Source organism: Streptomyces sp. bgisy027 (genome assembly GCF_057710365.1).
In genome coordinates, this window is the sequence record NZ_JBYIVZ010000067.1 from 1 (window position 1) to 53,267 (window position 53,267).

The 53,267-nt window shown below is 67.0% G+C and carries 42 protein-coding genes and 5 pseudogenes; 11 read left to right on the forward strand and 36 right to left on the reverse strand.

All coding sequences use genetic code 11. The features are described 5' to 3' along the window. Positions 1-131 precede the first annotated feature (131 nt). The 4 genes and pseudogenes from AC3ETA_RS41920 to AC3ETA_RS41935 form a co-directional block, all read right to left on the reverse strand. The gene (locus AC3ETA_RS41920) at positions 132-1,607 is read right to left on the reverse strand and encodes a hypothetical protein (RefSeq protein WP_432198160.1); all 1,476 of its coding nucleotides are present in this window, start codon (positions 1,605-1,607) and stop codon (positions 132-134) included. Next, complete coding sequence (locus AC3ETA_RS41925) at positions 1,592-2,845, reverse strand: tyrosine-type recombinase/integrase (protein ID WP_432198161.1); 1,254 nt, start codon at positions 2,843-2,845, stop codon at positions 1,592-1,594. The genes AC3ETA_RS41920 and AC3ETA_RS41925 overlap by 16 nt, the downstream gene beginning before the upstream one ends. Before the next feature lie 120 nt (positions 2,846-2,965). Beyond that, positions 2,966-3,193, reverse strand: a pseudogene (locus tag AC3ETA_RS41930) (transporter); the annotation flags it as partial. Between the two features lie 833 nt (positions 3,194-4,026). Continuing rightward, complete coding sequence (locus tag AC3ETA_RS41935; RefSeq protein WP_432198162.1) at positions 4,027-7,512, reverse strand: indolepyruvate ferredoxin oxidoreductase family protein; 3,486 nt, start codon at positions 7,510-7,512, stop codon at positions 4,027-4,029. A 197-nt stretch (positions 7,513-7,709) separates the two neighbouring features. On the opposite strand from AC3ETA_RS41935, the gene AC3ETA_RS41940 reads away from it, so the two are divergent. Next, positions 7,710-8,195 (forward strand): Lrp/AsnC family transcriptional regulator, encoded by a 486-nt coding sequence (locus AC3ETA_RS41940; protein WP_432198163.1) that lies wholly within the window; start codon positions 7,710-7,712, stop codon positions 8,193-8,195. 470 nt (positions 8,196-8,665) lie between these two features. On the opposite strand, the gene AC3ETA_RS41945 is transcribed toward AC3ETA_RS41940, so the two are convergent. The 7 genes and pseudogenes from AC3ETA_RS41945 to AC3ETA_RS41975 form a co-directional block, all read right to left on the reverse strand. Beyond that, on the reverse strand, positions 8,666-9,334 hold the full coding sequence (locus AC3ETA_RS41945; RefSeq protein ID WP_432198164.1) for a TetR/AcrR family transcriptional regulator: 669 nt from the start codon (positions 9,332-9,334) through the stop codon (positions 8,666-8,668). Between the two features lie 52 nt (positions 9,335-9,386). Continuing rightward, a complete protein-coding gene (locus AC3ETA_RS41950; RefSeq protein WP_432198165.1) occupies positions 9,387-10,136 on the reverse strand; it encodes a dienelactone hydrolase family protein in 750 nt (249 codons plus the stop codon). 12 nt (positions 10,137-10,148) lie between these two features. After that, positions 10,149-10,560, reverse strand: a pseudogene (locus AC3ETA_RS41955) (CoA-transferase); the annotation flags it as partial. A 216-nt stretch (positions 10,561-10,776) separates the two neighbouring features. Continuing rightward, a pseudogene (locus AC3ETA_RS41960) lies at positions 10,777-10,917 on the reverse strand (biotin carboxylase N-terminal domain-containing protein); the annotation flags it as partial. 501 nt (positions 10,918-11,418) lie between these two features. Further along, entirely contained in the window at positions 11,419-12,603 is a 1,185-nt protein-coding gene (locus tag AC3ETA_RS41965; protein ID WP_432198166.1) for an ABC transporter substrate-binding protein, read from the reverse strand. Between the two features lie 129 nt (positions 12,604-12,732). Continuing rightward, the gene (locus AC3ETA_RS41970; protein WP_432198167.1) at positions 12,733-13,419 is read right to left on the reverse strand and encodes an ABC transporter ATP-binding protein; all 687 of its coding nucleotides are present in this window, start codon (positions 13,417-13,419) and stop codon (positions 12,733-12,735) included. Beyond that, entirely contained in the window at positions 13,416-16,157 is a 2,742-nt protein-coding gene (locus AC3ETA_RS41975; RefSeq protein WP_432198168.1) for an ABC transporter permease subunit, read from the reverse strand. Before AC3ETA_RS41975 ends, AC3ETA_RS41970 begins: the two co-directional genes overlap by 4 nt. A gap of 251 nt (positions 16,158-16,408) precedes the next feature. On the opposite strand from AC3ETA_RS41975, the gene AC3ETA_RS41980 reads away from it, so the two are divergent. Next, positions 16,409-16,942, forward strand: coding sequence for a DoxX family protein (locus AC3ETA_RS41980; protein ID WP_432198169.1), 534 nt, complete (start codon positions 16,409-16,411; stop codon positions 16,940-16,942). Between the two features lie 12 nt (positions 16,943-16,954). Here AC3ETA_RS41980 and AC3ETA_RS41985 read toward each other — a convergent pair whose 3' ends face one another. From AC3ETA_RS41985 to AC3ETA_RS41995, 3 genes are read right to left on the reverse strand one after another with little or no spacing between them, the layout of a single operon-like run. Next, complete coding sequence (locus AC3ETA_RS41985; protein WP_432198170.1) at positions 16,955-18,439, reverse strand: amidohydrolase family protein; 1,485 nt, start codon at positions 18,437-18,439, stop codon at positions 16,955-16,957. Further along, positions 18,436-19,962, reverse strand: a complete 1,527-nt coding sequence (locus tag AC3ETA_RS41990; protein ID WP_432198171.1) for a CoA transferase — start codon at positions 19,960-19,962, stop codon at positions 18,436-18,438. Before AC3ETA_RS41990 ends, AC3ETA_RS41985 begins: the two co-directional genes overlap by 4 nt. After that, on the reverse strand, positions 19,955-21,004 hold the full coding sequence (locus tag AC3ETA_RS41995) for an enoyl-CoA hydratase/isomerase family protein (RefSeq protein ID WP_432198172.1): 1,050 nt from the start codon (positions 21,002-21,004) through the stop codon (positions 19,955-19,957). Before AC3ETA_RS41995 ends, AC3ETA_RS41990 begins: the two co-directional genes overlap by 8 nt. Before the next feature lie 114 nt (positions 21,005-21,118). Between AC3ETA_RS41995 and AC3ETA_RS42000 the strand changes: the two genes are divergently transcribed. The 4 genes from AC3ETA_RS42000 to AC3ETA_RS42015 all read left to right on the forward strand — a co-directional run bounded on the left by AC3ETA_RS42000 (position 21,119) and on the right by AC3ETA_RS42015 (position 25,923). Beyond that, on the forward strand, positions 21,119-22,117 hold the full coding sequence (locus AC3ETA_RS42000; protein WP_432198173.1) for a VOC family protein: 999 nt from the start codon (positions 21,119-21,121) through the stop codon (positions 22,115-22,117). 215 nt (positions 22,118-22,332) lie between these two features. After that, a complete protein-coding gene (locus tag AC3ETA_RS42005) occupies positions 22,333-24,783 on the forward strand; it encodes a glycoside hydrolase family 2 TIM barrel-domain containing protein (protein ID WP_432198174.1) in 2,451 nt (816 codons plus the stop codon). 155 nt (positions 24,784-24,938) lie between these two features. Further along, entirely contained in the window at positions 24,939-25,094 is a 156-nt protein-coding gene (locus tag AC3ETA_RS42010; RefSeq protein WP_432198175.1) for a hypothetical protein, read from the forward strand. Between the two features lie 172 nt (positions 25,095-25,266). Continuing rightward, complete coding sequence (locus AC3ETA_RS42015; RefSeq protein ID WP_432198176.1) at positions 25,267-25,923, forward strand: TetR/AcrR family transcriptional regulator; 657 nt, start codon at positions 25,267-25,269, stop codon at positions 25,921-25,923. 79 nt (positions 25,924-26,002) lie between these two features. On the opposite strand, the gene AC3ETA_RS42020 is transcribed toward AC3ETA_RS42015, so the two are convergent. The 3 genes from AC3ETA_RS42020 to AC3ETA_RS42030 form a co-directional block, all read right to left on the reverse strand. Further along, complete coding sequence (locus AC3ETA_RS42020) at positions 26,003-26,545, reverse strand: aromatic-ring-hydroxylating dioxygenase subunit beta (RefSeq protein WP_432198177.1); 543 nt, start codon at positions 26,543-26,545, stop codon at positions 26,003-26,005. A 12-nt stretch (positions 26,546-26,557) separates the two neighbouring features. Further along, complete coding sequence (locus AC3ETA_RS42025) at positions 26,558-27,958, reverse strand: aromatic ring-hydroxylating oxygenase subunit alpha (protein ID WP_432198178.1); 1,401 nt, start codon at positions 27,956-27,958, stop codon at positions 26,558-26,560. Between the two features lie 181 nt (positions 27,959-28,139). After that, on the reverse strand, positions 28,140-28,337 hold the full coding sequence (locus AC3ETA_RS42030; RefSeq protein ID WP_432198179.1) for a ferredoxin: 198 nt from the start codon (positions 28,335-28,337) through the stop codon (positions 28,140-28,142). 280 nt (positions 28,338-28,617) lie between these two features. Between AC3ETA_RS42030 and AC3ETA_RS42035 the strand changes: the two genes are divergently transcribed. The 3 genes and pseudogenes from AC3ETA_RS42035 to AC3ETA_RS42045 form a co-directional block, all read left to right on the forward strand. Next, positions 28,618-29,778 (forward strand): MFS transporter, encoded by a 1,161-nt coding sequence (locus AC3ETA_RS42035; protein ID WP_432198180.1) that lies wholly within the window; start codon positions 28,618-28,620, stop codon positions 29,776-29,778. 849 nt (positions 29,779-30,627) lie between these two features. Beyond that, on the forward strand, positions 30,628-31,137 hold the full coding sequence (locus AC3ETA_RS42040) for a VOC family protein (RefSeq protein ID WP_432198181.1): 510 nt from the start codon (positions 30,628-30,630) through the stop codon (positions 31,135-31,137). A 709-nt stretch (positions 31,138-31,846) separates the two neighbouring features. Then, positions 31,847-32,089, forward strand: a pseudogene (locus AC3ETA_RS42045) (ATP-binding protein); the annotation flags it as partial. Between the two features lie 113 nt (positions 32,090-32,202). Here the strand turns inward: AC3ETA_RS42045 and AC3ETA_RS42050 are convergent. The 17 genes and pseudogenes from AC3ETA_RS42050 to AC3ETA_RS42130 all read right to left on the reverse strand — a co-directional run bounded on the left by AC3ETA_RS42050 (position 32,203) and on the right by AC3ETA_RS42130 (position 48,338). Then, a complete protein-coding gene (locus tag AC3ETA_RS42050) occupies positions 32,203-33,288 on the reverse strand; it encodes an aldo/keto reductase (protein ID WP_432198182.1) in 1,086 nt (361 codons plus the stop codon). Between the two features lie 377 nt (positions 33,289-33,665). Then, positions 33,666-34,565 (reverse strand): TIGR03619 family F420-dependent LLM class oxidoreductase, encoded by a 900-nt coding sequence (locus AC3ETA_RS42055; protein WP_432198183.1) that lies wholly within the window; start codon positions 34,563-34,565, stop codon positions 33,666-33,668. Between the two features lie 383 nt (positions 34,566-34,948). After that, positions 34,949-35,755, reverse strand: a pseudogene (locus AC3ETA_RS42060) (transposase family protein). Positions 35,756-35,999: 244 nt separating this feature from the next. Further along, the gene (locus tag AC3ETA_RS42065; RefSeq protein WP_432198184.1) at positions 36,000-36,974 is read right to left on the reverse strand and encodes an NAD-dependent epimerase/dehydratase family protein; all 975 of its coding nucleotides are present in this window, start codon (positions 36,972-36,974) and stop codon (positions 36,000-36,002) included. Positions 36,975-37,273: 299 nt separating this feature from the next. After that, positions 37,274-38,047 carry a crotonase/enoyl-CoA hydratase family protein gene (locus AC3ETA_RS42070; protein ID WP_432198185.1) on the reverse strand — a complete coding sequence of 258 codons (774 nt, stop codon included), beginning with the start codon at positions 38,045-38,047 and terminating at the stop codon, positions 37,274-37,276. Then, positions 38,044-39,498 (reverse strand): aldehyde dehydrogenase family protein, encoded by a 1,455-nt coding sequence (locus AC3ETA_RS42075; protein WP_432198186.1) that lies wholly within the window; start codon positions 39,496-39,498, stop codon positions 38,044-38,046. The genes AC3ETA_RS42070 and AC3ETA_RS42075 overlap by 4 nt, the downstream gene beginning before the upstream one ends. An 11-nt stretch (positions 39,499-39,509) precedes the next feature. Beyond that, positions 39,510-39,734, reverse strand: coding sequence for a ferredoxin (locus AC3ETA_RS42080; RefSeq protein ID WP_432198187.1), 225 nt, complete (start codon positions 39,732-39,734; stop codon positions 39,510-39,512). Next, positions 39,734-40,732 (reverse strand): amidohydrolase family protein, encoded by a 999-nt coding sequence (locus AC3ETA_RS42085; protein ID WP_432198188.1) that lies wholly within the window; start codon positions 40,730-40,732, stop codon positions 39,734-39,736. The genes AC3ETA_RS42080 and AC3ETA_RS42085 overlap by 1 nt, the downstream gene beginning before the upstream one ends. 78 nt (positions 40,733-40,810) lie before the next feature. Next, positions 40,811-42,220 carry a class I adenylate-forming enzyme family protein gene (locus tag AC3ETA_RS42090; protein WP_432198189.1) on the reverse strand — a complete coding sequence of 470 codons (1,410 nt, stop codon included), beginning with the start codon at positions 42,218-42,220 and terminating at the stop codon, positions 40,811-40,813. A 20-nt stretch (positions 42,221-42,240) separates the two neighbouring features. Then, a complete protein-coding gene (locus AC3ETA_RS42095) occupies positions 42,241-42,546 on the reverse strand; it encodes a hypothetical protein (protein WP_432198190.1) in 306 nt (101 codons plus the stop codon). A 78-nt stretch (positions 42,547-42,624) separates the two neighbouring features. Then, positions 42,625-43,332, reverse strand: coding sequence for a TetR/AcrR family transcriptional regulator (locus AC3ETA_RS42100; protein WP_432198191.1), 708 nt, complete (start codon positions 43,330-43,332; stop codon positions 42,625-42,627). Positions 43,333-43,540: 208 nt separating this feature from the next. Beyond that, positions 43,541-44,605 carry a hypothetical protein gene (locus AC3ETA_RS42105; protein WP_432198192.1) on the reverse strand — a complete coding sequence of 355 codons (1,065 nt, stop codon included), beginning with the start codon at positions 44,603-44,605 and terminating at the stop codon, positions 43,541-43,543. A gap of 48 nt (positions 44,606-44,653) precedes the next feature. Further along, entirely contained in the window at positions 44,654-45,685 is a 1,032-nt protein-coding gene (locus tag AC3ETA_RS42110) for a Rieske 2Fe-2S domain-containing protein (protein ID WP_432198193.1), read from the reverse strand. A gap of 41 nt (positions 45,686-45,726) precedes the next feature. Further along, the gene (locus AC3ETA_RS42115) at positions 45,727-46,905 is read right to left on the reverse strand and encodes a thiolase family protein (protein WP_432198194.1); all 1,179 of its coding nucleotides are present in this window, start codon (positions 46,903-46,905) and stop codon (positions 45,727-45,729) included. Next, on the reverse strand, positions 46,889-47,347 hold the full coding sequence (locus tag AC3ETA_RS42120; RefSeq protein ID WP_432198195.1) for a Zn-ribbon domain-containing OB-fold protein: 459 nt from the start codon (positions 47,345-47,347) through the stop codon (positions 46,889-46,891). Before AC3ETA_RS42120 ends, AC3ETA_RS42115 begins: the two co-directional genes overlap by 17 nt. Further along, a complete protein-coding gene (locus tag AC3ETA_RS42125; RefSeq protein ID WP_432198196.1) occupies positions 47,344-47,538 on the reverse strand; it encodes a ferredoxin in 195 nt (64 codons plus the stop codon). Before AC3ETA_RS42125 ends, AC3ETA_RS42120 begins: the two co-directional genes overlap by 4 nt. Before the next feature lie 41 nt (positions 47,539-47,579). Then, complete coding sequence (locus tag AC3ETA_RS42130; RefSeq protein WP_432198197.1) at positions 47,580-48,338, reverse strand: SDR family NAD(P)-dependent oxidoreductase; 759 nt, start codon at positions 48,336-48,338, stop codon at positions 47,580-47,582. Positions 48,339-48,428: 90 nt separating this feature from the next. Here AC3ETA_RS42130 and AC3ETA_RS42135 point away from each other — a divergent pair, with 90 nt between their 5' ends. Together AC3ETA_RS42135 and AC3ETA_RS42140 are read left to right on the forward strand one after the other, a co-directional pair. Beyond that, the gene (locus AC3ETA_RS42135; RefSeq protein WP_432198198.1) at positions 48,429-49,913 is read left to right on the forward strand and encodes an aldehyde dehydrogenase family protein; all 1,485 of its coding nucleotides are present in this window, start codon (positions 48,429-48,431) and stop codon (positions 49,911-49,913) included. Between the two features lie 54 nt (positions 49,914-49,967). Further along, positions 49,968-51,233 carry a cytochrome P450 gene (locus tag AC3ETA_RS42140; protein ID WP_432198199.1) on the forward strand — a complete coding sequence of 422 codons (1,266 nt, stop codon included), beginning with the start codon at positions 49,968-49,970 and terminating at the stop codon, positions 51,231-51,233. Positions 51,234-51,291: 58 nt separating this feature from the next. Here AC3ETA_RS42140 and AC3ETA_RS42145 read toward each other — a convergent pair whose 3' ends face one another. Both AC3ETA_RS42145 and AC3ETA_RS42150 read right to left on the reverse strand, forming a co-directional pair. Then, entirely contained in the window at positions 51,292-52,509 is a 1,218-nt protein-coding gene (locus AC3ETA_RS42145; protein WP_432198200.1) for a CaiB/BaiF CoA transferase family protein, read from the reverse strand. A gap of 28 nt (positions 52,510-52,537) precedes the next feature. Then, a complete protein-coding gene (locus tag AC3ETA_RS42150) occupies positions 52,538-53,173 on the reverse strand; it encodes an SDR family oxidoreductase (RefSeq protein ID WP_432198201.1) in 636 nt (211 codons plus the stop codon). Positions 53,174-53,267: the final 94 nt, after the last annotated feature.

The following is a 53,267-nucleotide window of genomic DNA, read 5'->3' on the forward strand; positions in this document are numbered from 1 at the left end:
GATCGTGCCAGAGCAGGGGCAGCCCGCCGTAGCGACCGACGCAGTCCAGGCGGAGCTGGATGACCTCGCTGGCGCGCCGGCCGGTGACGATGATGGTCTCCCACATGTCCCGCAGGCCCCGGTCGTGCGGGTCATGGGCGTCGGCGAGCTGCTGCAGGTTGGCCTCGTCCGCAAGCGCCCGGGCGACTTCGTCGGGGAAGGGGTTGCGGCTGCGGGGCGTGCCCGGGCCGCCGACCGGCATGGCGGCGATGAAGCCGCGGTCCAGGCCGATCTGCTCGGCGCCGCCGCGCCCCAGCGCGCCGCGCAGCAGAGCCCGGCCGTAGTTGAACACCATCCATCCGTCGCGAGTTCTCGGTGGCCTTCGCCCTTTTGCCGTCCAGGCGTGCCTGGCCACGGAAGGCCAGGCCGAGGCGTTCACGGTTGCGCAGGTCCGCGATGAAGCGGTGGACCTGCTCGCCGCGCAGCACGGTGGGGTCGTGGCCGCCGCCCGTCGCCTCCGCCTCCAAGAACGCGGACAATTCGGCGCCGGCGCGGCGCACGAAGTCCACCGGCTGCGCGCTGCGCGGGCAGGTCGGCGAGCGCAGCACGTCGGCGATGTGGTCCCACAAGAGGTCGCGCAGCCACCGCTGGGAGATACAGGTCAGGTCGACGTAGCTGGAGCGGTGGGGGAAGCGCACCCCGAAGTGCTCGGTCTCGATGTAGCCGGCATCCCGGGTGTCGGAGGGGGTGAAGTAGACCTTTCGCAGAGCCTGTTGCATCTCTTGGACCATGCGCTGGTGGTAGTCGCGACGGAAGACGGACGCCTCCAGGCCGGCCAGGGACGCCACATCACGGCGCTGGCACTCGTCCGCGAGCGACTGCACCCACGTCAGATGCCACACGGCAACGGGCTGCAGGCCGTGGACATACATGCCCCACTGCAACTCCGCCCGCAGCAAGGGCCGCAGCCCGCGCAGGTTAACCGTCCCGGTGCGGTGCACCGGCAGCTGTGCGCGGCACCAGGCACGGAAGGCGACATCGTCCTCGCAGGTCACCGGGACAGGGCGATCACGGCGCTCGTAGGTGGCGAAGAAGTTCTTCGGCAACGTCGCCCCGCCCGGCCGCCCGGCCCGTATATAGCCACGCTCGTGCGCGCCGCACAACCCCAGCGGCGAGGCGGCCAGTTCGTCGCACACGTCCGCGCGGCACTCACCGTAGCCCGGCAGCGACGGCTGGTCGGCCAGCCACCGTTCGAACTCCCCCTCGCCCCCGCCGGGGTGCCGCTTCAGGTGGCTCAACCACCGATTGCGGTGCCGGAAGCACAGCACCAGCTGCAGGCTGAACGCCGGCCGCTGCGGGCAGATCCGGCACATCATCGCCTCCGGCATCTCCGTGGCCGGCAGCGGCTCCGCGGTCCGCAGGAACTGAGCCCGGCTCATCCCACGCGCCTCCGCCTCCTGCCACTGCTCGGCGTGCGCCGAGCACATCGCGTAGCGCCGCCAGCGGGGCCGCGCGCAGTCGACGACCGAGCAGCTCCACGGATAGACCGGGTGCAGCGGCGGGATCTTCAGCACCCCGCTACGCAGCACCGGGTCGAACTCGGGCCCGTTGATCAGCGCGGTGAGCACCTCCAGCCGGTCTCGTCGCGTGCGGGCATCCTGCTGCTGCGGCAGCAGCGACGGCGCCGTCCCTTCGTCTCACCCCAGACCGTGCGCAGGGCGGCGTCGAAGACCGGGTCGTGGACGTCGACGTGTCCGTAGACCTCATCCACCATCGCGGCCGAGGCCCAGCCGCCGGCGTCGCGGGCGATCAACGTGTTGCCGTCGGCGGCGTCGAGAACCGCGGAAGTAAACGAGTGCCGGAAGGCATGGGGTTTCACGACCCCGAGTCCGGCGCGTTTCCCCGCCCGGCCGAGCATCCGCCGGGCCCCGACCGGCGCCCACGGCTGTCCGGTATCGGCGCCGTGCAGTTGGACCAGGAGCATGCCGTGCGCGGCGCCGCGCGGGTACTCGGTGGTGACGTACTCGAAGTAGGTGTGCACCATCGCGGGGCTGACCCGTTTGATCAGCCCGCCCGTCACGATGCCGTGCTCGACCCGCCAGGGGTGCTTGGTCTTGGCTTCGGCGCGGTTCGGGTTGCCGGGCCGGTGGCAGACGTGCAGGTGAGGGGTGTGGCACTCTCCGCAGGCTGCGTTCTCACGCAGGTGCAGGTCGACCAGGTGAAGTCCGCAGAGCTCGCCAATGCGAAGCCCACCGTCGGCGAGCCAGGTGACCACCAGCCGGTCCCGGGCGGCGTTCACCGTCTCCAACAGCCTCTCCCGGGCGCCGTCCGGAAGCATCTTCGGATGCCGGCGGTGCGGCCCCTTCGGCGCCAGCGGGTTGGTGGGCAGCGACGACTTCACGTGCCCGAGGAACGAACGGCGCCGGTCCACCCGCGACGGCAACCGGGACGTGCCGAGCTTCCTGCCGAGCTCCCCGTTCACACCGAGCGAGGACTGGTGCAGGTAGAAGCCCTTCAGGCAAGCCGCCGCGATCGACAGCGCGGAGCGGCCGTAGGGGCGTTTACCGACCCGCCACGGCTCGCCGAGAGGCATGCGGACCTCGGCCCCCACCATGCCCATGTACCGTTCCAGGTCCCGCAGTTGGACTGCGGCGAAGGCCAGGCACTCCCGCTCCAGCCACCGCAGATGGTCCACCAGCAGATACGCGTACGTCCTCTGCGTTCCCGAACCATCATGCAGACGCAGGAACCGGTCCGCCTCCGCATGAACCGTCCCCTCGGGCCACACGATCGTCCACGACCGCCGCCCGTCCTTCCGCTCGATCCGCTGGACCCGCAAGTCCCCGACCACCACGTGCCGTGCCACTCGTCCTCCGTACCGACTCCAGAACATGACAGACGTCCCGGACACGGTCGGTAAACAAGTCTGGGACGTGCTGGTCACAGTCCCAGACGGACATCACAGCCAGGACTACCTGCGGTCGGTAAACTCCACGACGACCGGCGCACCATTTTCGTCGATCCCCAGCGAATCGATCCGGCCGCCATGTCCGTCACAGACGATGACGTACTGGCTCGCCAGGAAGCGCACGCCCAGCATCGCCTCCATACGCGCCTCGACGAGGCCCTGCACATCCGCCTCGACCTCAGCAAGACGCGGCGCGAACTCGGCCACGCCGCTATTCGTCCTGTGGAACAGTTTCAGACCCGACACCTTCCCCTCCTCGGCTCGGAAATTGATAACGCCGAGCGGACTCACGATTATTTCCGTGGGGGACTTCTAAGCGGTGCAGTAGCACAAGGGGTTAGGCGCCCACCGTCATAAATCGCCACACCAAACGCGGACAGCTAAACTACGCCGTTCCCGATGCACTTCGGCTCCGGAAACCCATCCGGCGCTACAACGCCGACCGCGGTGTGCCCCCACGGCTACGTCGTCGCCCTCGCCCTCGACACCTGGCTTCGCGCCCAGGCACCCACCCAACCGGACTTCGCCCAACAGCGAGGCACGTTGATCACCTCGCTGACCCAACTACCGTGTCTCGCGACTGATTGCCCGTTGCCGCCAGGATTCGTGGCTTGGCGGGTCGGCCTCAGCCTGGCCCGGCTCACGAAGACTCGACGATGCCGAGGAACCTCTAATTGCGCTCCGGTGCAACTTGCTCGCAGCGCAGGCCCGTGTACCACTGAACTCCCTTGTCGGAGAAGGCACCGGGCTTCACCAACTCGTTCGGCTGGTCGCGGACTCGCTCACGAACGCCTGCTTCGCCTCGTCAAGGATCGACGCCTTCGCCGTGGTGGCTGGTGTGGATCATCAACCAGCCGGGCCGACATGACACTACTGGCCTTCGATTCGTCGTCACGGTGCACGACCTGCCCGTCCGAAGTCTCATTGGCGAACTTGTAGATGTGAAGCTGTCTTCGGTCCCGGCAACCGCCCGATTCGACCGTCGTGGACACGTTGCATTACAGAGCCGCACCAGCGTCCCTGGCGCACGCCATGCCCTGTGACTCAGCGCGGAAGAGTGAACACCCTCGCGACCATCCTCATGAACAGCGCTCTGCGCCCGCCACAGGACGCTCCAGCTGGGCGAGCAGTTCTGCCTGCCTGGCGCGGTAGGCCGCAACGTTGGCCAGTTTGATGTGCTCGTAGCCGCGGACCATGTCCGGCAGCGCGGCTAGCTCGACGACCCCCTCCGGGGCGTACGTCCCCTCAGTGTCCAGCGCCCGCAGCACGGCGTCGCGATACTCGTCGATGAGAGCGCGCTCCACCCTCCGCACACGCGCGTAGCCGAAAATATCCATACGGGTGCCGCGCACCTTGCGCATCGAGTGCAGGACACGCAGCGCCGGCCGGGACCAAGGGCCTAGGCTGATCTTCCGCTTCATCCCCAGCGCCCGCAGCACCGGCGGGTGCAGCTGGTAGGCGAATCGTGAGCCTTCACCGAACTGCGCCTCGATTTCGGTCTTCAGTTTGTCCTCGAGATGGAGCCGGGCGACCTCGTATTCGTCCTTGTAGGCCATGAGCTTGTACAGATTGCGAGCCACTGCCTCGGTCACCTCGGTGGGACCACCTTCGCGTAGCCGCACGAGTTCGACGAACTTTGCGTATTCCCGAGCATAGCTTTCGCCCTGGTACGCAATGAGTTCCGGCACTCGGATGTCCAGGAGTCTGGCCAGTTCCGTACCGGGTTCGGCGTGCACAAGTGCGGTGAAGCGCCGGGCGGCGCTCGGCTCCGTTGTCGGACGACTGCTGCGGGGTTCTTTGCTGGACGCCCGTATTGCTTTGGGATTCAACACTAGTTGGCGGCCGCACTGGAAGGCCTGCGTATTGCGTTCGACGGAGGCTCCGTTGAGGCGGATGGCCTCTTCGATCGATGCCGAGGACAGCGGGAGTGCCCCCAATTGGTAGGCGGCGCCGAGCAGAAGGATATTGGCGTACTGGTCGTCGCCGAACAGGTCCCCGGCCAACCTGCGCGCGTCCGCGTAGAAGGCATGTGCGCTGGCGCCCTCGATCGCCGCGCGGACACTGCTCTGCTCCGGGAAGGACACGGCCGTATCGATGATCATCTTGCCAGTGGGCACCTCAGTCGTCGACACCACCGCGACCGTGCGGTCCGGGTCCGCCGCCGCCAGATACTGCGCGTCGGTTCCGACCAACGAGTCGCAGGCCAGGTAGAGGTCGCACTCCGCGTCGGCCAGCTTCGGAGCCTGTTCCACAACCGCCGACGTGATCTTGACGTCCGACACGACGGCGCCGCCCTTCTGGGCGAGCCCGGTCTGGTCGAGGGTACGAACGTGCTTGCCGTCAACCACGGCTGCGGTGGCGAGGATCTGCGCCACGGTGACTACTCCAGTACCGCCCACACCTGTGATCCGAACGGTGAAGTCGCCCTCCTTGACGCGTCGTTCGGGTTCAGACAGAACCTCGGCGGAGAACTCTGTGGCTTCACGGTGCTTGAGCTTGCGGCCAGTGGGCACCACTGTCATGAAGGACGGACAGTCCCCGGCCAGGCACGAGTAGTCGACGTTACATGAGGACTGGTGGATCCGTGTCTTGCGGCCGAACTCGGTTTCCACCGGCTGGACGGACAGGCAGTTGGACTTGACGCCGCAGTCTCCGCAGCCTTCGCACACCCGCTCGTTGATGACGACCTTGGCCGCCGGGGTCTCGATCTTGCCGCGCCGCCGCTTGCGGCGTTTCTCCGCCGCGCACTCCTGGTCGTGGATCAGTACGGTGACGCCAGGAATGGCGGCCAACTCCTGCTGACTACGCATCATTTCCTCGCGGTGGCGCACCTCCACCTGCTTGGGCATCCTGGCCCTGCGAAGCCGCTCGGGGTTCTCGGTGGTGATGATCACCTTGGCGGCGCCCTCGACAAGCAGCAGCTGCGCCACACGGTCGACGGACAGCGCACCGACCGCGTCCTGACCGCCGGTCATCGCCACCGCGGAGTTGTACAGCAGTTTGTAAGTGATATTGACACCGGCCGCGACTGCCGCACGCACCGCGAGACTCCCGGAGTGCATGAACGTGCCGTCACCGATGTTCTGCACGAAGTGCTTGTGGTCCGTGAAAGGGGCCATCCCGATCCACTGCGCACCCTCACCACCCATCTGGGTGAGCCCGGTGACCGTGCCCACCTGGTCGGGCTCCATGAAGACGGCCATGGTGTGACAGCCGATCCCGGCACCGACCAGCGAGCCCTCCGGTACCTTCGTCGAGGAGTTGTGCGGACAGCCCGAGCAGAAGTATGGGGTCCGGGCCGCGCCCACCAGCGGCAGCTGGACCCGCTCGCGGCGACGCCGCTCCCGCCAGGCGATGACCGGCTCGATGTCTCCGTACTCGGGCGCCGACAGCCGCCGTGCGAGTCCGGCCGCCACGGAGTCGGCGCTCAGCTCGCCAGCCTGGCTGAACAGGGTAGTCCCGTCGGGTGCGGACTTGCCGTGCACGCTGGGGGCGCCGGGCACCCCGTACAGGATCTCCTTGACGGCGGACTCCAGGAAGGACCGCTTCTCCTCGACGACGATGATCTCGGTCAGTCCATCGGCGAACTCACGGACGATGCCGGGGTCCACGGGGTGGATGGCGCCCAATTTGAGCAGCCGGATCCCGTAACGCTCCAGCGCTGTCTCGTCCAGACCGAGTGTGCTCACGGCTTGGCGCAGGTCCAGGTAGGGCTTGCCCGCGCTGATGATGCCGATCCGGTCGCCCGGCCGGGTGCCGCCGATGATCCGGTTGACTCCGCTGGCCCGCACGTACTCCAGAGCGAGCGGTAGCCGCTCAGTGAACAGACTGCGTTCGAGGGCGGCGAGACTTGCCCCGAGCAGATGTGTGCTGGGTTTGTGCGTGTACGGCTTGGTGAAACCCAGCGGCGCCAGGACGGGCGAGGCCCAGTCGTTCCGTACGACCGCGGTGCTCGCGGCGTCCGCGACATTGGTGACTATCTTCATCGAGGCCCAGACTCCGCTGGCGCGGGACAGCTCGACAGCATGCAGGCCATGGTCCAGGACGTCCTGTGGGTCGGCCGGATAGAAGATCGGCATCGCCAGGTCAGCGAGGGTCATCTCCGAGGCACAGGGCACCGTGGACGACTTGGCGACCGGGTCGTCGCCGACCAGGGCAACCGCGCCGCCGCTCGGATCAGTGCCGGCGAGGTTCGCGTGCCGGAAGGCGTCACTGGCGCGGTCCAGACCGGGCGACTTGCCGTACCAGATCCCGGTCACGCCGTCCCGCCGCAGATTGCCGACGGTACCCGCGAGCTGGCTGCCCATGACGGCGGTGGTGCCGAGTTCCTCGTTGAGGCCGGGCCGGTGTACGACGTCGTACGTGGTGAGCAGCTTCGAGCGGCGGGCCAACTCCAGGTCGAACCCCGCGAGCGGGGAACCCTCATAGCCCGAGACGAACACGGCGGTCTTCCGCCCATCGCGCCAGTCGTGCCTGACCCGGTCGAAGAGCAGACGCACAAGGGCCTGAACCCCCGTGAGATAGACCGTGCCATCTTCGCGTAGATATCGGTCTTCAAGGGTCAAGCTTCCTTCGGTGAGACCGGTCAACGCAGCTGACATGTGGCACCACCCGAGTTCTTGATATACACGACATCATGGCCAGTTGATCCGGATGGTAGGCTCCACATACTCCATCGGGTCAATGACCCTTGCCCACGAGTGGGCCAATGGCACAGTCCTGATAGGACGTCGCCTGGGCGGGAAAGGCCATCGGTACAGCCATGGACATCGACGATCTGGACCGCGCACTGCTTCGCCTGCTACTCGAAGAACCGCGGGCCGGCATGCGCGAGTACGCGCGCATCCTCAGCGTGGCCCGAGGAACGGTGCAGAGTCGGCTTGCCCGCCTGGAGCGCGAGGGCGTGATCACGACCCTGGCGCCCCGGCTCAGCCCTGCCGGCATGGGTTACCCCGTGCTCGCGCTGGTCCATCTCCACCTCGCACAGGGCATGTTGGAGGAGGTCACGACACATCTTGGCGCGATCGCGGAAGTCCTCGAGGCACACAGCATCGCCGGCGAGGGCGACCTAGTGTGCCGGGTGGCTGCCCGCGACAACCCCCATCTCGAGGACGTCATCCAGCAGCTGATCAGACTGCCCGGCGTGGTCCGCACCAAGACGGAGGTGGCGCTGAGCGAACGCGTTCCCTACCGGCTGCTCCCCCTGGTCACTAGGGCGGGCAAAGCAGTCGAGCCACGGAAGGCATAGCGTGGGCGGCCGCCTCGCCCGGCATTGTCCGCAGGGGATCAGCCGACGCATCGCATAGACGGCCTTCAGGCTGATCCCCCTCCATAAATGGAAGGCTCGCGTCATTTAGGGTCGCCAGCCCTCGATACGAGCTACCTACTTCCCTGTCTGCAGACCACCGAGCCCGAGAACTCTCGGTCCGGCATTATCCCCGATCGTGATGCGAATCATGGAGATGATGGTCGAGCGCACCACCGCCAGCGACCTCACCGCTGCCCGCGGAGATGTCCATGTGCTGTCGGCCACGGTGCTCCGCGGACTGAGTCCGCGGGGCTTCCGCTGCGGCCCGGAACTCATCCGGCTCAGGTATGGGACTGCCGGGCGATGGCTGAACGAGCGTGCCGGAGGACCTACCGCGGCCTGAAGGCCGACCGTGCGGGATCGGCCTCAGCTCGCGAGGGAGCTTCAACCCTTGTCTCGGCCCGGGTCGGTCATACCCGCTTGACCGCCGCGTTACCGAGCATCACCCGGCGTGTCTGCGCTGGCGTCGGCGCCGCGGGCAGCGGACCGGTCCGATCAGCCCGGAAGCCCTCGAGCAGGTAGGCCACCAATCGCCGCCATGCGTGCGGTGCGGCCTCACGGGTCGCGTGGACGAGGCCGGCGTTGGCCATGAGGAGGACGAAGATGTCCTCGGGTACAAAGTCCTCCCGGAGCCCCCCGGACTCCTGCGCTCTCTCGATCAGTTCCACGGCTGCGCGATAAGCCAGGTCCCGCACCTGTTGCGCCGTTTCCGAGGCGGGAAGCGCCATGGTGATGACGTCAGTGAAGCCCCGGTCGGACGCCTGCATGCCGCAGATCCGCTCAATGTAGGCGCAGAATCCTGTCCAGGGATCCGGGTGCTTCAGAGCTTCCTCAGCAGCTACCGCATATTCCCGGAGTTTGTCCTCGAAGACCGCGGCGATCAGCTCTTCGCGGGTGGGGAAGCGGCGGTACAGCGTAGCGATCCCCACCCCGGCGCGGTCCGCAATATCCTCCCACGGGACGTCCAAGCCCTTCTCCGCGAAGACCGAGCGCGCCGCTTCGACGATGCGTTCGCGATTCCGCTGGGCGTCCGCCCGCAGTGTGCGACCGCCGGATTGAATCTCCTCAGCTGCTCCCACAACACCAGCCTAACAAATTGGAGCTTAAACTCCGGTTGCCGCAGTAGCGACATCAGTCCCTCTGCCCCGCCGCCAAGTGCTCACCGAAGAACGCTTCGATACGTTGCCACGCATCGGCGGCCGATTCAGGGTGCGGCCCTATTCCACCGACCCGGAGCAGTGGGCGCAGCGTACGCGGACCGACCTCGACGTCGTTGAGGAAGGAGTGTCCCGCCTGCGGGTACTCCTTTACATCATGGGTGACGTCGAGCCGCTTGAGGGCGTCGTCCAGTTTGGCCGCGGCTCCCTTGAGCATCCGATCCCGGCCGCCGTAGCTGGCGACGACGGGGCAAGCTCCGTTCAGACTCTGGTCCAGGTCTTTAGGCAAGCGACCGTAGTTGGCCGAGGCGGCGTCGAAGGTACCGCTGCCAGCCGCCATCAGGGCGAAGGATCCGCCCATGCAGAAACCGATGAGGCCGATCCTGCCCGTGCAATCGGGATGGTCGGCGAGGATCGACCGGGCTGCCTCGATGTCCTGGTAGGCGCGTCCACGGCCGGACAGGGCGGCCCGCATGGTGGGAACCAGGCAGCGCGCGACGCCTCCGTCCGTGAACAGGTCGGGCATCAGGGTGAGATACCCCGCTCGGGCCATCCGTTCCGTCTGTCGGAGCATGACATCGTCCACTCCCAGTGCTTCGTGTACGACGACGACACCCGGCCAGGGCCCAGGACCATGGGGGCGGGCCAGGTGGCCGGTGAGCCGCCGGGAGCCGCCGCTCGTGGCGCTCAGGTGGGTGAGATCGACTTGCGTCACGGCAGGCATTGCATCCTCCTGTCAGGCATCCACGACGACCGCGGAGCGCAACTCTGCCCCGGTACCGGACCGGGTCTCCTCGACCGAGACATCGGGAGCAGTCTCGATGAGTATCAGGCCGTCTCCGGTGACGTCGATGACGCCCAGGTCGGCGATGACGCGTTGGACGCAGCCGATACTGCGCGCACCGTGTAGCAGTCCATCACGCCACCCATGCCATTGATCATCTTGTCCGGGGGCGGCCCGGTCCGCTAGATCTCCGCTCGCTGAAACCTGCATCCCGCCGAGAACGGCCGTATCGATCCGCCCCTCCACGGATCCTTCCGAAGGACAAGGGAGAAGCCGAAGAAGGAAGCTCTGGTATCACTGCGACTGTTTCCTTCCCCACGTTAATCAAGTCCGGGTCGACGTCGTCATCATACGGATGCGGCCCGACCTCGGCGGAAGGCGTGAGCAGTACGGACATGCCCACTTCCGGTGCGGCCACAGCGAGTTGCTTATCGGTCAGGCCTCCGCCGGTGCTGCCCGGCACCACGGTCACGCCGTACGCGCGGACCGTGGCACAGATCTTGTCGCCCATCATCTCGACGGCGAGGCGGGCAGTCCGATGAAGACCAGCCCGGCGTTGGTAGCCGCCCCGGACGAAGGCCCCGTTCTCGGACGGAAAGCCGTAGCCGGGATGGAACTCCTGGGCGCCGGTACTGAGCGCGGCCGCGACGATCTGCTCGATGTCGAAGTGGCCGTCCGCCGACCCACCAGAGCTCAACGCGACCGCAGTATCTAGTTCCTGGACATGCCGACTGCCCCCGCCATGCCCAAGGGGATGACAGCGGAGTCATTGCAACCGGAGCGAGCCGCGCGCCGAAGGCGCATTGCAGGCCGAGGGAGGTCACCAGTAAGCCGAAGCTTCGCGCCGCGCCTCCCAGCGCGGAAGCCCCGGCCCTGCTCGTGATCAGGACCAGGAAGGTGGTCTCGCATCCGAAGAGGTCGGCAAGCCGCCCTCCTACCGGCAGCAGGTTGCCGAAGGCACAGGCGTAGGGGGTGATCCGGGCGTTCTGGGGCGGTCGGCAACGCCTGTCCACGATTGCTGCGTTCCGCACGACGATCGCCCGAGCCATCCAGATGAGGGCGAGGATTCACCATCGGCGTCCTGGACCCGCTCCGGTCTGGGCAGAGGTGCCCACTTCCAGGTCTGCAGAGACATGCGTATGCGGACAACTCGGTGAGCTGAAGAAGCGCAGACCGGGTTCCGCTCCTACGAACCCGGCCCGGATATGCAGATGTCGGCCCGTCAGCCTCCTGAGGCGGGCAGGAAGGGATTGACCCACTTACCGTCGGTCACGATCTGCCCGTTCTTGATGGTGCCGAGCTGGACCTGCGGGCCGAAGATCCGGTTGAGACCGGGCATCTCGCTCTCCTTGGTCGTGGTGTACGGCGCGACCACACCTCCGAGATCGAGATTGACCAGCCTGCTCATACCCGCCTTGACTGTGGCCGTGTCGATGGTGGCCGGCTTCTGCTGGGCGAGCATCTTCTCGAAGGCCTGGACGCCCAGCCAAGCGTTGAGCGCGTAGTCGTCGAGCCTGGTGCCCCTCGCGTACTTCTCCATGTCGGCCAGGAATTGCTTGATCCCGGGAACGCTGCTGGACTGCGGGGCGAACTGGGTCGCCACGTACAGGCCGTCCCCGGCGCCGCCCAGCTTCTTGAACAGACCGGGATCCTGGGCAGGCATGCCGAGCTTGGCGGTGTTGCCGGACTGTCGTGCGACCTGGACGAAGTGGACCGCGTCATCCGGTTGCAGCGCAAGGACGGCTGCGTCGGCGCCCTTGGTCGTCGCTGCCGCCACCGGCGCCAGGTCCGCGGTACCTGGTGGCACGGGGACTTTGGGACCGGCCTTGGCGCCGGTACCTGCCAGTCCTGTCGTCACAAATGGAACGGACGTGGCTCCTGCCGCGTTTCCGAAGTAGGCGAGTCCGACGGTCTCCGCACCGTTGGTGCCGAGGTTTCGGGCGACGCCCGCGATGGCGGCCGGACCGCCGGCGCAGAGCGGGAACGAGGAAGGGCTGGAGAAGTCGGACGCCGACAAGGGATAAGGACCGATGTTCGCCATACCGTTCTGCTGCAGCACGGGATTGATGGCTGCGCCCATCGCGCTCACCTGGCCGACGGTCGCCACGGCGCCATCAGACACCGCCTTGCGGGCGCAGGCCGCAGCCGCGTTGGCGTCCACCTTGTCGTCGCAACTGAGGATCTGCAGCGGTCGGCCGCCGATCCCGCCACGAGCATTGATTGCGGACGCCGACGCCTTGGCGGCAGACACCGTCTGCGGCGTCTCCGCCTGGTTCGTCGCAGTCAGCTGCGCGATGACCATCAGTTTGATCGGCGAGCCGGTCAACGACGGATCGCCCGGCTCGACCGCAGGCCCCGAATCGGACGAGGAACTGCCGCACGCCGCCATCGTGACCGCCAGCGCCACGACAGCGACACTCCTGGAGAGCTGGAGCCCCAGGCTCCGACGACTCTTCAACACGTGGTACCACCTCTGCAGTTGGTTGAACGGACCGAAAGAACCCACACTTGAGGCGTTCGTATGCGCTGGCCATGCTCACGCGGAGGCCAGATACGCCTTCTCCAACTCGCCGCCGCTCGCCAGTTCGGCGCTGCCGCCGGACAGTCGCACACGCCCGTTCACCAGGACGTATCCACGATGGGCAATGTCGAGTACGGCCGACACGTGCTGCTCGACGAGGAGTACGGCGACACCCTCGGCGGCCGACTGCGCCACTCGCGCCAGCAGTCGATCGACCACAACCGGGGCTAGCCCCAGCGAGAGTTCGTCGGCGAGGAGGACCGTGGGTTTGCGCGCGAGCGCTCGAGCGAGCGTCAACATCTGCTGTTGGCCACCCGAGAGCAGACCCGCCCGCCGGTGGACGTGGTCGGTGAGCTCGGGGAAGATCTCCAGTGCCGCGTCCACGGAGCCGCCACCGACACGGAGGTTGTCCACGACGGTCATCCCCGCGAACACTGAACGCTCTTCGGTGATGAGCGCGAGGCCCTGCCGCGACCGCTGGTGCAGGGTACGCGTGGCGCGCCTGCCGAGCAGCAGCGTCTGACCGGCGATTGGGGTGAGCAGCCCGGCGAGCGTCAGCAACGTGGTTGTCTTCCCTGCACCGTTCGGCCCGAGGAGAGCCACGATCTCGCCGCGTCCGACCTTGAGATCGAGATCCTTGACCACCGGCTGGCGCTCGTACCCGGCGACAAGTCCGCGTGCTTCCAGTACCGCCTCACTCACGGCTTCACCTCCGCCTTGGACTCCTCCACCGGAGCGGGCTGTCCGTCATCCGCCCCATCGCGGGCGCGGCCGAGGTAGGCAGTGCGTACGCGAGCGTCCTTTCGGACGTCGTCGGGTGTGCCCTCCATCAGCAAAGTCCCGAAGTCGAGCACGACCAAGCGGTCACAGAGGCTCATCACCAAGCCCATGTCGTGCTCGACGAGAAGGATGCCGGTGCCCCACTCGTCGACAATCCGCCGCAGCAGGTCGCCCAATTCGGCTGTCTCGTGCTCGTCGAGGCCGGCGGCCGGCTCGTCGAGCAGCAGGATCGACGGGTGCCGCGCCACAGCGCGAGCAATGCCGAGCAGCCTGCGTCGGCCGTACGACAGTTCGCCCGGCAGCCGGTGCAGATCGTCCGTCAATTCGAACTCCCGTGCCACACGTTGAGCCAAGGGCGGCAACGGGTGCCGCCTGGCGAAGAGCAGGTCGCTGAGATACGCGAGCCCGCTCCGGTCATCGCAGGCACTGCGCAGGTTGTCCGCCACAGTCATGTCCTCGAACAGCTCCAAGGTCTGGAAGCTGCGGCCGAGCCCGGCCAGGGCCCGCCGCCGCACGGAAAGTGAGCCGATGTCCTCGCCGTCGAGGGTGACCCGGCCCTCGCCCGTACGGCAGAAGCCGGTGACCGAGTCGATGAAAGTCGTCTTGCCCGCACCGTTGGGCCCGATCAGTCCCACGATCTCGCCCGGCCGGACCGTCAGTCCGACGCCGTTCAGCGCGACGACGCCGCCGAAGCGCACGGTGAGGTTCTCGGCGGTCAGCTGACGCGGTGTGCCACGGGGCTGCGACTCGCCCGCCTGCGCGACGCCGACCGGTTCGCCGGTCTCCGTGCCGCGCCACCGATCCGGGAGGCGGTCACGTGGTGCCGAGCTGAGCCGGGTCAGCCGGAAGGTCAGGCCGTTGGGGTCATTGATCACCATCAGGATGAGCGCCGCGCTCGTGACCAGCGTCGCGTACTTGTTGAGGTTGATGAGGCTCGTGACGAGCTCGGTGAGTGCTCCGCCGACGGCGAGACCGCCGGCCAGCAGCGCGCCCCCGATATAGCCCACGCCGCCCAGAAATGCCAGCACCACGATGTTCATCGAGTCGAAGACCGAGTACCCGGTGAAGCCGACGTTCGGATAACGGAACGCCAACAGCACACCCGCGGCTGCGGCAATCACACCGGCCAGGGCGAACGCGTACAGCTTGGCTCCCACGGTGCCGATACCGAGTGACGCGGCGGCGCGCTCGTTCGCACGGGTGGCCAGCAGCCTTCGGCCGGCTCGGCCGCGCCGCAGGTTCGCGACCAGGAGTGCCGCCACCGTGAACAGAGTGAGGCACAGGAAGGCGTACCGCTCCGGATGAACGGTGGAGTCGAGGCTGGCACCGAAAAGGACGGGAGGCTTGACAACCGTGCCCGCGAATCCCCCGGTGAAGTCCTTGTTGCCCAGGACCAGTCGATCGACTGCGAGGGCCAGGCCGAGGGTGGCCACTGCCAGGTTGATGCCGCGGGTACGCAGCGCCGGCAGCGCGAAGATCAGTCCGACCGGCACCGCCGCCGCCACGCCGGCCAAGAAGGCAGCCCAGAAGGGCAATCCCTGCGTCTGCGCCAGACGCGCCGACACGAAGGCCCCGATGCCCGCGAAGGCGTACTGCGCCAGCGAGACCTGCCCCGCGTAACCGGTGACCACCACCACCGAGAGCGCAATCAGTGCCACGACGAACGTGGTCGTGATCGCGTTCACGCCATTGACCGGCAGAAGCAGGATCAGCGCGCTCACGGTGATCAGTCCGAACGCAACCGGACCGGCCGCGATCCTGCCGGTGCCGACTCGGGGAAGCCTGTCGGTGAGAAAGCCGCGCAGCGGCAAGGCCCGGCCGCGCAGCGCAAGCAGCGCGATGATCGCAAGGAACGGGGCCGAGTCCGCCCAGCCGGTCGTCTGGACATAGCGCCCCATCAGTGACTGCGCGACACCGATGACCACCCCACCCAGCAGAGTGAGGGGGAACGAGGCGAAGGAACCGATCATCGCGGACGCCAGTGCGGGCACGATCAGCAGTGCGAGTGTTCCGGGGGCGAATCCGGTGATCGGCACGATGAGGACACCGGCGACGGCGGCGAGGGCGCCGCCGAGCGCCCAGTTGGCCGCCGCAACGGCATCGGGCGAGACACCGAGGGCGGCGGCATTGCGCTCGTTCTCAGCCACCGCGTTCGTGGAACGGCCAAAGGCAGTGAATCGATAGACAGCCCACAGCAGGGCCGTCACACCGGCGGCGAGGAGAAGGAGGTAGATCCGGTCGGAGCCCACCTTGACACCGCCCCAGAGCTCCCAGGTATGGCTGGGCAGGATGGGGCCGACGAACTTGAGTTCCGTCCCGTACCGGAGTCCGGACGAGGCTTGCAGCACTCCCAGCACGCCCAGTGTCGCGACCAGCCGGGCGAGTGGTGATGCCCGTCGCAGCAGGCGCATCACGCCGAAGTAGATCAGCAGCCCCAGCAGTGCGCAGACGGCGATGGGAACCACGAACGACACAAGCAGGGAGGCTCCATGGTCCTCATGCAACTCGGTGTACAGCGCCGCGCCCAGAAGAGCCATCGCGCCGTGCGACAGATTGAGGACACCCGAACCACGGTAGGTGAGCACGAGCCCCTGTGCCGCTATCGCGTAGATGCCGCCGACCCCCAGTCCGAGGACGGCGAATTGAATGAAGTCGATCATGTTGCGCTCCAGCCCCTCCTTCACGCACCCGTCGCGGCATATGGCCGGGGGAGGTTGCGCCGGACATGGTCGGGCAGGCCGCCACCGGCGAAATTGATGTGGGGAGTCGCCGCCGGATGAGGCAGCTGTGGACCGCCGGACCAGCGCCCGGCCGGATGTAACCTGGATCACATGCGAGGGAAGGTACAACATGCACACGAGCTGTTCAATACGTTTAGCATGAAGCGTTGCGAACGGAGGTAATCCCACCTATGCCGACATCCGAGCACCGTGCAGAACGAGACACCGCCGCCCTGCTGCTCCGCGCGACTTTGGGACCGATGCTCTTCGCCCACGGCTGGAACAAGGTCCGCGGCCCCGGCGGACTCGAGGGAACCACCGGCTGGTTCGAGGCCCTCGGACTACGCCCGGCCGCTCTGCACGCCCGACTCGCGGCCGGTACGGAGATGGCAGCGGGCGTCACCATGACCCTGGGCGTCGCGGGCCCACTGCCGGCGGCGGCCGCCGTCGGCCTGATGACCACGGCTGCCCGCACCGACCACCGGGGCAAGGGCTTCTTCGTCTTCAAAGGCGGCTGGGAGTACGCCGGCGTCGTCGGCGGCGCCGCTGTAGCCCTGGCCGCCCTGGGGAACGGCAAGTACTCAGTGGACGCCCTGGTCCGACGTCAGTGGTCCGGCACCGGGGCGGCGATGCTCGCCGGCGGACTCGGCGTGGGCAGCGCCCTGGCGCTGTTGCGGGCGTGCTATCGACCTCACCGTGAACCGGAAGACACTACGGAGGCCTGACCGGTCCAGGTACTACACGTGGACGATCCGCCCGTCGCAGAAGGTCATCCGTACCAGATCCGCGGACGGTTCATCGAGCGCTACCGCACGCGGCGCATGCAAGAGGCACAGATCCGCCGGCGCACCCGGGCCGATCGACCGCAGGGCGTCGCCTGGGCGCAGAGGAGGGGAGAGCATGCCGGCGAGCGCCGTCGACGCGGACACGCTCTCGGTTGGCCCGAGCGGCACTCCGTCCGGGGCAAGCCGGTCACGGGCGGCGCGCAGCACGGCCCACGGGTCCGGGGAGCCGAACGGCGCGTCGCTGGATGCGACGGTCGGCACTCCGGCGCTGAGCAGCGACGCGTAAGGATAGAGGTATGGAAGGTCGCCGGGGTCGGCGTCACGACGGTATGCGTCTCCACGTTCCGCGACGAAGCCCGGCTGCGTGACAACCCGCAACCCGAGCGCGGCCATCTGCGCGGCGAGCGCCGGGGGCGCAACGGCCGCGTGCTCGATCCGGTCACCGGGCACGACTCCCGCCTCCTCCAGCGCCGTCACAGCGACGACGAGGCCTTCGAGCGTCACACAGTGCACCGCGACGGGGCGGGGCACCACCGGCCCGGTGCCCCGTGCCGTGCGGATCCGGGTCAGCAGGTTGTCGTACGGCCAGGGGACGTGGTCGGGGGGAAGCAGCTTGCGTGGTCCCAGTCGTACACGGTCGGTCGAGATATCGGATGGGAGCGAGTCGACGCCGAGCAGAAGCAGGCTCTGCGGGAGCCGTCCGTCCCGGACCGCCGACAGCAGCAGACGCAGGGTGCCAGGAGTCATGTCCGGCGTGGCATCGGTGACCCCGGTGATGCCGTACGCTGCCAACCGACGTCCCACCCGGGCGAGGTCCGGTTCGGGCTCGACGGCACCGACGGCATCGAGTCGCCTGCGCAGCCAGCCGTCGAGCCGCCAGAGTCGGCCGGTGGAGCGCCCGGCACCGTCCCGTTCGATGCCGGGCGGGGCGTCGATGCTGACGGTATCGAGCCCCAGCATGGCTGCGGCCGCGCTGTTAACGATCCACAGCGCCCCACCCCGGTGCTGGACCCGAACTGGGCGGTCACCGGTCAGCACGTCCAACTGATGTCGGTCGAGGAGTCCCGCCACCGACTCGTGATAGCCGATGCCTCGCACCCAGGCACCGGGCGGAAGCGCCGCGGCCCGGTTCCGCAGTGCCACCCCCAGCGTGGCCGCGTCACGGACGTTGGGAGGTCCGCATGCGACGGACATCTCGACCGCCGCCAGTGCAGTCAGATGAAGATGGTGATCGTGCAGCCCTGGCAGCAGGGCACCGCCGCGAGCATTCACCACCTCCTCGCCCCGGATGGAAATCAGCGCGTTACCGACGGCCACGATTCGACCGCTGGCGACTCGGACGTCGGCATGGTGGCCGGGGCTCACTTCCGCATTGCGCAACAGCGTTGGCTTAGCGGACTGCGTGGGCGATTCATCGGATGATGTGTCCGCGGTCACTGTGGCTTCCTGCTCGACGAGCCGGCCGGCGGGGCTCCTGCACGCACCGCCCGCGATCGAGATCCTGGTCGGCCCGGTCTCAGCCCCAGACTCTCGATCACCGCCTGGCTGTGTTCCCCATGAGCCGCCGCCCGTACCGAGGGAACACGCGCGACCGGGGGCAGTACGGGGTGCCCGGCACGCGCCGGAACGTTGTCGAAGTGAAGGGCCACTGCAGCGGCGGCCGACTCGCGCATGGCTACGTCCACCAGTCGGCCGCCGCCCGCGCCGATGCAGGCGAGCGCCGCGACTGCCGCATGAACACCGGCGAGTGGATCGGCTATCGCGTCCCCGCACGGCAGCGCGCCGATCTCGTCGCGCGCAACGAGGCCCGCGGCGACCGCGACGTCGTCACCGAAGCCGACCCGACCGGACCAGGGGCCGGTACGTCCGTACGCGGTGATGCTCACCCAGGTCAGACCGGGCGTCCGGGCGAGGATCGCATAGGGGTCGATGCCGAGTTGGGCCATAGCCCGAGGCCGAGAGCTTTCGACGATGACGTGAGCACGGTAAATCAGGGCACGCAGCACGCCGAGGTCGGCCGGGTCTGCGAAGTCCAGTGCGACGGCCTCGTGGCCTTCGTGCAGGAGGTCGTAAAACGCCCGCGGCCCACGGCGGGCACCGTCCGGCCTGGTGGTGCTCTCCACCTTCACCACACGGGCCCCGGTCAATCCCAGTAGCTGGGCGCAGAGCGGTCCGGCCCACAACGCGGACAGATCGACGACCAAGGGACGCTCACACCCCGTGAGGGCCTGGGCCTCGCCCGCCGAATTCAGCAGGAAAGGTCGTACCCGACCTCTCTGGGCGCGAGCCGCAAGCTGAGCGTCCGTCGCGCCTGGGGTTCCCAGCACGGAGACGGGGATGCCGAGCAGTTCTCCGCGTTCCGCGCATGCGTCGGCGGGCCTGCTCGCCGCCCAGGCAGTGACCGCTTCCCAGTGGGCGCCCTCTCCTACTTGGCGCTCGGTCAACGCCGGTACGAGGTCAAGGTCGTCCTGCCGTGCCAGGTTCACCCCGATCCAACGGCCGCCGAGCGCGCGCAGCAGCTGGAAGGTTCCGCCGGGCGCGTACGGTCCGCGCCGGGTGAACCCCGCTGTCGCCGCCCGCTCCCCCAGCAGTCGGAAATCGGGGAGCACGGGGCTGCGGCCCATCCGGGCAGCAAGAGCCTGAATGGCCAGCAAGCCACCGCGAACCGCCGTTGCGGGGCCGCCGGGAGCGGGCAGCGGCGGGCCGTCCGAGCGACCGGTCAGGGCCATGGCGCCGCTGGACGCCCAGTCGTCGAACGGGTGTGCCGCATCGTCCCCCGGCTCGATCACGAAGTCCGCGCGGTCAGACCGCACGCGACGGGCGCCGAGGCAGCCGAGCAGCCACGCGGCGTAACGCGCGCCGGGGTCGTTGCCTCGCGCCGCCACGCGCAGCCCCCAGAGCGGGCCGCGGTCGGCGACGGAGCCCGCAAACGTGTCCTCCACCCGCCGCTTGTCAGGCATCTGCCAGCACCGCGTCCACCAACCCCCAGAGGTGCGCCCGAACGGCGTCGACTCGTTCGCCGGTGAGCGCCATCCATGCCGTGCGCCAGCGGCCGATACGCCGGGGCAGACTGACAGTGCCGCCGGCGCCGGGCACGAGACCGAGGGAGAGTTCAGGCAGGGCGAAGTATGCGCCGGGGGCGGCCACTACGCGGCCTGCGAACGCCGGCACCTCCAGTCCCGCGCCCATGCAGGCTCCTCGCACATGAACCTGGACCCGGTCGGCGCAACGGTGCACGGCGTACCCGGCGCTGCGGGCCAGGCGAACCGCATGGGCGGTGGCCGGATCCGCGGCCGTGCCGAATTCGTCCAGGTCGCCGCCACTGCAGAAGTGCGCCCCTCGGCCGCGTAGTTCCACGACCGTTATGCCGGGATCCTTGTCGGCCACGGCCAACGCGTCAATCAGCTGGTCCCGCATCTCACGGCCCAGGGCGTTGCGCCGCGCCGGCCGATTGAGAGTGACGCGCAGCCGGTCATCCATACGCTCCAGCAGCACGGCGTCCGCGGCCTCGGGCGGGATAGGGCGGGCCGGATGGGCACGCCGCCAGGCGGCGAACTCTGGTCCGGCCAAGAGCGTTGAGAATGCCAACGATTCGGCGACGAGCGCGTCCGGCACCGGAAGCAACGGCGTGAGCCGAAGAAGTCCGGCCAGTGTCAGGGCCGCCCTGGGGGCGCCATGAACGGCTTCGACAAGCTGATCCAGCGCCGCGTCCACGTCGTCCACTCTGACGTGAGCGCGTCCGGGTTGAGGGACGGAAGTGAGTGTCAACGTGCAAGCGTCGAGCACTGTCCCGGCGGCGGGCGACACACGACGCCGAGCCACACCCACGAGTACTCGGTGGGCCTGAGCCAGCGCAACGGCGGCCTCCCGCGGGTCACCCGTGTTGTCGAGATCCACCACCGTCAGCACATCGCCGACCGTGAGACGTTCGGTCGGCGTCGGGAGCAGCAGCTGCTCGTGCTCCGCGACTTCGGCCGCCGTCACCATCGGAATGTCCGACACCAGCCGCTCCCATCTGCCACTGCCCCGCGCGAAGCCACCATTGACCTGCCAAGACCATAACCGTAATGTTCAGGATGAACAAATATCGTTCAAGTCGTTCATTCCGGAGGTTACGTGTTCCAGTTCCTGCTCAGCGCCGATCTCATGGTTCCCGACCCGGACGCCACGGCAGCCCTCCTGGTGAAGACGCTCGGCATCAAGGAGCACCCGCGCTGGCGTCAGGCGTTCCCTGGCCATCCGTACGTCGCGCACTTCCTGCGCGTACACAAGTCCCTTGCAGTGGCGCCCACTCGGATCGAGCCGCAGGGACACCTGGACAAGCCGAATCACGGCGATCCCTACTTCCCAGCATTCCTGGAGAGCCTGGAAGTCTTCCAAGGTGAGCACCGGCCCATCAAGACGCACTCTCTGGTCCTCATCACCGACCGCCTCGACGATCTGGTGCAGCGGCTGACGCGCCGGCGTCTGCCGTTCCGTATCGCGCCCATGACACCCGAGATGCCCTGGGTACGGCTGTGGGTCGGCGTGACACCCGAGAACCCCCGCTACGAGCCCTCGGTCGACGGCGGACTCTGCGTCGAGGTGCTGCCGGTCGATCCGCTGCAGATGCCGGCGGAGACCTTCACCGTTCCGCCCCCGGAACCACTCGACCCCGCCCCGGGCGAGATGATCCGGGTGACGGCGCGCGGCGTCCTCGTACGCGATCTGGACGAGACTCTGCGCAAGCTGTCCGCCAATTTGGACTGGGAGCCCGCCGGACCGGTCGAGAACCTGCTCAACGAAGGCTACCGGCGAGCACGCATGGCCTTCACTCTGCAGCACAGCGCCTCGGTCGATCTGGTCCAACCCACCGCCTGGGACGGTGAGGCGGGGGCCTACCTGCACAGTTGGGGACCGGGCCCGTACTACACCAGGATCTCGGTTCATGACCTCGAGGCCAAGGCCGCGGACCTGGAGGCCAGGGGAACACCCTTCACCTGGGAGCCGGAGTCCGAAGCGGTCGGCGGGGCACTGATCAAGGTCGATCCGAGCGCGCTCGACGGCGCGCTCTTCGAGTTCCACGAGCATCAGGCCGACCAGTTCGTGACGACCTTCGACGGGGACACGGATTGACGGCACCGGAGGGCTGGAACACACCACGCGTCTCCGTCCGGACCCGAATCGACTCGGCCTGTGTCCATGTATACGGACGGCGCGCAGGCGACCGGGACGATCATCCAACGCGTCGGCTGCTGAACGCTCTCGCTCCGCGCCCGCAGGTCGAAGCGACAGCTCCGGCCAGGCCCATCGCGTGCTGAGCGCACCCAAGATCAGAGAAGGGCACGACATTGATTCGCACCTCCTTCAACGACGGCTGGCAGACCCGGCGTAAGGTGAATTTCTTTGCGGAACTGGTGGGCCCTGCTGCCCCGTTCCAGCCGGTCGACCTCCCGCATGACGCGATGATCAGTGAGGACCGCGTACCACCGGACGAGGGCGCCACGATCGAGGGTGGCGCGGGCGCATACTTCCCAGGCGGCGCCTTCGAGTACCGCAAGACGTTCTTCGTCTCTGAGGAGTTGAGTGGCAAGCGGATACTCTTCGAGTTCGAGGGCGTCTACCGCGATGCCACCGTGCACATCAACGGCGCCTACGCCGGCCAGCGCCCTTACGGGTACTCCCACTTCACCGTTGATGCCGACGCCTACCTGCGTTACGGCCAAGACAACGAGATCCGCGTGGAGGCACGCGCCCACCAGGACTCCCGTTGGTACACAGGGGCGGGCATCTACCGCAACGTCTGGATGCTCACCGGCGAGACTGTTCGCATCGCGCCGGACGGGCTGCGTGTGACCACGTTGGAAATGGAAGGCGAGCGGGCGGTGGTCGAGGTCGCAACTCGGCTGCTGAACGACTCGATCGCCCTGCATAGTCTTGATCTCACCGTGGGCATCCTCGACTCATCGGGGAACGCGGTGGCGCAGGACACCACCAGGGTCACCGTGCTACCGAATGAGTACGCCATGGCGCGGTCACGCGTGTATCTGCCTGAGGCACGACGGTGGGACGTGGACAGCCCCCATCTGTACAGCTGCAGCATCACTCTGAGCAAGGCCGGAGAGGTCGTGGACGCCGACAGCGTCACCTTTGGCATTCGCTCGCTGCAGCTCGAGCCCGATCGAGGACTGCGTATCAATGGCCGCAGTATCAAGCTTCGGGGCGCGTGCATCCATCACGACAACGGGCCGCTGGGCGCAGCAACCTACGCCCGCGCCGAAGAACGACGGGTTCAGATCCTCAAGGAAGCCGGCTTCAACGCCATCCGCATGTCCCACCACCCGATGAGCAAGGCCATGCTGGATGCCTGCGACCGGCACGGCATGCTCGTGGTCGACGAGGCCTTCGACATGTGGACGTCGGCAAAGAGCTCCTTCGACTACAGCCTGCACTTCCCCGAATGGTGGGAGCGCGACGTCGAGTCGATGGTCGCCAAGGACTACAACCACCCGAGCGTCATCATGTACTCGATCGGTAACGAAATTCCTGAGTCCGGGTCCGCGGTTGGCGCGGCATGGGGACGCAAGCTGGCCGAGAAGATCCGCTCAGTGGACAGCAGTCGTTACGTCACCAACGCCATCAACGGTCACCTGGCCGTCATGTCCGAGCTGGCCGCCCAGCGCGAGAAGCTGCAGAAGGAAGAGGACGGCGCGGGCATCAACACCCTGATGGCTGATGAGGCCGATCCGGCCGACGGCATCAGCGCCTCCGACCTGGTCACCGAACGCACCGCCGAGTCCTTCAGCATCCTCGACGTCGCCGGCATGAACTACGCCGACAGCCGCTACGCCCTTGACAGGGACGCTTTTCCCAATCGGATCACCCTGGGCACCGAGAGTTTCCCGACCCGCATCGACCACACGTGGCGGCTGGTGGAACAGTACAGCCACGTCATCGGTGATTTCACCTGGACCGGTTGGGACTATCTGGGCGAGGTCGGCATCGGCCGCCCCCTGCACGCGACGAGCCCCGACAACTCCCGGGGCGCCATCGGTGCTCCCTTCCCCTACCTCCTCGCGGGTTGCGGCGACATCGACATCACCGGCCACCGACGTCCCGCCTCCTACTACCGCGAGATCGTCTTCGGCCTGCGTACTGTCCCCTATATCGCCGTCCAGCCCCCCGAGACCCACGGCAAAACCTTCATCGGCAGTCCCTGGGCCTGGAGCGGCAGCATTGCCAGCTGGACCTGGCCCGGTTGGGAAAGCAAGCCCGTCACCGTCGAGGTCTACACCGACGCCGACGAGGTCGAGCTCCTCCTCAACGGCAACCGCGTGGGCCGGGCGTCGGCAGGCCCGGATCACCGCTTCCGCGCTCACTTCGACCTCCCGTACGAGCCCGGAGAGCTGTGCGCCGTCGGATACCGCAAAGGCGTGGAGACCGGCCGCTGCCGGCTCGCTTCTGCCCAGGGCCCGGTGACGTTGACCGCCCAGGCAGACCGGCCGGTGCTCACCACGACACTCGGGGACCTCGGCTTCGTCTCGCTCACACTGACCGATCCGCAGGGGACATGCTGGACGGGGGTCGACCGCCCGGTCTGCGTGGAGGTGTCCGGAACCGGTGATCTGATCGCCCTGGGCAGCGCCGACCCACAGCCGGTCGAGCGGTTTGACGCGGCCGAGTGTCCCACCTACGACGGACGGGCCCTGGCGATCGTACGACCTGCCGCTGCGGGCAAGATTCATATCCGAGCCACCGCCACGGGATGCGAAGCGGCCGAGACCACCATCACCGTCGAGTAGGCATCGGCAACGCGGGATCAGGGCGATGCGCAGTCCGTCCAGCCGCGGTCGCCTCGATTGCCAGAAGGGACGGGCAGGGGGCCAGCCGGCCTGGTCCGCGAGCGGGAGTGCATATCTGACGGCGGATCCGACGATCACGAGGGGAGAGACGTCAAGTGACTCACGCCGCCCTGGAATTGGAGTCGGTGGAGCCTGTCGAGAGCAACCAGTCCGGGCAGCCCGCACCCGTGTCCGACGAGCGACTGCTCACGGTGCTGGTGGAACGGGCCCGGTCGGAGGAGCTGCACCAAGGCCGCCGGACGGCGCCGTAGCGACCGGCGCCCGTACGGAATCGGACCTGCTCCCTGGGCGTTCTGGCTTTTCCATCGAGCGCGGATGCGAGACAGGAGACCAATAGATCATGTAGTGTATAATCCGTTCCGTATTAACCATGACTGGTCACGCATCGGACGGGGGCACCCCAAAGTGTCCACAGCACGCAGGATGGAACCCCGCCGCGCCACCTCCCCCGGGGAGGCCGGGACGGTGGACCGGATTCTCGACGGAGCGCTCAGAGCAGCCGCCCGTCGCGGCCTGCAAAAGCTCTCGATGAGCGACATCGGCGACAGCGCGAACGTCTCTCGGGGCACTCTGTACCGCTACTTCGCCTCCAAGGACGACGTCATCGCCGCGCTGCCCGACCATCTCCTCATGCGTTGGGAGCAGCACTTGCGCGGAGCCGTCGCCCAGCAGCCACGCCGAGAGGACCGAGTGCGGGTGGTCATGGAAGCCATCATCGGCTACGCAACCGCGTCCCCCGAACTGCTGCGGATGATCCAGCTGGAACCAGAGTTCGGCCTGGACTTCCTGGAGCGGAAGCTTCCGGACAGTGTGCGTATCGTCGCCGACTTGCTGGAGCCTGTGATCGATGATGCGGCCGTCGTCCACGCCCGCGTCATCACCGGTCCCGAACTCGCCGAGATCCTGCTGCGCATCGCCATGTCCGGCTTCCTCGTACCCGGCACACGCACCCGGCAACTATCCAGACGAGTCGCCAATTTCTGGGACTTCATGAACGTGGGAGTCGAGGAGACCGACCACGGCGAGCGCATGGCCGCCGTGGCACAGCTCTCACACGGCCAGCGTCGACGCCACGCCTGAAATCCACGGCGACGTCATCTGCATCCTGAAGCGCCGGGCGGACCGATGCGCGAACCGCTCGGCGCTTCAGGATGCGCGGTCAGAGGAAGATTGCGAGATTGGGCGTGCTCAGCAAAGTCTCATTCAGAAGAACCGTCCTCCGGGCGAGTCGCCACCCTTGCTCGGTGCGCCGAAGCAGGTCCCGACGCTCTGCAGCGATCACGTCTGGGGCGGAGTCGTTGAAGCGGTGACGGACCACCAGCAGATTGTGAGCACATGCGAACTCGTCCGGTGAGTCTGTCCGGTTGACCAGCAGGTTGGTCACCATCCGCCGGCATCGCGAAGGTGGGTCCTCGGCCCAGGCACTACTGGTTCCGATCAGCCGGTAGACCCGGCCAGTGAGCGATCCTCGGTCCTCGAGGAAGTGGTAGTTCCTGTCGGAGAAGCCTGCCCCATCGGCACGCTGGACGGTCTGCCGGACCGGGGCGCGGTAGTCCAGATCCTCGGTGAGCAGCTCCAGCCACTCGTGGAGGCGTCCCTGGTCGAGAAGGGACGCCTCCTCGTAAAGGAATTGCGTAAGCTCGTTGTAGACCGGGTCTCCGACGGGGACACGGACAGCCGCAGTCGTAGCGGTTTCAGTCATGGGTGCGCCTTCCTACCAGGGGTTGCCCGTCATGAACTGCAGCCAGCGCAGCCACCAGTTCCACTGACCGTCATCCTTCGAGAAGCCGTCGTAGACGTAGCCGCTGCCCGGCCAGTCGTCGGGCTTGTTGATGCCCAAGAGCGCCTGGTACTTCATCGTCTGGCGTCGCCCCATGGCCCCGTACGAGGACCGGTGCATGGACGGCCACGCCTCGGCGTCGTCCTGCTCGATGGTCCCGCTGCTGCCCACCGCCCGCACCGAGGCCTGGAGCATCCTCTCCTTGACCTCGTCGGAGGCGTCGCGTTCCACGAGCACCCAGTTGAGGAACTCGAACTCGTCGGGCCCCTTGGGCATGAAGGCGTGCCAGGTCATGGTCGAGCCCATGGCTCCGTCGGGTGAGGGCTGCCAGATGGACACCAGGCCGGTGTTGGGGAACAGGCCACCGACCTGGGGCGCGGACTCGGCGAGAATACGCATCTCGTCCTGGTTGAAGCGGCGGGGGAGATTTTCGACCAACTCGGGCGTCAGCCCGGGAGGGGGGAGGGCGCGCAGCCGTTCCATCGCACTGAGCCCCGCAACGTCTTTGCCCAACAGCATGCTGAAGGTCGTCTCGGCGGGGATGCAGCGCATGGAGTGTCCCTGCGGCACGCTCACATCGACGCCGTACATCGCCGGAGCCATCTCGACGACGGCTTCTCCGGTGGTCTCGGAGCCGATCACACCCAGCTCGAACAACGAACGATGCAGGGTGAGTGTGTGGTATCCGTCGGCGTTGAACTGCTCGCCCGCACACTTCCAGTTGGCCTTGACGGTGAAGCGCTGGGGAGGACCGAGCGCTTCAAGACCGCTCTCGGTACGGTCGTACATCAGGTCCAGGTACCACTTGTAGTCGCCGAACCAGTCGTCCAGCGAGGGTGCGGACGGGTCGAAGGTGGCGAAGAGCATGCCGCCGAAGCGCTCCACTCGAGCCTCGGGGAGGCCGAGTTCGGAGCGGTCGCGTACATCGCCCCACATCTGCTCCTTCTTCACCGGAGAGCCGAGAAAACGGCCGTCCTGGCCGTAGACCCAGCCGTGGTAGACGCAGCGGAACTGTTTGCTGTTGCCTGCGTCGACCCGGCAGACCTGCATGCCGCGGTGCTGACAGATGTTGAGCAGCACCTTGACGTCTCCGGTTCGGGTGCGCGTGATGATGACCGGATCGGCTGCAAGCGTTCGGGTGATGAAGTCGCCCGGGCGCGGGATTTCACTCTCGTGCGCCACCGGGATCCAGGCTTTCCGGAAGAGGCGTTCGAGTTCCAGCCGGAAGATCTCCGGATCGGAGAGCACACGCATCGACACCTCGCGTTTCTCCACGTCGACGAGGTCCGCGAGGGACGTCCCGTCGGAGAGAATCGGCACCATGCTATGAGCCATGCCGCCTTCCGCCACCATGATGAGCTCCCATCCTGACTGACGCACATGATGACGCGAAGATACGCCTTATACTACATCTGTTCAATGCGCTTCATGCATGCAGTTCCACACATGGGATCGACAGGTCCAGGCGAGGGGTCGACAGGCGGCCCCCGGCGCCGCCACCGGCCAAGATGCGCCATCACGGCCCCTCATGCACGACGAGCGCCCGTTCGGGGCACACGTCCGCCCCTTCCCTCGCCAGGACCTCCAGATCGGGCGGAATGATCGAGTCCGCTACGTACGCGAAGCCATCGTCGTCGATGTTGTAGACCTCGGGGCAGACCTCGTTGCACAGGGTGTAGCCGCAGCACTTCCCCCGCAGCACCTCGACGCGCATTCATGCCTCCAGATCGGCGAGTAGCCGTTCGACGTCCGAGACCGTAGCCGCCTGACCGCTCTGCAAGTGCTCGCGCGACCCCCTCAGTCGTGCGGCAGCATCGAAGCTAGATTACTGATCGAACGAACCATGGTCTATCTGTTCCATGAACCATACGCAAAGGGGCACCTGGATGAACATGTCGTCGCGCCGCCGAAGGGCGGGCCTCAAATCGACGGCGCAGCACCCTGTGACTCCCTCGATTTCCAACGCGCCGTTGCGCAGACCTCTCATACTGCTCATGGCTACCACCGCAGCGATGGCCGTCGCGGGTAACTACTACGTGCAGCCGCTACTGCCCACAATCGGACGCGAGTTCGACATAGCTAACACGACGGTCGCCCTGGCCACGACCCTCGGCCAACTCGGCTACACATGCGGTCTGCTGTTCATCGTGCCCCTGGCCGATCTGCTGGAGCGTCGACAGCTGGTGGTGATCATGTCGCTCGTCGCCGCTGTTGGTCTGGCCGTCTTCGGCTCGGCAACCTCGGTGGCCGTTCTGTTGCCCATAGCGTTGCTGGTAGGCACAGCCAGCGTGCTCGCCCAGTTGATCGTCCTTACCGCGACCGCGCTGGCAGACGACGCCGAACGGGGCCGCGTCCTCGGCACCGTGAGCGCCGGACTCACCCTCGGTATCCTGCTGGCCCGCACAGCGTCCGGTGCAATCGGGGACGTTTATGGCTGGCGGCTGACGTACTGGCTGGCCGCCGCACTGATGTTTGTTCAAGCGGGGGTGCTGGCGCGGGTCCTTCCCCGTTCTCAGGAGACGGCTCGGCGACTGCACTACAGGGCCCTGCTCCGGTCGATGCCTGCGCTGTTGCGCGACGAACCGGTGCTGCGGCTGCGCGTCGGGTACGGGACGGCGATGTTCATGTCGTTCAACCTCATGTGGACCGCGATCGTCTTCCTTCTCGCCGAGCCGCCCTACGCGTACGGGGCCGACGTGATCGGCTTGTTCGGCCTCGCCGGCGCGGTCGGCGCGGCAGCGTCGTCCACGACAGGTCGGCTCGCCGATCGCGGGCTTTCCGCCCCAGCGACCGGTGTAGCCTCTCTGTTGCTGTTCGCCGCCTGGCTCCCGCTGTGGTTCGGTGGGCGCTCGCTGGCGGCACTGGTCGCAGGAGTGATCATCCTCGATCTGGGCCTGCATGTGATGAGCGTGCTCAACATGAGCGAGATCCTGAGGTTACGGCCCGAGGCCCGCAGCCGTCTGCAGGCCGCCTACCTCATCTGCTATTTCGTCGCGGGGGGAGCGGGCTCCGCCCTGTCGGCCCTGCTGTGGACACACTTCGGCTGGACCGCCGTGTGCGTCACCGGGGCGACGTGCGGCGCGATGGGTGGCCTCCTCTGGCTTGCCACCTGCCGATCCCCACTGCTGAGCACTGTCCACCGGCCCGTCGGCTGAACGCTCCCCCGATATGGGGCCGAACGGCCCAGAAGCGGATGCCGCGAGCAAGCCCGCCGGGCAGGCCGGGCACGGGGCCGAGGGCCGTGTCTGCGATCGGAGAAGACTGATCAGCATCCAGAGCCGAGATCACCAGAGGGCTGACATGAAGCCACGCAGCGGCACACTGGTTGTGTATCGGCTCAGACGCCGAGGCCGAGCGCGGTGTCGGCTTTCCGCACGAGCAGGCCGTCGAGTGCGAGGCTGACCTCGATCCGGGCGAGATTGTGTACAAAGGCGCAAAGGGGCTGGATCGGCTGCCTCCGGGAACGCGGCTTCGTGAGGGTTGGCCGCGCCGAACGTCTGGTGCGGCATCCCCGGCCTCGACGACTCCGCGCACAGGAAATCCCAGCCAGCGCGGGAATCTCATCGGTTTTCAACGGTAGGTGATCGGGCAGTCCGGAGTCGGTCGCGCCGTGGCGGAAGATGCTACTCAGCACGAAGGTCGTGGTCTCGCTGTCGACGATCCCGGCAGCGGTTCCATCAGCGAAACCTTCGTGCTGAATGGATTGACAACAACCTGTATCATTTGTTCACTCCAATGTGGAGACCTCGCTCGCCCGATCGGTGCCGATGGAGGTCGGTTCGACACGGCATGCGCGTAGCTTGCCAGCCAAAGGACCCGGAGGTACCAGTACTCAAGGACAGATGCCACATCTGCGCGCTCGGCGCGAGCGCAACGGACTGAGACGCGCCGATTTCCTGCATCCCGCCAGCTCCTCAGTGCCTGCCCATCCGCTGATCCCGGCGGCCGGCCAGACCGCACAAAGCTCTGAGATCAGCTGAAACGACCTGAAACGGACCTGCAGAATGACCGAACCGACCTATCACCACGTGGGTGTTCTTGTGCCCGACATGGCCAAGGCCGTTGCGTGGTTCGAGAAAGTTGAGGGCATCTCTTTCCACCCGCCGCACCGCATGACGACGGTGGGAAGGGTCGACCCTAATGAGTTCGGCAGCGACGAACCCCATGAAGGAACGTCCTATCTCGCCTGGTCGAAACAAGGCCCGCCCTACTACGAACTCGTAGAGGCGAAAGGGAACGGTCTGCACTCCATCGAACGCCACGGAGCCGGGCTCCACCATGTAGGTCTGTTCGTGCCCGATGTCGATGCGGCGATAGCCCGGCTCGCGGCCCGCGGCGTCGGGCTCGAAGGCAAGGTTCTGAGCCCTGGCGGCACCACCATGGTCTGCTGGGCCTCCCCCACTCCTGCCACGGGCCTGATCGTCGAGTACATGGACGAGCGTCTCCGCGCTGGTATTCAGGCATGGATTGACACAGGCATTCCGCTGGCCGCTCCTGGGACCGTCACAGGCTGAAGTTTTGACAGTACCCGAACCCGTGTCGTTGCTGCGGGCTGACCTGGAGATTCGATCTGGTCGCGTTGCCGGTCGGTGGCGGCGGCGTGGGCCCAGCTCTGGGTGCCTCAGGGGAGCGCTCACATTCATGCCACCCACGCGAGATCAACCGGCAAGCGCCGCCCAGGACCACTCCGCTCTCAAGCCCCAGCCCCCCTCGTCTGCTGGCCGAGCGGCATCTGCGGCCCGTCGGCAAGGACTGTCTGGTCGCCTTCGCAGGCGACCTCTACACGGTACCGCCCGGAAGATCAGCCCTCGCCGGCTGGGCAAGGCCAGGGCAACGAGGTCCCAAGCAGGCCATGCTGCACTCGACCGTTCCCGACGCCAACGGCGAGACGTCCTGACCGCCCGTCCACGGGCGGTCAGCCACGGGACCGTAGTCAGGCAGGAGTTCTGGGTCGGTCTATCGACCGGCAAGAGCCGTCGCACGACGACCGGTGACGCGGCCCAGCCGCCACGTCGAGACCGTGAGCGCCGGCCAAGTCGGCCCGCTGCAGCAGAGCCTGTTGAACCGTTCCGCAGTTGCCCAGATCGAGTTCGGCCGCCGTCCCTTGTCGGTCTATTGACGAGCCGATCGACAGCCGCATCTGTGCTACGGCTGGCAAGCTCGGCATGGGGCTACCTCAACTTCCTCGACCTATCGAAGCTGCCGCACTACAAGACCCCGACGTTGGCGGCCGCGGCCTGCCGAGCTGGCTTCGAGATCTACTTCACCGGCCTCGACGACCTCGGCCGCCCCCTCAAGACAGCCGAGGCCGCCAGGCGGCTGCCCAGCAAGCTCGGCACCTATCTGCGGCCCAGCGTCCTCATGGTGCTGCCAGCCGCCGGAAACGGCCGGAAATCGAAGCCGGTTTCCCAGGTGATCTCCCTGCGCTATGAGAAGGGCTCCATCATCCTGACCTCGACCAAGACCCCCAGTTGAGTGGCCGAGGTTGACGTCCTCGGTGTGCTCACGGCCGGTCCAGGACCCCGCCTTCCCTGGAACGTCATCGGCAGCATCTGCAAAGTAGTCGACGGTCTCGCCGGTCATCGTCCGCTCCTCGATGCGAAGTAGCCAGGTCGCTTGTCGGCGAGACCCGCGTTGATGCGCCCCTGCAGCCAGGGGAGGAAGCCGTAGGGAACAGCTCGCGGCGGCGTGCTGACCTCGTCCAGGCGCGCCGCCAGCTCGGCGGGAAGGGTGAAGTCGAGGGACGCGACGGTGTCCTGAAGCTGGTGCGGCTTGGTCGCACCCAGGATGACGGAGCCGACCGCGGGCCGGTTCGCGACCCAGTTGACAGCCACCTGCGCCGGCGTCCGGCCCACCCGCTTTGCCACATCGGTCAACTCGGCGACGATCTGCCAATTGCGCTGCTGGTTACGTTTGTCCAAATCGGCTGGGACGTGGGCGGCGGTCACCGTGATCCGCCCGTCGGAAGGGTCTTGCGTTTCAGAGGAGTCCGAGTACTTCCCCGACAGCAGTCCATTCCCCAACGGCGCCCAGGTCATCAGGCCCAACCCGAGTTCCTGGCACAGATCCGGGAACTCGTACTCGATGCCGCGCTCCGCGAGCGAGTACTCCAGCTGCAGCGCGCACAGCCGCTCGTAGCCCCGCCACTCCGCCAGCGTCTGCGCGCGGGCCGCGTACCACGCCGGCACGTCTGAGAACGCCACGTAGCGCACTTTCCCGGACGACACCAGATCGTCGAGGCCGCGCATGACCTCCTCGACCGGGGTGAGTGTGTCCCAAGCATGCACGATGTACAGATCAACGTAGTCCGTACCGAGCCGACGCAGTGACCCTTCCAGCGCCCGCAGCATGCTCTTGCGGCCATTGCCCGCCGAGTTCGGGTCACCAGGCTGAACACCGAGCGTGAACTTCGTCGAAAGCACGATCTTGTCCCGGATCCCCCGCTCGGCGATCAGCGCACCAGTCACCTCCTCGCTCGCCCCGCTGCTGTAGATGTCGGCGGTGTCGACGAAATTGCCACCGGCGTCGAGGTAAACATCCAGTATCTTGCCCGCTGTGTCGCGGTCGCAGCCCCAGCCGTCCTGTGCAAACGTCATGGTGCCCAGAGCGAGCCGGGATACTCGTAGTCCGGACCGGCCCAGCGTGTAGTAAGTGTCAAGCGGCATTCGCATTCCTTCCAAACCAGTTGGCTATCCACCGATGGACGCCTGGCAGGCGCCGATTATCTTTCTTCGCGGTCTCACAGTTTTCCCCAGAACGCTGCCCCCTCGATGACGCCGGTCGAATCTCTTAACACCACTAACCATCCCGTACAGCTCCGCCGTTGCTCGTCGGGCGACCGCTCTCCCGGCGAATAGCTAGAACCCGCACATAGGCCGACGGCAGGCAGGAAATGTCATTAGTACGCGTTCAGATAGTACCGCCACGGCAGTTCTGTGGTGGGCCGGTTCCATTCCCTGGTCCGCCGCACGGCGAATGATGCACGGTCCAGCGGTAATCCGATCTCCTCGCCGGGTACAGATCACCCCGGGAAAGGGCGGAGTCAGTTTCGTACTGCCTTCAGGATGCGCTCTACTTTGTCGAGGGAGTCATCGACGCTGGCGGCAATGTTCATCATGTCCACGAACGCGTGGTCGACGTCGGTGTCCCGTCCGGCCCGCATGATGGTGTCCACGACCTGGTCGAGGCTGGCGCCGGATGCCGGGTAAACGCGGAGGACCATGCGGAGCGCGGCGGGATCACGCCCGAACTCCTTGGCCCGAGCACGAATGGACCGCATGGGCTCGTTGACGGAGGTGGGGTCGAACTGTCCGGCACCGGGGACGTGGACTGGGAGCCATCCATCGGCGCGCTGGGCCACCCGCTGCATCGCCGCGGGGGCGAAGCCGGCCAAGTAAAGGGGTGGGCGAGGGGCCTGAGCAGGTTTGATGTCAGCGTAGGTCTGCGGGATCTGCCAATACCGGCCCTGGTAGCCGGCCGGGTTGGCCGACCAGAGTTCCTCCAGTGCATCCAGGCATTCGTCGAGCCGTGCCCCACGCTCACCCATGGGAATTCCGACGGCCTGGTATTCCTCGGGTGACCAGCCCATCCCAAAGCCGGGCATGAGCCGTCCGCCGCTGATCCGGTCAATCGTGGTCAGGGACCGGGCCAGCAGGGCAGGGGCGTACCAGGGCGCGACCAGGACGTTGGAACCGATCCGCACTCGCTCGGTGACCGTGGCCGCCACTGTCATGAGCGCGAAGGGGTCCAGCACCGAATGGAAGGCCTCGGGGATGAGATCTCCGCCGGCGTATCCGACTGTGGGGTCGACCGGCGCCAGGAGGCGGTCCCCCACCCACAAGCTGTCGGCGCCGAGGGTTTCGGCCTCTCGAGCGAAGCGAGCGACTTCTTCCGGCTGGTGCGCGAGGGGGCCCATCTGGGGCAAGGTAAAACCGATCTGCACAATGCACTCCTCTAAGTGCGGCTGACCACGCTTCCGCGACACTCCGCACACGGCTCGCTGGTGCTTGGGACCATGCCTGTTCACCGCATTGGGAAAACATGCAGGCCGTGCTTCCGGCCTCGAGAGGGCGTGCCGCCCATGGAAAATCCACGCCCCATCGGCGTCACAGCATGTGCGGTTATGTGGTTGCGGTGAGCTGATACAAGAGGCCCGTACATCACGATACAACTGGTATGCGCGTTCCACTTACCTAATGGCCTGCCGATATCGTGAGCTGCGTCACAGCTTCACAGGACGATGGCTATCTGGTCATTGGCCTCTCCTTCGGCCTCTTCGCCGAATCTGCTACACGCCGGACGCAATTCGCGTCTACGGAGCCTCTTTCATCCCGAATACGTGCAGGTCATGAGGGTGTGGACGGCTTGGACCATGGTGCCGATGCGGCGGGTGGAGCATCTGGCCCGCCGGAGCAGTCGCCAGGTCTTGAGCTGTGCGAAGGCACGCTCTCCGGGAGCCCGCAGTCGGGCGTGATCGCGGTTGAACTCCTGATAATGCACCGGTTGTTCGCGGCGGTGGTAGTAGGGGGTGCGAACGGTGGCGCCGGCTCCCTGAAAGGCCCAGCCAGCGAGCACGAGGATCTGCCGGGGGAGGCACGCTTGGACGATGCCGCGGGCGCGTGCTGCGGTCAGGTCGCGTGTGCGTCCCGGTGCCGCACGCGAGAACCAGAACGGGGTTCCGTCCGGCCGTGCGATGACCTGGACGTTCATGCCGTGTTTCTTATGTTTTTGTGGGAGTAGTACGGCTCGTCCGCCCTGATGCGGTCGGTGGGGATGAGGGTGCCGTCGACGATGACGAAGTCGCCTTCGCCGAGTCCGGTCAGGGCTTCGTGCAGGCCGGGTGCTCAGGAGGCTAGTGTCTCGACCGTCTCGTCGACGTAGCGTCAGGCCGTTGCCTCGCACACCCCGAATCCGGCGCCGACCTGCCGATACGTCTCGTTCTTGCGTAGATGCGCCAGGGTGAGCAGGGCCTGCAGAAGCAGCTCAACTTCCGTTAGGGCGATCACAGTTCACGCCTTCGTGCGTAGATGAGCCAGGAGACATGCTCGACCAGCTCGTACGGGACGTCGAGCATGGAAGGATACGGAACCAACAGGGCCCCTCGGTTGCCGGTGTGATGAGTGAGATCACCACGCCAACGACGAGGGGCCGTGCCCTGTCACGCCCCCGCCCACCAGGTCATTTCCCTTGCGGGGCAGGATGAAAGAGGCTCACTGACGTTCAGTTGATCGGGCACCACGGCGACGGGCCCGCTTCGAATACCCGCCCGATGCTCTCGAGTACGCGCGGGTGCAGGTGGACGACGAGACGAAATACGCCAAGGTCCTCTTCCCGTTGAATTTCGACCACCGGATCCCAGGCGCCCTACCGCGTCAACTCAGCGCTGGTCCCAGATGTTCACCGCCGCCTTCCCGGCGATCGACGTCGGCGTGCCGGTGAAGGCATTGGGGAAGTGGGCTTCGATGGCCCGTCGCATACCTTCCGCCCAGCCGACCCGGCAGTCCCCGATCAGTGACCGGCGCCTGGTGTTATCCGAAGCGTATGACTGCCGGGACTCGGCGCTCGGGACGAAGTCGACCTCCAGCCCGGCTTGCCGGGCGAGCAAGGTGCAGTACCCACGAAGTGAGAGAGCATCGTCGCCGGCAAGGTTGACGATGGTAGGCGCCATCGAGGCCACATCCCACAGACGGGGCAGGAACATGGTCACGTCGTCAGTACTGATGGGCGAGGACCATATGTCGGATCCGTCTTCCGGAAGCCAGACGGGCTCGCCGGCAAGGATGCGGCCGAAGAACTCGACCGGCACACCGCCCCACCCGGTGGGGCCGTAGCAGACGTTGAGCCGCGCGATGGTCGTGCGCAGGCCGAGGACACCGGCGAACGCACGGACGGCGGCCTCGGCAGCCAGTTTCCCGATCGGGTAGGTCGGCGCGTACGGGGCGTGCCCGCCGAGTGGGTCACTCTCCGCGATGCGATGGTCCGGGCTCGGCGGCTGCTTGTAGACAGCGAACGCCGAGACGAAGACGAATGCATCAGCCGCACGGCAGTGGTGCATGAGCATGCCCGCTGCCACCGCATTGGCCTGAGCCGCGGTGTCCGAGTCGGGCTGCCCCCGGTACGGCGCGGCGTGGACGACATGGGTGAAGTCCGACGGCAAACCGACGACGTTGCCGGCGCCCATGACCCAGGGGATGGTTTTGATGCCGACGGACTCCAGATCCCGCCTGACCACCGGGTCCGTGAAACGCGCCGCGCACCAAACCTCGTTGTCGCGCGCCAGCGCCTCCGCGGCTGGCCGGAACGCCTGGCCAGTCGCTCCGGTGAAGAGAATCTTCCTGTCCGTCAGCGTCACCGCTTCCTCCCAGAACACTCGCGACGGTTCGCCCGTCGGTCACGCGCCGGACCTGGTAGTCCGCCGCAATCCGCAGGTCGAGCCGTTCCTCAGACAACCGCCGCACCACCGGGGCTCGGGAACCGGAGCAGTGACGGGAACATGGTCCACAATGGCCCGGTTGTCCATTGGCCCCTTGGTATCGATCACCCTGGGCACGCGGCCCGCTCACCCCATTCCCGTTCGGCGTTTCAGCGTCCAGCCGATGGCCCCGCTCGAGCTCCGGATCGATCGGTCCAGAAGTCCTGCCCCGGGATTCCTTACTCCCCCCGCCAGATCGGGGCCCGCTTCTCTGAGAAGGCCAGCGCCCCTTCACGGGCGTCGGCCGAACTCCGGACCGGGTCCACGATCGCCTCCTGCCGGTCGAACGCTTCGGTGGACGACCAGTCCTGTGACTCGACCACGACGCGTTTGGAAGCGGCGACCGCCAACGGTCCGTTGGCGGCGATGCGCTCGGCCAGGCGGCGTGCCTCCGCCAGTGCGCCGCCGGGCGGCGCCAGCCGGGTGACCAGGCCGAGGTGTTCCGCGGCCTCGGCTCCCAGCCGTTCACCGGTGAGGATGAGCTCCATCGCCCGGTGATAGGGGATGCGGCGGGGCAGCCGAAGCAGGCCACCACCCGAGGCACATTGCCCCCGCTGCACCTCGGGCAGTCCGAAGACCGCGTCGCGGGCCGCCACCACTAGGTCGCAGGCCAACACGATCTCGAAGCCACCACCCACAGCGAAGCCTTCGACAGCGGCGATCAGCGGAGTGCGCGGCGGCTTCCAGACGACCCCGGCGAAGCCCCGCTCGCTGCGCGGCAGTCTGCCACCGGCGGCGAAGGCTTTCAGGTCCATCCCTGCGCTGAACATTCCGTTGCTGCCTGTGATGACAGCGACGGAGAGTGACGGGCTGGCGTCGAGTTCGTCGAAGGCGGCGGAGAGGGCCTGTGCCGTGTCGTAGTCGATGGCGTTCCGCACCGCGGGACGGTCGATGGTGATGACCATGACGGCGTTGTCGCGCTCGACGGCGACCTGCCCCTGGGCCACGGTCACCGCACGCCCCACACGACTGCCTTGGTCTCCAGATACTCCTCAAGGCCCGCTTCCCCGAATTCGCGCCCGATGCCACTGCGCTTGTAACCGCCGAACGGACCGTGCGGGTTGGTCCCGCCGCCGCCTCCGTTGAGCACGAGCATGCCCGTACGCACCTGCTGGGCGACGGCGAAGGCACGCTTCGGGTCGCGTGCCCAGACCGCACCGGAAAGTCCGAAGACGGAATCGTTGGCGATGGCTGCGGCCTCGGTGTCGTCATCGAACGGGATCACCACACCTACCGGGCCGAAAATCTCCTCCTGGGCGATACGCATGGAGTTGCTTACGTCCGCGAAGAGCGTGGGCTCATGGAAGAAGCCCGAGTCGAGGCCGGCAGGCCGCCCTCCGCCGTGCACGAGCCGCGCTCCCTCCTCCTGCCCGATCCGCACATAGCGCTCGACCCGATCACGCTGCGTCTCCCGGATGAGTGGCCCCATGTCGGTGGCAGGGTCGCCGGGGTCACCGACCTTGAGACCGGCCAGTGCGCCGGAGAGGCGTTCCACGGTTTCCTCGTACCGACTGCGGTGCGCCAGCACCCTGGTCAGACAGGCGCAGCCCTGGCCGCTGTGGCGCGTGAAGCCGAGTGCGGCGTGAGGTACGGCTCGGTCCAGGTCCGCGTCGTCGAGGATGATGTTGGCGGACTTGCCACCGAGTTCCAGCACGACCTTCTTGATGCCTGGCGCAGCCTGGGCCATGATCTTGGCGCCTACGGCGTCCGAGCCGGTGAAGGTGACGACGTCGACCCCGGTGTGCGTGGTCAGGCGCTCCCCTGCCGCGATGTCTCCGGTCACGACATTGAGCACACCCGGCGGTATCTCCGCCTGTTCGGCGATCTCGGCGATCAACAGCGCGGCGAGCGGGGTGTACGGCGAGGGCTTGAGCACGATGGTGCAGCCGGCGGCCAGCGCGGGCACCACCTTGCTCATGTTGGTCAGGAACGGGTAGTTGAACGGCGTGATGGCCGCGACCACCCCTGTGGCCTCTCGGAGCACCACGCCTTGGCCGATGCCCACTCCGAAGGTGGGCGGCATGGGCCGACTGAACGGGAAGGTGGCCAACACCCGCTCCACCATGTCCGCCAAGTGGTCCAGCGGAGACTGCACTTGGAGAGTCTCCGCGAGTTTGCGGGGCGATCCCGCCTCAGCGATGGTGAGATCCACGACCTCGGCCTTGCGAGCGACCAGCAGGTCGGAGAACCTGCGGAGAACGCCGACCCGCTCCGCAGGGCTGGTACGCCCCCAGGGCCCTTCGTCGAACGCACGCCGGGCCGCCAGGACCGCGTCCTCGATGTCCGCGACCGTCGCCTGCGGAACGTTGGCGAGTTCTTCGCCGGTCGCCGGGTTGATCACGGCGAGCGCCGTATCACCCGAGCCTTCGGACCATTTGCCGTCGATGTACAGGCGACGTTCCACGGCTGCTCTTCTCACTTTCCGTCGGACAAAGCGAACAACAAGGTGATGGCGCGCTCCGGGCAGGCCTCAGCGGCCTCGGCTGCCTCCTTGACCGCTGGCCCCGAAAGTTCGCCCGCCTCTGCGTGGGCGAAGCCCATGTCGTCCAGCCGGAACAACAGCGGGGCCGTCTCGGTACAGATGCCGTAGCCGCAGCACTTCGTCCGGTCGACGTGGATCTCCGCGGCCTCCGAAGTCATCAGAGGTTCTTGAGCAGTCGCAGCGCGTTACCGCTCCGGATCCTCTCCCGGTCGGCCTCACTCAGACCGAATCCGTCCGTCAGGTCACCGACGTGGCTGTCGGAGCCGGAGAAGTTGTCGCCGTAAAGCAGGTGGTCGACGCCGACGATCTCGGTGACGGCGCGTCGCATGGCAGGGTGGTGGACGTCCAGGTCGTAGTAGAAGTTGGAGGCGTACTCGATGACGTCCTTCTTGTTCTTCGAGTCGGGCGCCATGGTCTTGTTGGTTTCGTTGAACCGCCACAGCTGGTAGGGGATGAACCCACCGCCGTGGGTGATGTAGATCTTGAGCTGCGGGAAATCGTCGAGGACGCCACCGTTGACCAGATGCCAGAAGAACAGCGTCTCGTCATGGTTCATGCCCACGATCGAGGTGGTGTCGTACGGATCCGTAGATGCCTTCTCGCCCCAGGTGACGGATTGGTTGTAGCCATGGACGAAGACCATCACGTCCAGCTCGCAGAGCTTCTCCCACAGCGGCCGGAAGGACGCGTCGGAGACCTCCTTGCCACCGAAGTTGGCGCCGCCCATGCTGATGCCGGAGGCACCGAACCGCGTGACCGTACGCTCCAGTTCGGCCGCGGCGGCCTTGGGGTCCTGAGCGGGTACGTGCGCCCAGTACTTGAAGACCTCGGGGTCGCCGGCACAGTACGCCGCCAGGCTGTCGTTGACCTCCTGCGCAAACCGGATCGCGAACTCCGGTTCGGTGTGATAGTTGACCATGTGGAACGGCATCGACAACACGGCCTTGTCGATGCCGGCCTTACGGAATGACTCGAGCCGGAGTTCCGGAGTCCAGCGCTCTTCGTAGATCTGCTCGATCGTGGGCGCCTCGGGATTGGTCGTACCCAGGGTCCAGTCCCCAATCCGCAGGGTTCCGTTCTCCCAGAACGGCCCCCAGTGAGGGTGCTTGTTGAACATCTCCGTGGTCAATTGGTGCGCGTGGAGATCGAGAAGCATGGTGCGACTCCCTAATCGGATCGGAATCGGAACACGGTCCTGCGCGCCGTGAGCCGATGCCCGTACGTACGAAGCTAGTTAGCCACAATGAACATTATTCGTCAATGATGTTCCACGAGCCTCGGTGACGACGAACGCCGGGATGCCCGGGGATCGCAGCCAAGCGCTCACCCACAGGCGCAAGCCGAGCACGTCCAGCGCGCGCCCAGGTCTTGCCACAACACTTGCCGTGACCCTGCGCTTCTGTCGGGCGTCAGGCATGGACGTGACGGCGACATCGGCGATGTCCGGATGCCTTCGTAGAAGTGCCTCGATCTCGGCGTCGGATGCATCTTGATCCCGACTTGCGGGGGTATCCACCCAGTCGCCAAGGAAGACGTAGCCGGCCCCGTCCCTCCAGGCCCGTTCATGGAGCCTGCACCAACCCGTCGCACTGGCACCGACAGCCCCGGAGCGGCTCACCCACAGCTCACCGGTCTCCCGCGGAGGGCATGACCGCCCTCGACTGTCCCGAACCTCGATGTCAACCCCGGGCCGTGGCCGACCGATCGAGCCGATCCGTTCGCCTCCAACCCGATGCGTCTCGGGATCCAGCACCGCCACCACCGGATGGGCCGGATAGGGCGTATAGGTGCGGACGAAGTCTGTTTCCGGAAAGAGCCGAAGTGCTCGCTCCAGGAGCGACGGCGGCAACGGCTCGCCGTCATACACGATCACTCTCGGCGCAGCTGCACGCCGATCCGATCCGTACATCTCCCAGTGTTCGACAATCCTGCCGAGCATGGTGGGCGCCACCAGAGCGTGCGTGACGCCCCAACCAGCGACCGCCGTCAGCCAGGCTTCGGGGCTGAAGCCACGCAACCGAACCAGACGGCGCCCCGCGCAGAGGCTGCCGAGCAGTCCGATCAGGCCAGTGAAGCGGTACGGCTCCAGGCACATCAGGGATACCTCACCAGGGTCGGCAAGGGCGAAGTCCGACGCGTCGAGAACAGGTCGGCACAGGTCTGCATGACTCAGCGGCACGGTTCCGCCGTCGTCGCCACAGATCAACAGGGCGGCGGCGTGCGGGTCAGCGAGCACTGGACCAGCGGCCCGAGGCGGCAGGGCGGACGTAGCGGCAAGCCAGTCCGTCGAGGCGAGCACACCAGGTTCCGAAAGCAGCCGGGCGCCTCGAGCGGCGCCGTCCGCAATAACGAGGCCCGGTCCCGCCTTACGCAAGACGTTCCGCAGCCAAGGCGCCCCCAGCCTGTGATCGAGAGGCAGCAGAGGCCGTCCGGCGAAGGCACTCGCGAAGAGTGCCACCGCGAAGGCAGGGCCACCCGGGCCGATGAACACAACGGGCCCCGGGCCCGCCTTGTCCACCATCGCCGCACCGGTCAGCGCCCGGCGCCACAGATCAGAGAGCGAGAGTGTCGGCCCTGCGAGCCCGAAGACCTCACGGTTCGGAGCATCCCGCACCGCTTGCTCGAGGAGCATGCCGATACTCACTCGACTCACCTCCACAGCGGTCAGTCGGATGAGGGAAGCGGTTTGGCGGCCTTGGCGCCCAGCGACCGTCCGTCAACGACCAGGGGGCCGGCACCGCTCTTGGTACACAGCAGCTCCAGTCCGGACGTCTCGTCGTGATAGCGCTTGCCGACCAGGACTGTTTCGCGATCCGGCGCTGGGCCGGGGATTGCCGACGCGGCCCTTTCAAGGGGAATCAGAGCCTCACCCGCGCAGGTAAGAACGACCGGCTGAGCCGCGGGACGTACGACCACCACCTCGACGCCGGAAGAGAGGCTCCTCAACCGCGCGCCCACGGCGAACGTCATGGAGGGGTCAACGGATTCTGTATCTGGGGTGCCCATAAAGAGGACAGTACAACTATTACGAATTCTGTTCAAGCAGTCTCATTTAAGCGCAAGCCCAGGAATCGCTCGGAGAGGTGTCGTCACCCGGGAAGTACGGGCCCCCATGCCCTCGACTTCCCGTGCCCGGCCACCGACAAAGGCCCAGAAGGCATCGACACGTTGATCGACCGAGCCGGCCCGACCGGCTGGAACAAGGACGTCGGCCAGGGCGATCCGAAGCGCGAGTTCCGCTGCCTCGTGACGGGTGACGGCCCCGGCCCTCACAGCTTCGGCCGCGTCCAGAACTGGTTCCAGAAAATGGACAACCACCTGGACGATCTCCGGAAAGTGCCGCTGGACATGCGAGAGTACATACGCCGGGTCATTGTCGAAGAGCATCTGCGAATCGGGCAGCACCTCTGCCATGCCCGGAAGACTCTCCATCACCAAGCGCACTCGGAGTTCCACCGCGGGCTCGGCCCGCACCGCCTCGTGCAACGCTCGCTCCCAGCAGTGCTGCACGCGCTCATTCATGCACTCGAGCAGAACTTGTCGGGTGCCGAAGTAGCGATAGACAGTCCCGCGAGACACGCCGGCTGCGGCGGCGACGTTCCCCATCGAGAGGGCTGGGACGCCCTCGTGGGAAGCCACCAGCAGCGCGCCCGCCAGGATGCGCTGCACCATCTCCGTCTCCCGGGCCGCCGCCTTGGCGTCCGCCGCTGCGAATCTGTGGTCGGCCTGTCGTGACCCGTCCCCGGTCGCGTTCATGCCGCATTTCCTCCTCGCCTACCGTGGCGCGGCAACGAAGCCGCACTCCCGGCAGGCCAAGCTGTACGGAAATGCCGAAGTGGCGCGGCGACTCTGCCGGAGACATAGGACGTTATGCGCACTACGTCCTGCACAAAGCCTAGGTTGGCGTTCCGGAGACTTCAATCCAGTTGCGTCAGGAATCTTGCATCAGCATGTCACGCGCGTGTCACCGCGCGCGATCCAACCTCATCTTCGCCGAGACGTCCCGGCCCGGGTCACCGTCGGCCAGATAGGAGCAGTCCCCGCGCCGCTGACGGTCAACCAGCTCCTGGTGGACCTTGCGGAACCGCAAGCCGGCGGCGTCGAATCGAGAATTCATGTCCTTTTCGTCAGTGCCGTGGTCCAAGTAGAGCGGGTTCTGCGGACGCACAGCCCAGTTGTCCTGGCTGCCGACGATGTGCGTGCTGAACGGGAAGATGTTCCGGGCCAGCTTCGTCGTGTGCTGGACGTTGTAGGTGACCGGCGTGCGAGTACGTCCCGGAGTTTCCGGATTGGCCGGGTGCAGCATGCGAACCGACATGCCGGGGTTGAAATCGCCGTGCAACAAGCAGACCCCGCTGCGCACATGCACCATCGTGACCAGGCAGGCGTCCTGGGTGTCGGACTTGGCGAGCCCCCGCTGGATCTTGGGAGTGGGGCGGCCGACGGCCGTACGGGTCATGGTGACGGTCTCGGAGGTGGATTCGACCGTGATCTCGTCGTGCTCCGAGAGGGGGTCCCCGGTCAGCCATGAGTGCAGGAAGTCGGCGTGAGTGAGGTCGAGCAGGTTTTCACAGATCAGCTCGTAGCTGCAGTCGAAGATGACGTTCTGGTGGAAGTGGCGGGGCAAGCCACCGGCTTCCGGCAGGTGCGGGACGTGCGGTACCAGGTCCGGTGACGCATTCGCCGGGTCCCCGTACCAGACCCAGGCGTAGCCGTACCGCTCGACGATCGGGTAGTGGCCGGTACCTCCGGTGAACTCGCTGGCGCGCAGCCGACCGCGATCGCGATCGCGCGGGGAATCCTCGGTCGCGACCAGGACGCCGTTCTCACGCGTCAAGTAGACGGGACGCCCGTGGATCACCCGCAGCTTGGGACGGCGCCCGATGAAGACGGTCTGAATGACTGGGAACCAGGTGTCCCGCAAGGCGAACGATCCTGGCCGGAAGCCCGCGGTGATCGATGCTGAACGGTTCTTGCGCTTGTCCTCGGATTCGGCGGATGCGGGAACCGAGAGGTCGGTGGTTGTCATGGCCCTTCCTTCCTTTCGCAGCGGGGGGTGGGCATTCCGTCGGGAGGCTCAGGCACGTAGTGCGCGCAGCTGATCGAGAGCGGGATCGAAGGCCGTCTCCACGGCATCCGCCGCGGCTTCCAGCGGTCGCCCGGCACGGCCGGTTAGCTGCTTGGCAGCCGCCGCCGCCCGACAAGCGGCGAGCAGACTCCGAGCGGCGTTTCCGTGTGCCTGGACGCGCCAGCGCACGGTGGTACGGTGCGGTCCCGTCGGCGTCAGCGCGGCCAGCACTCGTACGGAACCGCCCGCCGGAGTGTCAGCCACCACAGTGGTGAAACCGGTGGCCACGAGGGTCGTGATCTCGCTGACGGTCGTGACCCCGCCGAGGGGGGCCTCGAACGTCTGGATCCGGGGCAGGTCCAGCGTGAGCCGGTCCCGCCGTACCGTGACGGCACGTCCCTCCCCGTCGGATTCTTGGTCCGGGCCCAACACCTCGTCACCGGAGCCGAGCAGCGGGCCGAGGTTCAGAGCAGCGCCGGGGTTGAGCAGCAGCGCCTCCGAAATACGCTCGTACGGTGCGCGCACCAGAGCCGTGCCACACACGACGGCACTGCTCGACGTCGCCGGCCCAACAGACAGCGGAACCAGGCCGGAGGGCGACTCCGGATCACCGGCGCTCGTCCAGAGGAACACCAGCCCCTCGTTCTCGGTGATCGGGTATGCGGCAACCTTGATCCGGGACGAGGGTGTCTCCCCCGCTTTGAAGTTGGGGATCAGCGTGCACTGGCCGTCGGCGCCGTCGAACGTCCAGCCGTGGTAACCGCATTGCAGTCCCTCGTCGATCACCCGGCCCATGGACAACGGCAGCCGCCGGTGCGGGCAGCGGTCCAGCACAGCGTGGACCGTGCCGTCCCCGTCCCGGTACACGGCGACCGGCTGGGCACCGAGCTTCACCGGTCGGGGCTTACCGGTGAACTCGGACGCGTGTCCGATCGGCCACCAACCGACGGGCAGGCCGAACCCACGGTCCGCCTGCCGCTCCGCGGGCGCCCGCGACGGGCCGTCTTCCCGCAGCGTGCTGATCTGTTCCTGGACTGTCACCGGTCCACCTCCGTATCCCTTCGGTATTCGTATCGAGCTGTTTAGCGGGTGAGCAGGAAACAGCCGCCGAGCGGGCCGCCACCAGCCCCCACGAATGCCGTCTCCGCGCCCTCGACCTGGCGCTCGCCCTGGTCGCCTCGGAGCTGCGCCACGGCCTCGTGGAACAAGCCGTAGCCATGCAGTCGTCCGCCGGACAACTGCCCTCCGCCGGTGTTCAGCGGCAGTTCCCCGCCCGGCCCGATCCGCTTGCCTTCCGCGACGAACGCCGCGCCCTCCCCACGACCGCAGAAGCCGGCTGCCTCCAACCACTGCAGTGCGAGAATGGAGAAGCCGTCGTAGAGCTGCGCGACATCGACGTCACGGGGGCGCAGCTCGGTGCGCGACCAGAGATGACGTGCGGCATCACGCTGCGGCAGGTCCAGTGGGTCTGCCCATTGGTCCCAGAACGGGCGCGCACCGAGTGCACTACCCATCGCCTCGACGCGTACCGGCGACCGGAGGTCTGCCTTCGTTTCAGCGGCGGACACGATCACCGCCACGGAGCCGTCGGCGGGCACATCGCAGTCGTAGAGACACAGCGGAGTGGTGATCATCCGGGCGGCGAGGTAGTCCTCGATGGTCAGTGCCTCCCGGTAGACGGCTGCTGGGTTGAGCCTGGCCCAGCGGCGGGTGGAGACGGCGAGTCCGCCGATCTGCTCCCTCGTGGCTCCCGTCTCGTGCAGATATCGCTGGGCGACCATCGCCAGCCAGTGCGCGGCGGTGACGGCACCGAAGGGGCGCAGCCACTCCTGGAGGCCGGTGACTCCCGTGACGTCTGCGGGGCTGGTGGTGTTGCGGCCTGCGCCCGCCTGGCCGGTCGCCTCGGACGTGGTGCGGTAGACCAGCACATGTCGGGCGTATCCACTGGCCACGGCCATGACCGCGGACATCACGGCGGCCAGCTGGCTGGGACCGTCCTGTATCCCCGCATGCCAGACCGGCTCCAGGCCCAGCGCGTCCTTGACCCGGCCGAGTGCCGGGCCACAGAAACCGGGTGCCGCCGGCCACTCCCCCGGCCACGCCACCAGCCCGTCGATGTCACCGACCGTCAGCCCGGCGTCGACCAGGGCACGGTGGCAGGCCTCCAGCGTGAGATCCAGGTCGGAGCGGCCCAGCCGACGTCCGACCTGGGACTGTCCGATGCCTGAGATGAGTGCCCTCTTCTCAGTGCGCTCCAGCATCTGCTCCTGCCTCCCCGGCGGGCGCGAACAGCGGCAGGTACACCTCGCCATGTCGTTCGAAGACCACCGCGACCCGCATTCCGATGCGCACGTTCTCTGGGTCGACATCCACCAACCGTGTCGTCAGATGGATGTCCGGTTGCTCGTCCAGAGCCACGATGGCCAGGATGTAGGGCGCCGGCAGCCATGGCACAAAGGTTTGGTGGTTGACGGTGAAGCTGAAGACCGTCGCTCGTCCCGACACCGGAACCGGATGTGGTGCGAACGCCCCGCAGGTGCGGCATTCCGGCGTGGGTGGGTGGGCGTAGCGCCCGCACTCCGCGCAGCGCTGGATCCGCATGAGACCGTCGGCACCCGACTGCCAGAAGAATGCAGTGTCGGCGGACAGGCGCGGAAGCGGAGTGCGCGCGCCGTCCGCGATGCGCACCGAGGCAGCGGTCATGACTCGCTCACCAACAAGGCCCGCTCGGGGCAGGCGGAGACGACGTGCCGCACGCGGGCTTCGTCGGCTTTGACGACGTCGGTCGGTTCAAGGGCCGAGTATCCGAGGTCGTCCAGAGGGAATGTATCGGGGTCGGACATGCTGCACAGTGCATGCCCCTGACACCTCTTGCGATCGACCGTGATGCGCATCGCGGGCCTTTCCTGTCCGGTTCGCCTACCTGCGGCAGCCATCAGCCGAGGAAGCAGACGCCGCCGTCGGCGATGAGCGTCTGCCCCGTGATGGCAGCGCTCTGGTCGCCGGCCAGAAAGAGCAGCACCCCGACCATGTCGCCGGTGTGCAACTGACGGCCTATGGCCTGGCCGGAGACTGCGCGGGCAAGGACGTCTGCCGGCACGCCCGTCAGCGTGGCCTCGGTGTCGATGGCGCCGGGCGCAATGCAGTTCACCCGCACCCCGTCCTTGCCGAGCTCCTTGGCGAGGGTCTTGGTCATGCCGTGGATGGCTTGCTTGGTGACGTTGTAGTGCAGCCGGTTCGGACTGTTGTGGTATGCGGCCGTGGAGCCCTGATTGATCACCGAACCCCCGCCGCGCGCCCGTAGATGCGGCAGCACGACGCGGGTGGCCAGGAAGGTGCCCTTGACGCCGACCGACCAGACGCGGTCGAACCTCTCGACGGGCATGTCCTCGATGCTTTCGAAGGGCAGACCGGCGAAGATCATGGCGTTGTTGACCAGGATGTCGATGCCGCCGAACTCAGCGACGGTGCGCCGGGCCATCTCCTCCACAGAGGTCAGGTCGGAGACATCGGTGCGGACGAAGAGCGCCCGATGTCCGTCCTTGCGAAGACTCTCGGCGACCTCCTCTCCCGGCCCGGTCTGGACATCGGCGACCGTGACCGCGGCGCCGGCCCCGGCGAGCCCGCGAGCGTACTCGGCCCCGATGCCCTGCGCCGCTCCCGTGACGACGGCGACCTTGCCCTGCAACTGCATGACACTCCTCGGTTCCACTGCGTTCCTGTCCGACGACCACACGCTACGAGATAGTGAACGACATGTACATAGTTCGTCGATTCTGTTTATATGAGAGCCATGGAGCCGCTGCAACTACGACATGCCTATGTGGATGGAAGCTGGGAGCCGGCCACCGACGGCAGAACCAGGCCCGTCGTGAACCCGGCCACTGAGGATACGGTCGCCTTGGTCGCCGAGGCTTCGGCCGACGACATCGACCGGGCGGTGCGGGCCGCCCGACGCGCCTTGGACGAAGGGCCGTGGGGACGCACCTCGCCGCGGGACCGGGCCCTGCTTCTGCGGCGGTTCCTCGACCAGCTGGTGGAGCGGCAGGACGAGGCGGTCGACCGGGTGATCACCGAGGTCGGAACCCCTGTCCGACTGGCCCGCGGCCTGCAGGTGAGCGTCCCGCTGGAACACCTCGCGGACATGGTGGACCGGGTGCTGACGACCTACCCGTTCTCCGCTCCCATGCCGCCGACGTTCGGGGCCGGAGTCGGACAGGGAGTGGTGCTACGCGAGCCGGCCGGCGTGGTGGCCGCCATCACCCCGTTCAATTATCCGTTCTTCACCAGTCTGTCCAAGGTCGGTCCCGCTCTCGCGGCGGGCTGCACCGTCGTGCTCAAGCCTGCCCCCGCAACTCCGCTGTCGGCGCTGCTGCTGGCCGAGGCCGCCGAAGAGGCGGAGCTGCCGCCCGGTGTGCTCAACGTCGTTCCCACAGGGGATGTCGAGGCCGGAAAACGGCTCACGGGACACGACGGGGTCGACGTCGTCAGTTTCACCGGCTCGGCCCCTGTGGGAGCGGCGATCAGCGCCCAGGCGGCCCCCGGTGTCAAACGCGTCGCCCTGGAATTGGGCGGCAAGAACGCCGACGTCGTACTTGAGGACGCCGATCTTGAGCAGGCCGTGGCGCACTTCGCCTACGGATTCACCCGCAACAGCGGCCAGGGATGCGGCTGCATGACCCGGCTCGTCGTGCACGAGAGCCGGCACGACGAGGCCGTCCGGCTGCTGCTGGACAAGGTCGCCGTCATGCGGGTCGGTGACCCGCATGACCCCGACACCGATCTCGGCCCGTTGATCAGCGCCGCACAGCGGGAGCGGGTCGAAAGTCATATACGTGCCGGGATCGCCGAAGGCGCTGTACTCACTGGCGGAGGTGGGCGACCGCGGTACCCGGAGCGCGGCTTCTACCTGGAACCCGCCGTGTTCACCGGAGTGAAGAGCCCCATGCGGATCGCGCAGGAGGAGATCTTCGGGCCCGTGGCCGCGGTCATCCCGGTAGCCGACGACGACGAGGCCGTCGCCGTGGCCAACGACTCCCGGTTCGGCCTGAGTGGCGCGGTGTGGAGCGGCGATCCACAGCGCGCCTACGCGGTGGCCCGCCGGATCCGCACCGGGCAGGTGACGATCAACGGCGCTGGTGGCGGGACCAACCCCCACGCACCGTACGGCGGTTACAAGCAGAGCGGCGTCGGCCGTGAATTCGGCGAGGCCGGACTGAAGGAGTACCTGGAGACCAAAACCGTGCTGTGGGGGCTTGCGTCGGGATGACAGGCCGACGGCACGTACGGATCGGCTACACAACCACCGAGAGGACCGGGAAGCATGACCACGAGTGACACCGCATCGACGGGACAGACCAGGCCGGCGTCGCTGGACCAGGAGTCGGGTCCCCGCCCTCTGACTCCCGACGAGGTGGCCTACTTCGCCGAGAACTTCGACCACCACCACCCGGCCTTCGGCCAGGACCCGTATCCGGTCTACGAGCGGATGCAGGCCAAGTGCCCGGTCACTCACAGCAGCAACTACGGCGGCTTCTGGATCGTCACCGGCTTCGACGAGGCGCGCTACGTCTGGCAGCATGCCGACCTCTTCGCCACCCAGCCCTCGGTCAGCGTCCCGCACGGGCTTGGCAACAAGCGGCCCTTGCTGCCGCTGGAGGTGGACCCACCTCTGCACACGAAACACCGCATGCTGCTCGCCCCGGTCTTCGCGCCCAATCGCATCACGGCCATGGAGCCGAAGATCCGCCGTATCTGCGACGAGCTTATCGACACCTTCATCGACCGTGGGGAGTGCGAGCTCGTCGCGGAGCTTGCGCAGCCCTTCCCGACGAGGATTTTCGTCGACATGCTGGGCATACCGCAGGAGGAGGCGACCGACTTCCGCAACTGGAACTACGAGATTCTCCACGGCCAGCACAAGGATCCGTCCGGGGCGTCCCGCGCCAAGGCGGGTGCCGCTGCCCGAGGACGGCTCACAGAGCTTCTGGCCGAGCGCAAGCGCCGTCGCGAGGACGACATCCTCAGCGTCCTGATCGACTCCGAGATCGACGGGCAGAAGCTGGACGACGAGGAGATCCTCGACCACGCCTTCTTGCTCTTCCTGGCCGGCCTCGACACGGTGCAGGGCGCGATCAGCTACCAGTTCGCATTCCTCGCCCAGAGCCCCGGCCACCGCGACCAGTTGGTGAATGAGCCGGACATCATCCCCCAAGCCGTGGAGGAGCTGCTCCGCCATGAAGGCCTCAACACTTCCGGCCGCAACGCCACGCAGGACGTGGAACTGGGCGGGGCGACCATCCGTAAGGGGGACCCGGTCGTCATCGTCAACCGGGCCGCGAACCGCGACCCGAAGGTCTTCGAGAACCCGAACAGCGTGGACTTCGCCCGCAACCCCAAGGGCACCCTTGCCTTCGGTGCCGGCCCGCACCGCTGTGTCGGGTCCCACCTCGCCCGGCTGGAACTGCGGGTCATCCACGAGCACATGCACCGCCGCATCCCGCACTACCGGTTGCGGGAGGGCCACACGGTGAGCACCCATGGCGGCAATGTCGCAGGCGTGGACTCCCTGCCCCTGGTCTGGGACTGAGCACAGCGCACAGCGAGGGGAGGCCGTCCTGGCCTCCCCTTCTTTGTCTTCTCGTCGTTCAGTTGATGGCGCCGCTGTCCTTGTACGCGATGATCTGCTCCCAGGTCAGCCCGAGTTCCAGGAGGAGTTCCTCGGTGTGTTGCCCATGATCCGGGGCACCGGACGTGTGGGGCTGCTTACCGTCGAACTGCACCGGATTGGCCGCGACCGCGAGAGAGCGGCCGCTGGTGGTGTCGAGTTCGCGGATCAAGCCGTTGGCGGTGATCGCCGGATCGTCGTGCACCTCCAGCGGTGTCTGCAGCGGCGCCCAGACACCCTCGAAGTCCTCGAGTGCCGCGCGCCATTCGTCCAGGTCGCGGGAGGCGATCACCTGCTTCAGTTCCTGAGTGCATTCATACGAGTTACGGCCCCTGGCGGCATGGTCGGCGAACCGCGGATCCTCGGCAAGATCGGGGCGCCCGAGGCGTTCGGTGAAGTCCCTCCAGTAGCGATCGGACTGCAGCAGGGTGAGGTTGAGATGCCGCCCGTCCTTAGTCCGGTAGATGCCGACCGTCGGATTGACCAGATTCTCCGGGTCGTAGCGGAAGACGTCGTCGTTCGGCCGGAGCTTCGCGGAGGCCACGTCGACCGAGATGTTCCACAGAGCGACGCCGAGCAGCGAGACGTCGACGACGGACGCGACTCCGGTCCGCTCCCGGCGGAAGAGGGCGGCGGCGATACCTCCCGCGAGCGACAGGCCACCCATCACGTCGCCGAAGGCGGACCGCATGCGCACGGGGTGTTCGTATTCGGGCGGGGAGACGGTGTAGCCGATGCCTCCGCGCGCCCAGTAGGTCGAGGAGTCGAAGCCGCCTTTCTCGGCGTCCGCGCCCCGCTGGCCGTTGCCTGATCCGCGTACGTAGATGATGTCGGGGTTGTGCTTGCGGATGTCCTCCACCTCGATGCCCAGCGAACGGCGGGCGTCGGGGAGGAAGTTGGTGAGCAAGACATCACAGTCCGCGGCCAGGCGGTAGAGCAGTTCGCGGCCCTCGGGGTTCTTCAGATCGATGCCGATGCTTCGCTTTCCCCGATTGGGCACCTCCATCATGTAGTTCAGGCCGCCGGCCTCCTCCGGTAGAAAGCCGGAGTTGATGAGGCCTCGCTGTGGGTCGCCGCTCACTGGGTGCTCGACCTTGATCACGTCGGCACCCCACTCAGCCAGAACGGCCCCCGCGGACGGTACGAACGTCCACATGGCGACCTCCAGCACCCGCACACCGGCCAGCACGTCTGTCATCGGTACCTCCATAGATGTTCACGCATGGTCAGGGGTACGCCCGTACGCTCAGCTCCCCGACGATGGAGTCGCTGGTCTGCCGCAGAACGAAGAGCAGTGCTTCGGCGACCCGCTCCGGAGACTGCGGTGTCACTCCCGAGACACGCGCCCGGAAGCCGCCCGCCGTCCAGGCGTGCAGAGCTTTCTCCAGCTGCTCGGGATCCCAGGCGTCCTTGAAGCCGGTCGCCGTCTGTCCGACGCGCAGGAGTGTGCAGCGGATTCCGTCGGGACGCAGCTCCTGCGCCAGCCCTCTCGTGAGCGTCTCCAAGGCGGACTTGGTGGCCGCGTACACCAACAAAAACGGGTACGGGTCCGCGGTGGACTCCGAGGAGAGGTTCACGATATGTGCCATGTCGGACCGGCGCAGCAGAGGCACGGCCTCGCGGACGGTGTACAGCGGGCCGAGCAGATTCGTTCCGACCTCACGGTCGAGCTGGGCATCGTCCGTGTCTTCGATCCGGTGGGGGCGGGCGGTGGCAGCGTTGTTGACCAGGTAGTCCAGACTGCCGAACTCACGCCGCAGGGCAGCGAAGGCCGCGCGGACGTCGTCGGGGTCGCACAGGTCGGCGGGCAGCGGCAGCCCGGCCTCGCCGAACTCCTTGGCCGTCTCATCTAGACGAGTCATTCCGATGTGATTAGTGGTCGTAGGCGATCAGGGATCGCGTGACCGGCTGTCCGGTCTTGTGGTTGTGCCAGATCGCCGCGGCCAGCGCGAGGAC

Coding starts and splice junctions, on each gene's coding strand:
- AC3ETA_RS41940 (WP_432198163.1), top strand. CDS start 7,710: ATGGACATCGACGATCTGGACCGCGCACTGCTTCGCCTGCTACTCGAA.
- AC3ETA_RS41950 (WP_432198165.1), bottom strand. CDS start 10,136: ATGCCTGCCGTGACGCAAGTCGATCTCACCCACCTGAGCGCCACGAGC.
- AC3ETA_RS41975 (WP_432198168.1), bottom strand. CDS start 16,157: ATGATCGACTTCATTCAATTCGCCGTCCTCGGACTGGGGGTCGGCGGC.
- AC3ETA_RS41980 (WP_432198169.1), top strand. CDS start 16,409: ATGCCGACATCCGAGCACCGTGCAGAACGAGACACCGCCGCCCTGCTG.
- AC3ETA_RS41990 (WP_432198171.1), bottom strand. CDS start 19,962: ATGCCTGACAAGCGGCGGGTGGAGGACACGTTTGCGGGCTCCGTCGCC.
- AC3ETA_RS42015 (WP_432198176.1), top strand. CDS start 25,267: ATGGAACCCCGCCGCGCCACCTCCCCCGGGGAGGCCGGGACGGTGGAC.
- AC3ETA_RS42020 (WP_432198177.1), bottom strand. CDS start 26,545: ATGACTGAAACCGCTACGACTGCGGCTGTCCGTGTCCCCGTCGGAGAC.
- AC3ETA_RS42025 (WP_432198178.1), bottom strand. CDS start 27,958: ATGGCTCATAGCATGGTGCCGATTCTCTCCGACGGGACGTCCCTCGCG.
- AC3ETA_RS42030 (WP_432198179.1), bottom strand. CDS start 28,337: ATGCGCGTCGAGGTGCTGCGGGGGAAGTGCTGCGGCTACACCCTGTGC.
- AC3ETA_RS42035 (WP_432198180.1), top strand. CDS start 28,618: ATGGCTACCACCGCAGCGATGGCCGTCGCGGGTAACTACTACGTGCAG.
- AC3ETA_RS42040 (WP_432198181.1), top strand. CDS start 30,628: ATGACCGAACCGACCTATCACCACGTGGGTGTTCTTGTGCCCGACATG.
- AC3ETA_RS42050 (WP_432198182.1), bottom strand. CDS start 33,288: ATGCCGCTTGACACTTACTACACGCTGGGCCGGTCCGGACTACGAGTA.
- AC3ETA_RS42080 (WP_432198187.1), bottom strand. CDS start 39,734: ATGACTTCGGAGGCCGCGGAGATCCACGTCGACCGGACGAAGTGCTGC.
- AC3ETA_RS42085 (WP_432198188.1), bottom strand. CDS start 40,732: ATGCTTCTCGATCTCCACGCGCACCAATTGACCACGGAGATGTTCAAC.
- AC3ETA_RS42095 (WP_432198190.1), bottom strand. CDS start 42,546: ATGACGTTCGCCGTGGGCGCGCGGTTGAGGAGCCTCTCTTCCGGCGTC.
- AC3ETA_RS42100 (WP_432198191.1), bottom strand. CDS start 43,332: ATGAACGCGACCGGGGACGGGTCACGACAGGCCGACCACAGATTCGCA.
- AC3ETA_RS42105 (WP_432198192.1), bottom strand. CDS start 44,605: ATGACAACCACCGACCTCTCGGTTCCCGCATCCGCCGAATCCGAGGAC.
- AC3ETA_RS42115 (WP_432198194.1), bottom strand. CDS start 46,905: ATGCTGGAGCGCACTGAGAAGAGGGCACTCATCTCAGGCATCGGACAG.
- AC3ETA_RS42120 (WP_432198195.1), bottom strand. CDS start 47,347: ATGACCGCTGCCTCGGTGCGCATCGCGGACGGCGCGCGCACTCCGCTT.
- AC3ETA_RS42125 (WP_432198196.1), bottom strand. CDS start 47,538: ATGCGCATCACGGTCGATCGCAAGAGGTGTCAGGGGCATGCACTGTGC.
- AC3ETA_RS42130 (WP_432198197.1), bottom strand. CDS start 48,338: ATGCAGTTGCAGGGCAAGGTCGCCGTCGTCACGGGAGCGGCGCAGGGC.
- AC3ETA_RS42135 (WP_432198198.1), top strand. CDS start 48,429: ATGAGAGCCATGGAGCCGCTGCAACTACGACATGCCTATGTGGATGGA.
- AC3ETA_RS42140 (WP_432198199.1), top strand. CDS start 49,968: ATGACCACGAGTGACACCGCATCGACGGGACAGACCAGGCCGGCGTCG.
- AC3ETA_RS42145 (WP_432198200.1), bottom strand. CDS start 52,509: ATGACAGACGTGCTGGCCGGTGTGCGGGTGCTGGAGGTCGCCATGTGG.
- AC3ETA_RS42150 (WP_432198201.1), bottom strand. CDS start 53,173: ATGACTCGTCTAGATGAGACGGCCAAGGAGTTCGGCGAGGCCGGGCTG.